The organism is Agrobacterium tumefaciens (assembly GCF_009649785.1).
GTDB classification, from domain to species: domain Bacteria; phylum Pseudomonadota; class Alphaproteobacteria; order Rhizobiales; family Rhizobiaceae; genus Agrobacterium; species Agrobacterium tumefaciens.
Map to the genome: position 1 here is coordinate 115,344 of NZ_WJOK01000001.1, position 57,525 is coordinate 172,868.

A 57,525-nucleotide genomic window follows, 5' to 3' on the forward strand; every position below is an offset into this window, starting at 1 on the left:
CATTTCCATGGAGGAGCTGCTGCGCCGCACGCAGGTTCTTATCCAGGAAAAGTTCCTCGTTCTGGAGCTCTTCATGGTCGCGGCCCTTTATTACCTCGCCATGACGACCGCTTGGGAACTCATCCAGCGCCGTATCGAGAAACGATTCGGCAAGGCCTACGGCCCAATGTCGGCTGACGTACACTAGGGAGAAGTCCGATGTCTCAAGCAACCAGCATGATCGAACTTCAATCCGTCAACAAATGGTACGGTCCGACCTTTCAGGTTCTGACCAATTGCAGCCTGAATGTCGCCAAGGGCGAAGTCGTCGTGATCTGCGGGCCGTCCGGTTCGGGCAAGTCGACGCTGATCAAATGCGTCAATGCGCTGGAGACGATCGGCAACGGCATCATCACCGTCAACGGGGTTGAGGTGACCAACCCCAAGACCGATATGCCTAAGCTGCGCTCCAAAGTGGGCATGGTGTTCCAGCATTTCGAACTCTTCCCGCATATGACGATCCTCGAAAATCTGTGCATCGGGCAGGAGAAGGTTCTCGGCCGCTCCCCTGCGGAGGCGCTGGTCAAAGCCAACGCCCTTCTGGAGCGGGTGGGGCTTACCGCGCATGCGAAGAAATATCCCGGTCAACTTTCCGGCGGTCAGCAGCAGCGCGTCGCAATCGCCCGCGCGCTGGCGATGGATCCGGTCGCCATGCTTTTTGACGAGCCTACATCGGCGCTTGATCCGGAAATGATCAACGAGGTGCTCGACGTCATGGTCTCGCTTGCGCAGGAAGGCATGACGATGATGGTGGTGACGCATGAAATGGGGTTTGCCCGCAAGGTGGCTGACCGCATTGTCTTCATGGATGGCGGCGAGATCGTCGAGATCGGCGAGGGTGACAGCTTCTTCACCAATCCGAAGACGGATCGCGCACGCTCGTTCCTGTCGAAAATCCTGGCGCATTGAGGCCACGGTGACCGGAGCGGGATGACGAAGTCCCGCTTCAGATCGTGTGCCTTAGGCCGTTCCGAACAACGCAGAATGATAGTGGCGGAGAACCGCAATGATAAACCGTGTCCTGATGCCTCGCGAAATGCTCATCGGCGGTGGCAGCCGTTTCCGATTGCCGTCACTGTTGAAATCTCTGGGGGTGAAACGCCCTCTGCTCGTCTGCGATCCAGTCATGCAGAAACTCGGCCATGCGGATGCGCTTTTGCAGGCGCTTGGCGGCGAGGGTATCGATGCCGCCATTTTTGCGGATGTCGTGGAAGATCCAACGGATATATCCATCGCCACACTGGTGAAACGCGTTTCCGGGGGCGGTCATGATGGTCTCGTCGCACTCGGCGGTGGTAGCGCCATGGATACGGCGAAAGCAGGTGCCATCGTTGCAACCAGTGGCGAAGAGCTGCGGGCGCTGAAAGTTCCAAGGATCGTGGATTTTGCCGTCATGCCGGTAATTGCCATACCCACAACCGCAGGAACCGGATCGGAAGTAACACGCGCCGCTGTCGTGACGGATACGGCTGCCAGCGAAAAAATGCTCATCCTCGGCACTGCCGCTTTGCCCGTTGCGGCGATCATCGATTACGAGCTGACGCTGACCTGCCCTTACCGCGTCACGGTCGATACCGGCATAGATGCGCTAACCCATGCGCTGGAAGCGCTGGTCAACCGCAACGGTAATGCCCATTCCGAGGCGTTGGCGCTGTCCGCGCTGAAACTGATCGGGGCAAATCTCGAAAAAGTCGCGAACGACCCGCAAAACCGGGAAGCACGCGAAGCGATGATGCTCGGGGCGACGCATGCGGGTCTTGCCGTTTCCAACACATCCACAGCGTTGATCCACGGCCTCAGCCGGCCGGTCGGTGCCTTTTTCCATGTTCCGCACGGCATGTCGAATGCGATGGTGCTGCCGTTGGTCACACAATTTTCGTTGAATTCCGCTCTACCGCAATATGCCGCCGCCGCCCGCGCACTTGGTTGCGCGAGTTCGACGGACAGTGACCAGATAGCAGGCGCAAAGATGGTGGAGGCTTTCATCGGCCTGAACAGGCGGTTGAAGGTGCCGACCCCGCAGGAATTCGGTATCGACAAAACCCGCTATCTCGATCTTTTGCCGGAGATGGTGCGGCAAGGCCTCGCCTCCGGCACACCGGCAAATAACCCACGGGTTCCGACGGCAGCGGAAATGACGCGCCTTTACGAACTGGCCTTTGACGGCCGCATGGAAGGCCCTTGAGCCATAACATCCTGTAAGAATTGTCATTTTTCGCAACTTCAAGCCACAGATTTCCGCCACTTGACACTTACATATTATGGCATACCATAAGACATCATATTTATCGGAGAGAACGCCAATGCCCATCCAGATCCGTAAGACCCTGTTGCAGGTCGAAACAACGTTGATTGAAGGAGGCAAGGCCGCAGCGACACCTTTGAAGCTGTTCACCGCCATCGCGGTCGTGAAAAATCCCTGGGCTGGAAAAGGCTTCGTGGATGACCTCAAACCGGAAATCCACGCCGGGGCGCCGGTGCTGGGCGAACTGCTGACGAAGATGATCCTCGATGCCGTGGGTTCCGGCGAAGCGGTGGAGGCCTATGGCAAGGCGGCCGTTGTCGGGCTGGATGGTGAGATCGAACATGCCTCCGCGCTCATTCACACGCTGCGTTTCGGCAATCACTATCGTCAGGCTGTGGGTGCCAAGTCCTATCTGGCCTTCTGCAATACGCGTGGTCCCGGCAATGCGCCGATCATGATCCCGTTAATGGACAAGAACGATGAAGGCCGCCGTTCGCACTACCTGACTATCCAGACCTCCGTTCCCGATGCTCCGGCTGCCGACGAGATCGTCGTGGCGCTCGGTGCTTCAGTCGGCGGCAGGCCTCATCACCGCATCGGCGACCGCTATCAGGATCTGAAGGATCTCGGTCAGGATGTCGCCAACCCGGCGGGCGTTTGAGGGTGATGCAAATGCAGGAGGCCGCCACCACGTCACGGGTCAATGCTGCAAAGGCAGGTGCTGCTGTGCTCCCTCGCAAGGTGACCGAGGGCGGGGCGGCCTATTTCGAGGCAGGCGCCGGTGAAGACCTGATCCTCATCCACGGCGTGGGAATGCGGCTGGAAGCCTGGAAGCCGCAGATCGAAATCTTTTCAAAGACGCACCGTGTCATCGCGGTAGATATGCCGGGGCATGGCGGCAGTGAACGCCTGCCAGCGGGCAGCTCGCTCAAGGATTTTGTCGGCTGGTTCGGCCGGTTTCTTGACGATATGCGGATCGCGCGTGCCAATGTGGCTGGGCACTCCATGGGTGCGCTGATTTCCGGCGGTGCCGCTGCAACCTTTGGAGATCGAATTGCGCGCGTTGGTTATCTGAACGGCGTCTACCGCCGTGATCCGGCCGCGAAGGCTGCGGTTCTTGCACGCGCGGCTGCCATCCGGACCACTGGCGTGGACAAGGAAGGCCCTTTGTTACGCTGGTTCGGCGACGATCCAAAGAGCCAGCAGGCGCGGGAGTTGACGCGGGGCTGGCTGGAAATGGTCGATCCCGAAGGTTACGCGGTTGCCTATACCGCATTTGCGGACGGCGACGAGACCTATGCGGATCGGTGGCCCTCGGTCATCTGCCCGGCTCTTTTCCTGACGGGTTCGGACGATCCCAATTCGACGCCTTTGATGGCCGAGCAGATGGCGGCGATCACACCGCGCGGTTACGCCCGCGTCGTTGAGGCGCACCGGCATATGGTCAACCTGACCGCACCTGAAACTGTCAATGCAATGATGGCCGAATGGCTGGCTTTAGAGGAGGAGCCGCAATGACTGTTGCAACCCTTGATCCGCGCGCTTTGCGCGATGCATTCGGCGCTTTCGTAACGGGAGTAACGATCGTGACCACCCGGGACGATGCAGGAAAGCCCATCGGTTTTACCGCCAACTCCTTCACCTCGGTTTCGCTCGATCCGCCGTTGCTGCTGATCTGCCTTGCCCGCAGCTCGCGCAATTTCATGACGATGACCGGCACCAAAAACTTCGCGGTCAATATTCTGTCGGAAAGCCAGAAGGACCTCTCCAACACCTTCGCCCGGCCGGTCGAAGACCGTTTCGCCACCGCCAGCTGGTTGGATGCGCCGAAGGGCTCCCCGGTCTTTGCAGACGTCGCGGCCTGGTTCGAATGTTCGATGCAGGAGGTTATCGAGGCCGGCGATCATGTCATTCTGCTCGGCCGTATCGAGGCTTTCGACAATAGCGGCCTGAACGGCCTCGGTTATGCGCGCGGCGGCTATTTCACGCCGATGCTGGCTGCAAAGGCGGTATCGGCAGCGGCAGAGGGCGATATCGTCGTGGGCGCCGTTCTGGAACGGCGCGGCGAGATTTACCTCGTTGGCGACGACGTGCTGTCGCTTCCCGGCTGTGTCGTGGCAAGTGGCGATCCGGTCGCGGCGCTGACATCACGTCTCGAAGACCTGACGGGTCTCTCCGTCAAAACGGGATTTCTCTACTCGGTTTATGAGAACAAGACGGATGGGCGCCAACACGTCGTCTATCACGCGCTTGCCGATGGCGATCAAGCGCCGCGCGAGGGCCGATTTCTGTTGCCCGGCGCGCTGGCTTCGGCAAAATTCGACTCCGGCGCTACGGCGGATATCGTCAATCGTTTCGTGCTGGAAAGCTCGATCGGCAACTTCGGCGTCTATGTCGGTAACGAGACTGCCGGCAAGGTTCATCCCATCTCCATGAAGGGGCCAAAACCATGAAATTCTCCCTCTTCGTTCACATGGAGCGGCTGGACGCCTCCCAGGACCACAAGACACTCTACGAGGAGTTCGTGACACTATGCGAGATCGCCGATCGTGGTGGCATGCATGCCATCTGGACCGGCGAACATCACGGCATGGATTTCACCATAGCGCCCAACCCCTTTGTAACGATCGCCGATCTGGCGCGGCGTACGAAGACGGCACGCCTGGGTACGGGAACGGTGATCGCGCCTTTCTGGCACCCGATCAAGCTTGCCGGAGAAGCGGCGATGGCGGATCTGATCTGTGACGGCCGTCTTGATATCGGCATCGCGCGTGGCGCCTATTCGTTCGAATATGAGCGGCTGCTTCCAGGCCTCGATGCCTGGGGCGCCGGCCAGCGGATGCGCGAGCTTATTCCGGCTGTCAAAGGGGTTTGGGCGGGTGACTACACCCACGACGGCGAATTCTTCAAGTTCCCGGCCACCACATCGGCTCCCAAACCGCTGCAGCAGCCTTTTCCGCCCATCTGGGTGGCGGCGCGTGATCCGAATTCGCATGAATTCGCTGTCGCCAATGATTGCAATGTTCAGGTGACGCCGCTCTGGCAAGGCGATGACGAGGTGGAAACCCTGATGGGCCGCTTCAACGATGCCTGTGCGAAAAATCCGGATAAACAGCGGCCGAAAATCATGCTGCTGCGCCACACCTATGTCGGTTCCGGTGAAGCCGATATTGCCCAGGCGGCCCATGAGATGAGCGTCTATTACAACTACTTCTTTGCATGGTTCAAAAACGAAAAGCCCGTTCATCAGGGGCTGATCGAGCGTATTGCGCCGGAGGAGATTGCCGCAAACGCCATGCTTTCCGGTGATGTCATGCGCAAGAACAACGTTGTCGGCGATGCCGATGAAGTCATTACCCGGCTTAAGGCCTACGAGGCCATGGGCTACGACGAATATTCCTTCTGGATCGATACCGGCATGAGCTTCGAGCGCAAGAAGGCCTCGCTGGAACGCTTCCTTTCCGATGTCATGCCGGCTTTCAAGGAGTAAGATGATGCGCCGTTTCCAGTGTTACATCGACGGGCGCTTCGAGGATGGTGAGGCGAGCTTTTCGAGCCTCGACCCGGCAACCGGTGAACCTTGGGCAGAAATGCCGGAAAGCCGCGAAGCGGATATTAGCCGCGCCGTCGAGGCCGCGCATCGGGCGCTTTATGACGATGCCGCCTGGTCGAAACTGACGGCGACGCAACGCGGCAAGCTGCTCTATCGGCTTGCCGATCTGGTTGCCGAAAATGCAAAGACGCTTGCCGAGCTCGAAACCCGTGACACCGGCAAGATTATCCGCGAGACCTCGGCGCAGATTGCCTATGTCGCGGACTATTATCGCTATTATGCGGGCTTGGCTGACAAGATCGAGGGCGCTTACCTGCCGATCGACAAGCCGGACATGGATGTCTGGCTGCGGCGCGAGCCCGTGGGTGTGGTGGCCGCGATCGTCCCGTGGAACAGCCAGCTTTTTCTGGCAGCCGTTAAAATCGGCCCGGCGCTCGCTGCCGGCTGCACAATCGTCATCAAGGCCTCGGAAGATGGACCGGCGCCGCTTCTGGAGTTCGCCCGGCTGGTGCAGGAGGCTGGTTTTCCTGCCGGCGTCGTCAATATAGTCACTGGTTTCGGTGCGTCCTGCGGCACGGCACTCACCACGCACCCGAAGGTGGCCCATATCGCCTTTACCGGCGGGCCGGAAACGGCGCGTCACATCGTTCGCAACTCGGCCGAAAATCTTGCCTCCACGTCGCTCGAACTCGGCGGCAAATCGCCAATCCTCGTCTTTGCCGACGCCGATCTCGAAAGCGCCGCCAATGCGCAGGTCGCGGGAATTTTCGCGGCGACCGGTCAGAGTTGTGTTGCCGGATCACGGCTGATTGTCGATAGAAGCGTGAAGGATCGCTTTCTCGGGATTTTGAAGGCGAAGGCCGAAGCGATCCGCATCGGCTCGCCGCTGGACATGGCAACGGAAGTGGGGCCGCTCGCGACCGAGCGGCAGCGCAAGCATATTGTCTCTCTGGTCTCTGCTTCCGAAAAAGCCGGTGCGAAGGTGGTGACGGGCGGTGTGGCGGTGGATGGCGCTGGTTATTTCTACCCGCCGACCATTCTCGATTGTGACGGCATTCGTTCGCCGTCCATGGAAAGGGAATTCTTCGGCCCGGTTCTTTCGGTTGTTTCCTTCGAAACCGAGGCGGAAGCGATCGCTTTGGCCAATGACACGGTCTATGGCCTCGCCTCGGGCGTCTTCACGCAGAACCTGACGCGCGCCCATCGGCTGATGAAGGCGATCCGCGCCGGTGTGGTTTGGGTGAACACCTATCGCGCCGTCTCACCGATTGCGCCTTTCGGCGGTTTCGGTCTTTCCGGTGATGGTCGCGAAGGCGGGCTTGCGGCAGCGCTCGATTACACGCGCACGAAGACCATATGGCTTAGAACCTCCGATGACCCGATCCCCGATCCATTCGTGATGCGGTGACGCGATGTTTTACGAGATCCGCAGCTACCGGCTGAAGAACGGCGCCATTCCGGCCTACCTTGGGGTTGTCGAAGAGGAAGGCATCGAAATCCAGAAAAGCCATCTGGGCGAGCTGGTGGGTTACTTCTTTTCCGAGATCGGGCCGATCAATGAAATTGTCCACATCTGGGCCTTTTCCAGCCTGGATGACCGCGAGGAGCGGCGCGCAAAGCTGATGGCCGATCCGCGCTGGTTATCCTTCCTGCCGAAAATCCGCGACCTCATTGAAGTCGCCGAAAACAAGATCATGAAGCCGGCGCCTTTTTCACCGCTGAAGTGAATCTGCCGGCCGCGAAGTGCATGCCAACAACAAGCTCTAAAACGGAGTAAGGGAACATGAGATCGAAACTGGTATTGATGACATGCGCAGCAATTTTCGCCCTGGGCGCATCCGCACAGGCGAATGATCTGGTTTTTTCCAGCTGGGGAGGAACCACGCAGGACGCGCAGAAGGCGGCCTGGGCCGAAAAATTCATGGTGGCGACAGGCATCAACGTGCTTCAGGATGGCCCGACGGACTATGGCAAGCTTAAAGCCATGGTCGAGGCGAACGGCGTGACATGGGATGTGGTCGACGTGGAGGGCGACTACGCCGCGCAGGCCGGGCCTAAGGGCCTGCTGGAGAAGCTTGATTTCGCCGTCATCGACAAAACGAAGCTCGACCCTCGTTTCGTCACTGATTACTCCGTCGGAAGCTTCTATTATTCCTTCGTCATCGGCTGCAATGTCGATGCTGTAGCCGCCTGCCCCAAGAGCTGGGCCGACCTTTTCGATACGGCAAAGTTCCCCGGCAAGCGCACCTTTTACAAGTGGTCCGCACCGGGTGTGATCGAAGCAGCCCTGCTGGCCGATGGGGTTGCCGCCGACAAGCTATACCCGCTTGATCTCGATCGCGCCTTCAAGAAGCTGGACACGATCAAATCCGATATCATCTGGTGGTCTGGCGGTGCGCAATCGCAGCAGTTGATCGCTTCTGCGGAGGCGCCCTTCGGCAGTGTCTGGAACGGCCGCATGACAGCGCTTGAGAAAAGCGGTGTGAAGGTGGAGACCTCCTGGGAGCAGAACATCACGGCAGCGGATTCCCTCGTGGTTCCCAAGGGAACGAAGAACAAGGACGCCGCGATGAAGTTCATCGCTCTTGCGACCTCCGCGCAGGCGCAGGCGGATATGGCGTCTGCCACGGGTTATGCCCCGGTCAATGTCGAATCCGCAAAGCTGATGGATCCGGAAACGGCAAAGTCCCTGCCCGACCAGCAGACAGCGAGCCAGGTCAATGCCGACATGAACTACTGGGCGCAACATCGTGACGAGATCGGTGAGCGCTGGTACGCCTGGCAGGCCAAGTAAGGCAACGGCGCGGGCAGCCAAAAGCGCCCGCGCAAATTTTCACCTCCGGGGAGGTTTGGGCATGGTCTCGCTTACCGATGAAACAGAAAGCCCGAAGACGAAGGTGCGGATGCCCTTCCGGCCCGGCAATTTTGCCGCCACCCTGCCGGCATTCGTTCTGCTTGCCCTGTTCTTCGTCGTGCCGGTTATCATCCTGCTGTCGCGCAGCGTTACCGAGCCTGTTCTGGGCTTTGGCAATTACGCCGCATTGCTGGGCAGCTCCACCTACCTGAAGATTTTCTTCAATACATTCGCGGTCTCGGCGCTGGTCACGCTCGTAACGCTGGTCATCGGTTTTCCTGTCGCGTGGGCGCTTGCCATCATGCCGTCGCGGCTTGCCTCCGTCGTTTTCGCAATTTTGCTTCTGTCCATGTGGACCAACCTTCTGGCACGCACCTATGCCTGGATGGTGCTGTTGCAGCGGACGGGTGTCGTCAACAAGACGCTGATGGGCCTTGGCATCATCGACAAGCCGCTTGCACTGGTCAACAACCTGACCGGCGTCACGATCGGCATGACCTATATCATGCTGCCATTCATCATCATTCCGCTCTATGGCGTCATCCGCAAGATCGATCCGGCCATTCTCCAGGCGGCGGCGCTGTGCGGGGCAACCCGCTTTCAGGCGCTGACCCGCGTTCTCATTCCACTTGCCGCTCCGGGTATGATCTCCGGTGCGCTGATGGTGTTCGTCATGTCGCTTGGCTATTTCGTCACCCCGGCGCTGCTGGGCGGCACGGCGAACATGATGCTGGCCGAGCTTATCGCGCAATTCGTGCAGTCTCTCGTCAACTGGGGCATGGGCGGCGCAGCGGCGCTGGTGCTTCTGGTGGTGACGCTGACGCTTTACGCAATCCAGCTGAAATTCTTCGGCGCGGCCGGGGCAGGGGGTCGCTGACATGCTTTTGAACTACAACAGCCTTGGCGCATGGAAGTGGCTGCTCCTTTTCATCACGGTGCTGACAGCGGCATTCCTTATCCTGCCGATTGTCTTCATCGCCGCTTTGTCCTTCGGCTCGTCGCAATGGCTGATCTTTCCGCCGCCCGGCTGGACGCTGAAATGGTATGCGGATTTCTTTGCCGATCCGAGGTGGCTGGATGCTGCCTGGACAAGCCTGCGTATCGCCGTGATGGTCACAGTCCTGTCGGTGTTGATCGGCCTCGTGGCCTCCTTCGGCCTGGTGCGGGGGCGTTTCATCGGGCGCGAGGGTCTGCGGGCTTTGTTCATGACGCCGATGATCCTGCCTGTCGTGGTGCTGGCGGTGGCGCTTTATGCTTTTTTCCTGAAGCTCGGCCTTGCGGGCACCACCACGGGCTTTGTCATTGCCCATCTTGTCGTGGCGCTGCCTTTCTCCATTCTGGCGTTGACCAGCGCGCTCGAGGGTTTCGATAAATCGATCGAAGACGCTGCAGTGCTATGCGGCGCGAGCCCGCTGCAGGCCAAAATCCGCATCACCTTGCCGGCCATCAGCCATGGCCTGTTCTCAGCCGCGATCTTTTCTTTCCTCACTTCCTGGGATGAGGTGGTGCTGGCGATCTTCATGGCAAGTCCAACGTTGCAGACGCTGCCGGTGAAAATCTGGGCGACGCTGCGGCAGGATCTGACGCCGGTGATCGCCGCTGCATCGACGCTTCTCATCGCGGTGACCATCATTCTCATGCTGCTTGTCGCGGCTGTGCGAAAAGGATTGAAAACATGACCAAACCGCTCCTGCAAATTCGCGGCATCGCCAAGCAATACGGACCGGTCGTCGCCGTTCAGGACGTCAATCTCGAGGTGCAGCCGGGCGAGTTCATGACGTTTCTCGGACCATCCGGTTCGGGCAAGAGCACGACGCTCTACATTCTGGCCGGTTTCGAACAGCCGACGGCGGGCGACATCCTGCTGAACGGCGAAAGCCTGCTCTCCACGCCGTCGCACAAGCGCAATATCGGCATGGTCTTCCAGCGTTACACGCTGTTTCCGCATCTGTCTGTTGGCGAGAATATCGCCTTTCCGCTGAAAGTGCGCCGAAAGAGCAAGGCGGAAATCGATGCGAAGGTGAAGGATATGCTCAGGCTCGTTCGTCTCGAAGGTTTCGAGGACAGAAAGCCTGCGCAGATGTCGGGCGGCCAGCAGCAGCGCGTGGCCTTGGCAAGGGCGCTCGCTTATGATCCGCCGGTTCTTCTGATGGACGAGCCGCTCTCGGCGCTCGACAAGAAGCTCAGGGAAGAGATCCAGTTCGAAATCCGTCGCATCCACCAGCAGACGGAAGTAACGATCCTTTACGTCACCCACGATCAGGAGGAGGCCTTGCGTCTCTCCGACCGGATCGCGGTGTTTTCAAAAGGCGTGATTGACCAGATCGGTACGGGGCCGGAGCTTTACGCTCACCCCACCACCCGCTTCGTGGCCGAATTCATCGGTGACAGCGACTTCATCGCCTGCGATCTCCTCGCCGCCTCGGGCGGCAAGGCGACGGTTTCGCTCGGGCAGAATATCGTCTTTGACCAAATTCCGGTTCATGGCGAAGCTGCGCCGGGAAAAAAGGCGGCGCTGATGCTGCGTCCGGAGCGTTTACAGCTCAGCCGCAACAGGCCGGGCTCTTACGCCGGTTTTCAGGCCACCGTCAGCGATATCACCTTCCTTGGCAACAACGTCCATGTCGTCGCCCATACAGGTTCGGGAGAGACCTTTGCCGTGCGCCTGCCATTTGGCCATGAGGCGATTTCGGGCCTCAACCGTGGTGATCTCGTGCATCTGGCCTTCGATCCCGCGTCGGCGCAGGTTTTCTGTTGAGGGTCGGAAATATGCATCTTAATGATCCCATGCTCGTCGGCGAGCACGGGAGGACATCTCTACCGGCAATGCGCGCCGACCATCAAGAAACTGGGACTGGAACTTTGCGGCAATGCGCCCTTCATCGTCGACGACGCCGATCTCGATGCGGCCGTGGAGGGAGCGCCGATTTTCCCAGAAGTTGGAGCCGCAGAAAAAACCGTTGCATTTCAATGAGCCATCATGCCCCAGGCAAGTGAACCTAGGGCAAAAAGCCCGAATAAGACAAGGATCACTCCGGACAGGCGGGAAACCCAGCGGGCAAAGGTGGTGGGAAGGCGCTGCCGGGCAAATGCAACGCCGCCGCTCAACATGAACCACCACAATAAAGACCCTAGAAAAACGCCCGCGACCACAAAAAAAGCGCTCGTCGCTCCCGATGCGTCAGCAAGGCCGAGACCCGCGAAAATTGCTGCAAAGGACAGAATCGTCATGGGGTTGGTAATCGTCAGGAAAAAGGTCGCGGTGATGGTGCCGAGCAGATCGCGCGCTCCAACCTTGGCCGCTTCTGCCAGAGGTTTGGGCCTCAGGCTTTTCCAGCCGAGCCACAGCATGAAAAGGCCGCCGACGATTTTGAGCGGCGTATCGATTGTCGCGAGGGTCGCCGCGAAAGCGGAAAAGCCGAGTGCTGCGAGGCTGGCATACACGGCATCCGCCAGAGCAGTCCCAAGGCCACCTGCCACTCCCGCCCAGAACCCGCGCTCAAGGGTCCGGTTGATGCAGAGGGCGCCAATGGGGCCGAGCGGGGCTGCGACCGCAAGGCCCAGCACAATGCTTTTCAAAACGAGCATCAGTTCCATCAGTCCACGCTTTCCTTCGGCATAAATGGTCCCGGCACGACAGAAGACAGGGCGATGATCGTTTCGGTACGGGCAAGGAACCCGTTCTGTTTCATTGTCGCCAGAAAGGTTTCGATCTCCGCCAGCGACCCGACGTGAACTTTGACGAGGTAGGACCACTGCCCGGTCACATGGTGACATTCCGCAATAGCGGACTGCGACGCCGCATAGACACGAAACGCGGCCTCGTCCGCATCCGGCGCCAACGCGATCCACACGAAGGCGATCACGGGCAAATCGAATGCGGATGGATCGGCATCAACGGTGATGCGACGGATCGCCCCGCTGGCCGTCAGGCGTCGGATGCGCTCGTTCACGGCCGAAGCGGAAAGCTCCACGACATTTCCGATATCGGCCAGAGAGCGGCGGGCGTCTTCTGCAAGAAGACTGATGATTTTGCGGTCTGTTGAATCCATTTCCGCAGATAATCATGTTTATTGTGATAATGAAAGATATTATGCGGAATTTTTGTGAATCGAGCGCAAGCCTTTAAACCGAGCCAAGAATCCCCTGCAGCTTCGCCGTGCCTGTAATCTTGGCGGAAGCTCATGCTATTTCAGCGATTACGGTCGCACTATCCATGCTTCCGGCAGCGTTTCCTGCAAGGCTTGGCGGATGATCGTGGCGAGATGGGCGCTGATTGGATTTTCGTCTTTTCCGGAGCGAAGAAGGCTGAGCCCCAGCGACGGGAGTTGTGGCAAACCATTGGTGAGTGGATCGAGAACCCGTACGGAAGGCGGCCGGCCGAACGGTGTGCGAAGTGCGATGCCAAGGCCTGCGGCTGTCGCAGCCCACAACCCGCCGAGGCTAGGGCTGACGAATGCAATGCGCCAGGCGATACGCTGTTGATCAAGGTGGTTGCAGGCAATGCTACGTAAAAGGCACGGCGCTTCCAAGACTGCAAGTGGCAGCGGCTCTTTCCCGCCGGTCTGCCAGACAGTTTCTGTTTCCGCCGCGCCCAGCCAGCACAGTGGCATGGATGCAACCGTTTCAGCCGGCGAAGCCGTGTCGTCATTCCAAGCCAAGGCGAGGTCAAGATGGCCGGACTCGACCTTCTCCCGCAATTCGCTATTGCGAGCGATGCGCCCTTCGATCCGAACCCGCGGATGGGCCCGTGCGAAACGGCCCAGCACCTGCGGCAACACGGTTTCTCCGAAATCTTCCTGAATCCCGAGGCGGATCCAGCCTGCGAGTTCCGGCCCGCGAACGGCGCTGATCGCCTCGTCATTCAGGCTCAATATGCGGCGGGCATAGGACAGCAGCACTTCGCCGCTCTCGGTCAGCGCCAGCCCCCGGCCGGATTTGCGCACCAGAGCGGTTTCGGTCTGGTCCTCCAGCTTCTTGAGTTGTGCGCTGACCGCAGAGGTCGAACGCCCCAGTCTGTCTGCGGCCTGCGCGAACGACCCGCTCTCGATGCCAATCACGAAACTGCGGAGCGCGTCCAGATCCAAATGGGTAAGGCGCAAATTAAATGTCCCTAAAATCAGGACGTAATGTCCTGAATAATTTGATTTTCAGGATGATGATGTCGTTTCATAGTGTGGCTGTCAATCCTCTTGAACGGAGCGCATCCATGCCTTTCACCCGAATATCTTTGCTTGCGGGCAAATCCACCGACTATCTCAAGGCGGTTTCCGACAGTCTCGACCGCGCGCTTGTCGACTGCTTTGACGTTCCGGAAAACGACCGCTTCGCTGCAATCCACCAGCACCAACCGGGCGAACTGATCTTCGACCGAACATATCGCGGCGGCCCTCGGTCGGATGATTTCATTTTCTTTCATATCACCACCGGCAAGACGCGATCGCCGGAAACCAAGGCGCGCTTCTATGCGAGGCTCGTCGAAAACCTGGCGGTGTCGCCCGGTGTGAGGCCGGAGGATGTGATGGTCGCCATCGTCAACTCGACGTTTGATGACTGGTCCTTTGCATCAGGCGTTTCAACAGGCACACCAGCGGATGGGAGTGGCCGATGACCGATTTTTTCGAGATGCAACCGGCCTGTCCATCCACCATGAGCGTGCGTCGAGCCGGTGACGGAATAGTTGCGGCACCTGAGGGTATCTCCAGCGGATCCTTCCTCGTCCAGATGCTGTTATCGAGCCGGATCGATGGCGAGATGACGGCAATGCGCGCTTTTGTGCCGCCGGGGGTCGTGACCCATTGGCACAGTCATCCGCGCGGCCAGCTTCTCTTCGTGCTGGATGGCATCGGTCTCGTCCAACGCAAGGGTGACGATCCGTGTGAAGTCCGTGCCGGAGATGCGGTGTGGTTTGCGCCCGGCGAAGCCCATTGGCATGGCGCCGCGCCGTCCTGTCCCTTCAGCTATCTCAGCGTCCAGCCGGTCAGGAGTGGAACTGCCGTCCACTGGATGGAACCTGTCAAAAAAGAGGAGAGCACGTCATGATCGCCATGCAATACAGCTTCACGCTGCCTGCCGGCTACGACATGACGATCATAGACCGGCGCATAAGGGAGAAGGGGCCGCTGCTCGATGGCTTTCCACGCCTGCGTTTCAAGGCCTATCTTTCAGCGAGAAAGCAGGATGCCGGCTTCACCAGTGCTGAAAATCTCTACGCGCCGTTCTATCTCTGGGATGAGCCAGAAGGGATAGACAGCTTCTTGTCCGGTCCAGGTTTTGCGGTTCTGACACGGGACTTCGGCTGGCCGTCGGTGCAGACGTGGCTGGTCTGGCACGCCGACCACGTACCTGATCTTACAGCTTCGCGATATGCCACACGGGAGGCTCGGTCCATAGCGCCCCATTGTGATCTGGCCAAGCTGCGCGATACTGCGACCGCGGACGCGCGTTCAGCAATCAGGGCCGGCGCGCTCGCGGCCATAGCCGCATTCGATCCAACAAAATGGCTGCTGCTACAGTTCAACCTCTGGCCGACAGTGCCGGCCGTTACTGAAACAATGCAAACCTACACTGTTGGCCACGTCTCATTGGGGTCGGTTCTGCATTTAGCGGAATGATATCTCACGCACCGGCGCAAGGGGTATTGCGTCGCTCCAGCTCTCATCTATTGCGGTTGCTTTTCTGCCTCACGTAGCGAAATCAGCCGTTTGGTGGATTCGTCCCACAGAATGAGCTTTACGCAGCCCAAGCTGTCGCGAAGGCTGATGCGACCAAGTTTCGCAAGCTCCGGGTAGTCGTGCAGAATCTCTGGCAACCTGTAAAAAGGTACCTTGCTCGACAAATGGTGGACATGGTGCATGCCGATATTGCCGGTGATCCAACGCAGCGGACCCGGCAGATCGTAATACGAGGCGCCATGCATCGCCGCATGGGGAAAAGTCCATTCCGGAGGCTTGGACCAGTGGGTTTCTTCAAACTGGTGCTGGACATAAAACAGCCAGACACCTGCTGACCCGGCAAGCAGCACTATCGGCAGATGAACCAACAGAAAAGGCACGAGCCCTATCGCCCAGATAAGAAGAATGGCCAATACGGCCACACCGGCATTTGTTGCCATTGTCGAAATCCAGGGCAACGCTCCAGACCGCATCATGCCAAACGGTAGCCTTTGTTTGAATAGAAACAGGAAAGCAGGACCGATGCCGAACATCACCAGCGGATGCCTGTACAAGCGATAACCGAGTTTTCCGCGCGGGGAGAGCGCACGATATTCGGTCACGGTCAGAGTTGTAATGTCGCCAACCCCTCGCTCATCGAGATTGCCGGCTGACGCATGGTGTTCCGCATGCGCGCGGCGCCAATAGTCGTAGGGCGTCAGCGTCAGGATACCGATTGCGCGACCCGTCCAGTCATCCCATCGACGGCGCCCGAAAAAAGAGCCGTGTCCGCAATCGTGTTGCAGTATGAAGAGCCTCAACAGGAATCCGGCTGCGGGGATCACCAGAAGCAGGCCAAGCCAGTAACCAAAATGAATCGATACCGACGCTGCTGCCCAAAGGAATACAAAGGGAACAAGCGTCACGGCAAGTTCGTACAAGCTGCGGCCGGTCCGGGGTTTGCGATAATTCGAAAGTATTTTAAGCAGGGCCTTTTCACTCGCGCCGCCAGGTAATTGGGCTGTTAACGTCGCGGTCATGGTTGATAGCAATCCTTCTGGTCGCCTGCATTTCGAAAAAAGTGTTCACCGCGCTGGCGGTCGTTTTCTGGAATAGCCCGATCTCGAGCCAACACGCGTTGCCGCGGCGGTTCCGCGCTCTGCTCGGCGCGGGCATTCACTGTTTTGTTCATAAATGTTCGAGCTGTAAGCTCGCTCCTGAAATCTGAAACGGTTAATTAAGTCGATCTGCTCGGCGAGGATCTCGCACAACTCTGCGCGGCTGGAACCTGTTCTGTCTAATTGTACCGGCGCTGTTTGCACAGAGGGGCAGGGTGACCTCAAATTGATTGAAGGGTACTAGAATTTAATCGGCACTGGCATTCTCGCGCAGGAGCATAGCTCGACTCGGCAACTAAAATCGCTGAAAAGTTGGAGTGGTGAGCGGTTCTCGGCAGCAGGATGGCAATTACTCGTTCAAATACGAGCAATATGCTCGAGGCAACAAACCCTTACCGCAGCATTGTGGCTGTATCGCGCCCGACATGTAAGGTTTCTTGCGATGTATCAGATCGCAGCATCAGGGGTCATCGAAAGCTAATTTTCTTTGTCAAAGCCGGGTCTGGCAGGAGAGTGCCGCTTATGCCAGCAGCCCGCGCATGATCAGTTCGAGATGAATCTTCAGAACGACCTGCTTGTCCAGACTGCGCCGATCGTCGAAAATCAACCGGAAAACCAATGTTCCGACTATGGGTGACATGACGACCTTGGCCAGTTCGGTGGGGTTGGCTCTAAACCTTTTTTTCGCCACGCCATCTTCGAGGATCGTATTGATCCGCTCGAATACCGGCGCCATCACCACGTCATGGTGCTGGTCGATGAGATCGGGGAATTTTGCTCCTTCCGCAACGATGAAGCGAAACAGTTCCCGCATCTTTCTATTGTCGACAAGGGCGTCGAACAGGAATTCAAGAAGCATCCGAAGCTCCTCGACGGGATCATCCGACGTGCGTGCGTAGGCCTTGAATGCCTCCTGAAAAGGTGCCGAGGCATGCCTGATCATCGCCTCGAAAAGAGCCTCCTTGGTTTCGAAATAGACGTAGACCGTGCCTTTCGTCACTCCCACCCGCTCGGCAATGTCCTCCACCCGCGTGGCCGTAAATCCTCTCTTGGTGAATTCCTCGAATGCGGCGTCGAGAATTTCCAACGGACGTTGTATCTTCTGTTCTGCGCGTGTCAGTTTTGCTTTTGCCATAACCCCGGATCCCTACGTATTCTTTCGGCACTTGCCTTTTTACCCGTCGCAATCGGCGGAAATGACAGGTGGTTTGCCTACAGCACCGGCGTAAAAACCGGAATCGATTTTTACAAGACGTGGTGCGTGGTTCAATATGTCGGCACATCCCCCGATGCGTCCGCGAGGACGCGCCGGGCAAGTCGGAATGATCATTCGGGGAGCCCGGTTTGACGTCCACACGGTTCCCGATCGGCGACACAAGAATTTCATTGACTATTCAGTCAGTCAAATATTATAGGGTGAGGCGAAGATCAAGAGGTCACCATGAAAAGCATTCTTTTAGCAGTGGCGGTCGGCGGCATTTTCGCCCTGTCGTCCTGCAGCAACGAAGAGCCGCCTGCTGAAAAGCCGTTGCGTGTCGTCGATGTGGTTGCGGCAGCGAAAAAGCCCGTCGGCCGTGGCAGCGTCATCACCGGCGAAGTAAGGGCACGGGTTCAGACGGACCTTTCCTTTCGGGTGAGCGGCAAGATCACCGAGCGGCTGGTGGATGTGGGTACCCCGGTAAAGGCCGGGCAATTGCTTGCTCGCATCGACCCGGAAGAGCAAAAGGCGGATATCGACGTTGCGGTGGCCAACCTGCAATCTGCCGAAGCGCAGATGACGCAGGCGCAGCTGGCATTCGATCGCCAGCAAAGTCTTTTCAAGACGCAGGTGACTTCGCGCTCCGCGGTCGACAAGGCGCAGGAAACCCTGCTCACCACACAAGGCGCCGTCAGATCGGCGCAGGCCCAGCTGGATACGGCGCGCGATGCGCTTTCCTACACCGAACTCAGGGCCGATGCGGATGGTGTGATCACCGCGCGCAATGTTGAAGTCGGCCAGGTGGCGCAGGCCGCTCAGCTCGTTTTCACGCTGGCGCATGACGGGCCGCGCGATGCGGTATTTGATGTCTACGAATCCCTGTTCCTCGAGCGCGATATCGACAATCTCGTCAATGTCAGCCTCCTGTCGGATCCCGCCCGCGCTGTCGAGGGACCGGTGCGGGAGATTTCCCCGACGATCGATCCCGACAATGGGACGATCCGGGTCAAGGTTGGCCTGAACGGCGATATGACCATGCCGCTTGGAGCACCGGTATCGGGTCATTTTCGCTTCAAGCAGGTGGAGGCGATTGAGCTTCCCTGGTCGGCAATGGCATCGCAGAACGGCCTTCCCGCCGTCTGGGTGGTCGATGCGCAGTCCTCGGAAATCGCCATGCGCCGGGTTGAGGTCTCCGACTATGAGACGGGTCAATTCGTCGTGGCGGAAGGACTTCTTCCCGGCGATCTCGTCGTGACCAGCGGGACCAAATTTCTCCGCACCGGTGAAAAGGTCGCCTATGGAAAGGGGCAGGCACAATAATGTTCAGGATAAACAGAAGCTTGTTTTTGCTGCTTCCGGCGATTGCGGTCTCGTCCTGCCAGGAAAAGCAGGAAGCGCCCGCTGAGGCGCCGCGCCCGGTGCTCTCCGTTGTCGTAGGGGAGACGCGCGCCGATGCGCTGCGGCTGACCGGCACGGTGGAATCGAGAATTCAGACCGATCTCGGCTTTCGTGTTCTCGGCCGGATCATTGCCCGCAATGTCGATGTGGCCGATCTGGTCAAGAAAGGCGATGTGGTGGCCTCGATCGATCCGCTCGCGCTGGAACTTTCGGTAAAGAGCGCCCAATCCGATCTATCCAACGCCGAAGCGCAACTGGCCAATGCGGTGACGACCGAGCAGCGTCAGCGCGTGCTGGCCGAGGCCCGCAGCGGCACGGAAGCAGCACTTGAAGAGGCCGAGCAGGCCACGCGAACGGCCAATGCCGCCGTCGCCAAAGCCCGTGCAAATCTTGATAAGGCCGAGGAGCAACTGGGCTATACGCAGCTGCACGCGGAATTTGACGGCGTGGTGACTGCGACATCCGGTGAAATTGGCCAGGTCGTCTCTGCCGGACAGACGGTCGTGACCATTGCCCGCCCGGAAGTGCGGGATGTTGTGGTCGATGTTCCGCAATTTGCGGCGCAGCGACTTGATATCGGATCGACCTTCGATATCGCCTTGCAACTGGACCCAAAGATACGCACCACCGGCGTGGTGCGTGAGATTGCCCCAGAAGCCGAAACCGCGACACGCACGCGCCGCACGAAAATCAGCCTTCAGGATGCGCCGCCGACATTCCGGCTCGGCTCGGTCGTCACGGCCTCGGCAGTTGCCGCCTCCGAATCGCAGATCATGCTCCCCTCGTCGGCCCTGCTGAAAACCGAAGACGGTTGGAGTGTCTGGATCGTCAATACCGATACGGCCACGGTCACCTCGCGCCCGGTCAAAATAGAGGGCGAGCCCGCCGAAGGCGGCAGTGTGCGCATCACCGGCGGCGTCAAGCCCGGCGAACGTGTCGCCAGTGCCGGCGTTCACAAGCTTAAGGATGGTCAAGCCATCAGGATCGATCAGGAGGTCCATCAGTGAAGAAATTCAATCTTTCCGACTGGGCGCTCGAGCACCGTTCGCTCGTCTGGTACTTCATGCTGGTCTTCGTTCTTGCCGGTGTTTTCTCCTATCTCAACCTCGGACGCGAGGAAGATCCGAATTTCACCATCAAGACAATGGTGATCAGCGCGCAATGGCCCGGCGCGTCGGCGGAGGAAGTGGCCAGGCAGGTGACCGACAGGATCGAGAAGAAGCTCGAGGAACTCGACAATCTCGACTATCTGCGCAGCCAGACAGTTGCTGGCAAGACGACGATTTTCGTGGAACTCGTGCCGGAAACCAAAGCCAAGAATGTCGAACCCACCTGGGTGCGCGTGCGCAACATGATCGGCGACATCAAGGGCGACTTCCCCTCGGGCGTTGTCGGCCCGTTCTTCAACGACCGTTTCGGCGATGTTTATGGCAATATCTACGCCTTCACCAGCGACGGTCTCAGCCAGCGGCAATTGCGCGATCTGGTGGAGGACGCGCGTGCCAAGGTTCTGACTGTCGATAATATCGGCAAGGTTGATGTCATTGGCGCGCAAGACGAGGCGATCTATCTGGAGTTTTCCACGCGGCAGATCGCAGCGCTGGGCATCGATCAGCAATCGATTATCAAGACGCTGCAAGCCCAAAATGCTGTCACCCAGTCCGGCTTCGTCAATGCCGGGCCGGAACGTGTTGCGCTGCGTGTCAGCGGCCAGTTCACCTCGGAAGACAGCCTTCGCGCCATCAATCTGCGCGTCAACAACCGGTTCTTCCCGCTGACGGAAGTGGCCACGATCCGGCGCGGTTATGTCGATCCGCCGTCTTCGCTGTTCCGCTTTAACGGGCAACCGGCCATCGGTCTTGCCATAGGCATGAAAACCGGTGCGAACCTCGTGCATTTCGGTGAGGAGCTGGATGCACAGATGAAGCGTATCGTGGCGGATTTGCCTGTTGGCGTCGATGTGCACCGCGTGTCCGATCAGCCGGCCGTGGTCGATGAGGCGGTCTCCGGCTTCACTTCGGCGCTGTTCGAGGCGATCGCAATCGTTCTCGTCATCAGCTTCATCAGCCTCGGATTGCGGGCGGGCATGGTGGTTGCGGTCTCCATACCGCTCGTGCTGGCGATCACCTTCGTCTACATGGAATATACCGGCATTTCGCTGCAACGCATCTCTCTCGGCGCGCTTATCATCGCGCTCGGGCTTCTCGTCGACGATGCTATGATTGCTGTCGAGATGATGGTCGCACGCCTCGAGGTCGGCGACGATCTCAGAAAAGCGGCGACCTATGTTTATACTTCGACCGCATTCCCGATGCTGACCGGTACGCTGGTGACGGTTGCCGGCTTCATTCCCGTCGGCCTCAACAACAGCGCGGCGGGTGAGTTCACATTCACCCTGTTCGTGGTGATCGCCGTTTCGCTGATCGTATCGTGGATTGTCGCGGTTGTGTTCACGCCACTGCTTGGCGTGGCGATGTTGCCCAAGACGATGAAATCGCACCATGAGAAGAAGGGCCGTTTTGCCTCTGGCTTTTCCTGGCTTCTAGCCCGGGCGCTGCGCTTTCGCTGGGTTACGATTATCCTCACGGTTGCGTTGTTTGCCCTTTCCGTTGGCGGCATGAGCCTCGTGCAGCAGCAGTTCTTCCCGGCCTCCGACCGTGTGGAACTGATCGTGGACTGGAACCTGCCACAGAACAGCTCGATTGCCGAAACCAACCGGCAGATGGCACAGTTCGAGCAGGAAGCGCTGGCGAAAAACCCCGACATCGACCATTGGACGACCTATGTCGGTGAAGGCGCACCACGTTTCATCCTCTCCTTTGACGTGCAAACGCCTGATGTCACCTTCGGCCAGACGATCATCGTCACCAAGGGGCTTGATGTGCGCGACAAGGTGCGCGCTGAGTTGCAGGACTATCTGAACCGGACGTTTACCGGCACCGACGCCTTCGTGAAATTGCTCGACATCGGCCCTCCGGTCGGAAAGCCGGTGCAATATCGCTTGAGCGGCCCGGATATCCAGCATGTCCGCGAACTCGGCCAGCAGCTGGCGGGCATCGTCGGCGAGCATCGGCTGCTGTCCAACATGGTCATGGACTGGAATGAGCCGACGCGGGTGGTCAAGGTCGACGTTTTGCAGGACAAGGCCCGCCAGCTCGGTGTCTCTTCGGAAGACATCGCCAATGCCATGAACAGCATTGTCGAGGGTTCCACCGTGACGCAGGTCAGGGATGATATCTACCTCGTCAATGTGGTGGCGCGTGCGCAGCTGGCGGAGCGCGGCTCCATCGAAACATTGCAGAACCTGCAATTGCCAGCCACGAACGGCAAGGCCGTGCCGCTGTCGGCAATCGCCAATTTCCGCTACGAGCTGGAACAGCCGACCATCTGGCGTCGCGACAGAATTCCGACAGTCACGGTCAAGGCTGCCATCATCGGCCCGACGCAGCCGGCGACGATCGTGGAGCAGTTGAAGCCGAAACTCGAGGCTTTCGAAAAGTCGCTCCCCGTGGGGTACAAGGTGGAAATAGGTGGCTCGGTGGAATCCAGCGCGGATTCGCAGGCGCCAATCGTAGCCGTGGTGCCTCTGATGCTGTTTGCGATGGCAACGATCCTTATGGTTCAGTTGCAGAGCTTCAGCCGGCTGTTTCTTGTCTTTGCCGTTGCCCCGACGGCGCTGATCGGCGTGGTGGCAGCGCTGCTGCTCTCCAACGCGCCGATGGGTTTCGTCGCCATTCTCGGCATATTGGCACTGATCGGTATTCTGATTCGAAACTCGGTCATTCTCGTCGTTCAGATCGAACATCTCAGAAGCGAGGGGGTCTCTGCCTGGCACGCCGTCATCGAGGCGACCGAGCATCGCATGCGACCGATCATGCTGACGGCTGCGGCGGCAACACTTGCCCTCATCCCCATATCTCGGGAGATATTCTGGGGTCCGATGGCCTATGCCATGATGGGCGGGATCGTGGTTGGCACGGCGCTCACGCTGCTATTCCTTCCGGCACTATATGTCGCGTGGTTCCGCATTCCGCGCGAAGATGACAAACAGGAAGTTCAGGAAATCAAGACGTAATTTCCTGCGAGACAGCCACACCCTCGTGATCGCGAGGGTGTGGCGCCGGCAAAGCCACTGTCCCGCTTAAATTCTGCAAATGTGCCCGCCATCGTTGTTCCTTCGGCGCAGATAGTGTTAGGAAGATCGGCTTAGCTGCGGGAGCGGCGCTGTCCTTCAATAGATAAGCGTTTGCTTCTGCGTCGTTGACAGACCAAGGGTGCCGGAGGGTTCAAGGATGGGCGGGTTGTCGGATTGGCTTGCGGACGCAAAGCCGATCAATCGCAAGAATGCCGCAGAAGTGGTGTTCGAAGATATCCGTTCGGCCATCACCTCTGGTCAGCTCGTGGTCGGAACCCGGCTGCCCTCCGAAGCCCATCTGGCGGAAAGATATGGTGTCAGCCGGCCGATCGTGCGCGAGGCGTTGCGATCTCTCCAGACTCTGGGGTTGACGCAGACGCGCACGGGTAGCGGCACCTATGTGATGACCGCCATACCGCCTGCTGAATTGAGTTACGGAGCATATTCCGCCCGTGATCTGATCGAGGCACGCCCCTTCATTGAGGTGCCGGCGGCCGGTTGGGCGGCGCTGCGGCGCACGGATGCCCAACTAGAGACTCTGCTCGAACTCTGCGACAGGATGGAGGCTGAGGAAAGGCCGCATCCGTGGGTGCTGCTGGACGGGCAGTTTCATTGCGCCATTGCGGAAGCCTCGTCCAATGCACTGTTTGCCAAGGTTGTGGCCGATGCGCGCGAGGCTCTTTCCCAACAGTCCGAGATGGTCAACCTGATGGCTGGCCGGCGCGTTGCATCGAATTTGGAGCACCGCCGGATCGTCGAGGCGATCCGGCGGGGTTCAGCCCCCGATGCGCGAGAAGCGATGGAGCTTCACCTGGGTCAGGTGAAGCAGGTGGTAACGACCATTATTGGAGAAGATCGGGTTCCACACCCGTAAGCGCGGGTAGGTTGGCGAGGTGGCGGGGGCTCAGTGCCTGCTGAAGTTGCGCCTCCGTCAGATAGCCGCGCTCCAGCACCACCTGCGGCACGGTGCGGCCGCTGGCCAGCGCCTCCTTTGCGACGTCAGTTGCTGCATAGTATCCGATCAGCGGGTTAAGCGCGGTTGCGAGACCGATCGATTCCTCCACACGCTGTGCCATGATGGCGGGATTGGCGACGATGCCATCGACACAACGTGCCGCCAAAGTCCGGCAAGCGGCGCTTAGCTGGCTGATGCTCTGGGAAAGGGCACGCACCATGATCGGCTCGAAGGCGTTCAGCTGAAGCTGCCCGGCTTCGGCGGCCATTGTGATGGTGATGTCGTTGCCGATTACCGCATAAGCCACCTGATTGACCATTTCGGGAATGACCGGATTGATCTTGCCCGGCATGATGCTGGACCCTGCCTGAACGGAGGGCAGGGTGATTTCGCCGATGCCGGCGCGTGGGCCGGAAGAGAGCAGGCGAAGGTCGTTGCAGGTTTTCGACAGTTTGACGGCGACACGTTTCAACACGCCGGACAGATGCACAAATGCGCCGGGGTCCTGCGTCGCTTCGATCAAGTCGGCGGCCGTCACCAGCGGGCGTCCGGTCAACCGCGCCAGATGCTGGCAGGCAAGCGCCGCATAACCGCGCGGTGCATTGAGCCCGGTGCCGATGGCGGTGGCGCCGAGATTGATCTCGTGCAGCAGGGCTGCGGATTCGATGAGGCGGGCCTGATCCTCACCCAGCATCACCACGAAAGTGCGGAACTCCTGACCGAGCGTCATCGGCACGGCATCCTGCAATTGCGTCCGTCCCAGCTTGATGAAGCCGGAAAACTCCTGTGCCTTGCGATCGAACGCGTCTTTCAACACACCCATCGAAGCCGCGAGATCGTCGATCGCTTCGATCATTCCTACATTGACCGCCGTCGGATAAGCATCGTTGGTTGACTGGCTGAGATTGACGTGGTCGTTTGGGTGAAGGTGGGCATAATCGCCTTTCGCGTGGCCGAGCAGTTCAAGTGCCCGGTTGGCGATGACCTCGTTGGCGTTCATGTTGGTGGAAGTGCCAGCACCGCCCTGAATTTCATCCACGACGAACTGCTCGTGAAGCGCACCCTCACGAATTTCGCGGCAGGCTCTGACGATTGCTTCCATTCGCTCCCGGTCAAGCAAGCCAAGCTCGTGATTGGCGAGGGCGGCGGCCTCCTTCACATAGGCCAGTCCCCTGACGAGATAGGGGTTGTGGCCGATCGTTACGCCGGTGATCTGAAAGTTCTCCACCGCGCGCGCCGTGTGCACGCCCCAATAAACATCTGCCGGAATTTCCTTCGTTCCGAGCAAATCATGCTCCATGCGCGTCACGCCCACTTTTTCCTCCAATAGCTCAAAGCGTTACCTAAATCTGTAAAGCTGTCTTACAGATTTTTCGACCTTAATCCTTCGCCGTACGAAGGTCAATAATGCTTCGATCCCCTTGACGAACGGCATTCTCTGCAATTATGAGGGCAAAAATCTGTCATGCAGCTTTACAGCGATGCATGAGCTTGCTGGTGCTGTATCCAGCACCGAGCATGCCAGTTCCAATTTTGATTTCCGGCGTATCGCCGACTGCAAAGCAAATTCATTGGGAGGAGAAATATCAATGAAATCTGTAAAAACGGCACCTGCCGAACGCGAGGTCTTCACGGAAGAAGACCTCGGATACCACAAGGCACTCAAACCGCGTCAGATCCAGATGATCGCGATTGGTGGCGCAATTGGCACCGGGCTGTTCCTGGGCGCCGGTGGACGGCTGGCGCAGGCCGGTCCGGCGCTGGTGTTCGTTTATGCGCTTTGCGGCTTCTTTGCGTTTCTGGTGCTGCGTGCACTTGGCGAACTAATCATGCATCGCCCGAGTTCCGGCTCGTTCGTGTCCTATGCCCGCGAGTTCTATGGCGAGAAGATGGCTTTCTTTGCCGGCTGGATGTATTGGTTGAACTGGGCAATGACCTCGGTGGCCGATGTGACCGCCGTTGCGCTCTATATGAACTTCTTCAAGCACTACGTCCCCTGGCTGGCGGGCATCGACCAATGGGTGTTTGCACTTACGGCACTTCTGGTCGTGCTGGCGATGAACATGCTGTCGGTGAAGGTTTTTGGCGAGCTTGAGTTCTGGTTCAGCCTGATCAAGGTGCTGGCGCTTGCGATCTTCCTCGTCGTTGGCGTCTATTTCGTCATCTTTGGCACGCCCATTGAAGGGCATGTGACAGGCTTCAGCATTATCACCGACAATGGCGGCTTCTTCCCGAACGGCATTCTTCCCGCCTTCGTCATCATTCAGGGGGTAGTGTTCGCGTACGCCTCGATCGAACTGATCGGCACGGCGGCAGGGGAAACCGAAGACCCGCGCAAGGTCATGCCCCGTGCCATCCGTGCCGTGGTGCTGCGCCTCGTGGTGTTTTATGTCGGCTCGGTATTGCTGTTCACGCTGCTTCTGCCTTATACCGCCTATAAGGCTGGCGAGAGCCCCTTCGTTACCTTCTTCGGTTCCATCGGTGTTCAGGGTGCGGATGTGATCATGAACCTTGTGGTGCTAACCGCCGTGTTGTCTTCGCTCAATGCCGGGCTTTATTCTACCGGCCGTATTCTTCATTCGATGGCGGTCTCCGGATCGGCGCCGGCAGCGCTGGCAAAGATGAACAAGGCCGGCGTGCCCTATGGCGGTATTGCGGTGACCGCCGCCGTCACCGTTCTCGGTGTGGCGCTGAACGCCGTCGTGCCAGCTGCGGCCTTCGAAATTGCACTCAACCTGTCGGCGCTCGGCATCATCTGCGCATGGGCCGTCATCGTGCTCTGCCAGCTCAAACTCTGGCAGCTTTCCAGGCGCGGCGAACTGGCTCGCCCGGATTTCCGCATGTTCGGTGCGCCTTACACTGGCATTCTCACACTCGTCTTCCTGTTCGGCGTGCTGGTGCTGATGGCTTTTGATTACCCTGTCGGCTCGTGGACCATCGCTTCGCTGCTGGTCATCATCCCGGCGCTGGTCATCGGCTGGTATATGCTGCGCGACCGTATCCACCGTCTGGCCGGCGAACGTGCAGGCGTGGGAGCATCGCATTGAGCGGGCATGGTGAAGCTCCACTGGTGGCGGTCATCGCCACCGGTGGTACCATCGCCAGCAGGCGCGGCGCCGATGGCGCCAGCACACCAAGCCTTTCGGGTGAAGACTTGCTTGCACTGGTTCCGCAAATCAACGCGAGGCTGAAGCCGGTCGATCTGATGGCGAAGGATTCCTCCAGCCTGACATTGGCCGACATGCAGCGCATCAGCGATGCGGTAGGCGTGGAGCTCAATGATCCCGCTGTCACCGGTGTCGTCGTTCTGCATGGAACCGATGCGATGGAAGAATCCTCGCTGCTCGTGCATTTGCAGCATGCTATCACCAAGCCGGTTGTCTTCACCGGCGCACAGTTTACGGCCGACCATCCGAATGCGGACGGGCCGTCCAATCTGGCCGCGGCCATAGAAACGGCGCTTGATCAGACGAATGCCGAACGCGGCGTGCTTTTATCCTTCGGCGGCAGATGTCTGCCGGCATGGGGGCTGTACAAGCTGAGCGCGGATGCGGCGGATGCGTTCCGCTCTGCGCGGCCGGCGGCCCATACCGCAGCGCTGGAGCTTGCTGTGCCCCTCGCCGATCTGCGGGTTGATATCGTTGCCATCTATCCCGGTTGTGATGCCGCCCATATCGAGGCGAGCCTGCAGGCCGGTGCGGATGGGATCGTGCTTGCCGCACTTGGCTCCGGCAACGCCAATCCGGGCATCGCTGTGGCGGTGAAGCGCTGTGCCGAGCGAGGCGTTCCCGTTGTCGTCTCCAGCAGGGTCCCGGAAGGACTGCTGGTGGCGAGTTACGGCGGTGGCGGCGGCGGTCACGATCTGGTCGCAGCCGGCGCCATCCATTCGTCAACGCTGCGCCCCGGACAGGCGCGTATACTGCTTGCGGCGTTGATTGCCGCCAACAGCCCGGCGGAAAAGATCGTTTCCGCGTTCAAAGACGGCTCGCTCTCTTAAGCAGCGGCTGCAATGCCCGCATGGCGAGCATCGAAATTCCTATGGGATTCCTATTTTATTCCATCTGCGGCCGTCTCGAACCTTTATGCGGTTCGGGTGCATTCTTCTGTGCGGGAAGGGATGGTGTTTCTTCCCAGCCAGAAAGAATGAAAAGCGACGTCCCACATGACGGCGCTTTTCTTCCTGTCCGGCTCCTCGGTTAAAAAAGGAGTCCCATCGATGATGGACGTTATTCTGATCGGCGCAGCCACGGTGTTTTTCGCGCTCTGCTTTGCCTATACGCGCGCCTGCGACCGGCTTTAGGCGGAGGTCGAGATGTTATTCGACTATGTTTTGAGCGGTGCCGTCACCGTCTTTATCGCCGCCTACCTCACCTATGCTCTCATTCGCCCCGAACGCTTCTGATCGGGAAGCGGCGGCTATTGAAAGTTCAATACCATGACCCTCAATGGATGGTTTCAGATCCTGCTTTTCTGCGGGATCGTTGTCGCGCTGGTGAAGCCTCTCGGCTTCTATATGGCGCGAGTCTTCAATGGCGAACGCACCCTGCTTTCGCCGGTTCTCGCACCCGTCGAGCGCGGCCTTTATGCCCTTGCCGGGACAAGCGAGCGCGAAGAACAGCACTGGACGACCTATGCGTTTTCCATGCTCCTCTTCAACCTCTTCGGTTTTGCCCTGCTTTACGCCCTGATGCGCTTTCAGGGTATGTTGCCATATAATCCGGAAGGAATGGCAGCAGTCGGGCCGGAACTGTCTTTCAACACGGCAGTCAGCTTCGTCACCAACACCAACTGGCAGAATTATGGTGGCGAAAGCACTATGTCCTATCTGACCCAGATGGCTGGTTTCACCGTGCAGAACTTTGTTTCTGCCGCGACGGGCATGGCGATTGCAATCGGGCTAATCCGCGCCTTCGCGCGCGCTTCCGGCAAGGCCATCGGCAATTTCTGGGTGGATATGGTGCGCTCGACGCTCTACATCCTGCTGCCTGCCTGTATCGTGCTTACCCTGGTTTACGTATGGCTCGGCGTGCCGCAGACGCTTGGCGCTTATGTCGGCGCCCAGACGCTTGAAGGCGCGCGGCAGACGATCGCAGTCGGCCCGGTAGCGTCGCAGCTGGCGATCAAGATGCTCGGCACCAATGGCGGCGGTTTCTTCAATGCCAATTCCGCGCATCCGTTCGAAAACCCTGATGCCATCTCCAACATGATCCAGATGGTGTCGATCTTCGCGATCGGTGCTGCCTTCACCAACGTCTTCGGCCGTATGGTCGGCAACACCCGTCAAGGCTGGGCAATCCTTGCTGCCATGGGTGTTCTGTTCATCGCCGGTGTTGCAGTGACCTATTGGGCGGAAGCAGCCGGAAATCCGCTGATGCACAGCTTCGGCCTTGCCGGAAGCAACATGGAAGGCAAGGAAGCTCGCTTCGGCGTGGCACTCTCGTCGCTCTTTGCGGTCATCACCACCGCTGCTTCCTGCGGTGCGGTCAACGCCATGCATGGCAGCTTCACGGCGCTCGGTGGTCTCATTCCGCTCATCAACATGCAACTGGGTGAGGTAATCGTCGGCGGCGTAGGCGCGGGTTTCTATGGCATTCTTCTCTTCATCATCATCGCCATTTTCGTGGCGGGGCTGATGGTCGGGCGCACGCCGGAGTATCTCGGCAAGAAGATAGAGGCCAAGGAGATGAAGATGGCGGTTCTGGCCATTCTCTGCCTGCCACTCGCCATGCTGGTTTTCACAGCCACAGCCACCATCCTGCCCTCGGCGGTCGCGTCGGTCGGCACAGCCGGACCGCACGGGTTCTCCGAGATTCTTTATGCCTATACCTCGGCTGCTGCCAACAACGGCTCTGCCTTCGGCGGCCTTACGGGCAACACGACCTGGTACAACATCACGCTTGGTTTTGGCATGTTGATGGGACGTTTTCTGGTGATCATCCCGGCGTTGGCGATTGCCGGCTCGCTGGTTACCAAAAAGACCGTTCCGGCATCAGCCGGCACCTTCCCCACGGACGGCCCGCTCTTCGTCGGTCTGCTCGTCGGCACGATCGTGGTCGTCGGGGGCCTCACCTTCCTGCCGGCCCTGGCGCTTGGTCCGGTCGTGGAACATCTGGTCATGGCCGCCGGCCAGGTATTTTGAGGTGGTGCCATGACGAAGGATACTCCCCGATTTAACCGCACCCTTCCTGTCCGCACTGGCGCTCCTGTTCGCGGGAGCGCCGGCCCGGGCGGCTGGTGCGCATCCAATCTCATTCTTGCAATGATGGCGGCTCTGTTCGCCGCCGTCTGCGCTCTCGAAGTTCTCACGGGCTGATCGACCCTCATCGGTCGCCCTGTTTTCAAACGCTGGAGTCTCTTCATGAGCCAGTCCAAACAAGCGAGCATCCTTGATTCTCGCATTCTCGTTCCGGCAATTGCCGACGCATTCAAAAAGCTCAATCCGCGCACGCTTGCGCGCAATCCGGTCATGTTCGTCGTGGCAACGGTATCGGTGCTGACTACCGTGCTGTTCGTTCGCGATCTCATCATCGGCAATGCAAATCTCGGCTTTTCCTTCCAGATCAATCTCTGGCTTTGGTTCACCGTTCTCTTTGCCAATTTCGCCGAGGCCGTAGCCGAAGGGCGCGGCAAGGCGCAGGCGGATTCGCTGCGGAAAACCCGCACGGAAACCCAGGCGAAACTTCTGACCGGTGATGATCGTAGCCAATACACGATGGTAGCTGGCGCTGGCCTCAAGGTGAACGATGTCGTTCTCGTCGAGGCTGGCGACATCATTCCGTCCGACGGTGAAGTCATCGAAGGTGTTGCCTCAGTCAATGAAGCGGCAATAACGGGCGAATCCGCCCCTGTTATCCGCGAATCCGGCGGCGACCGCTCGGCCGTCACCGGTGGTACGCAGGTGCTGTCGGACTGGATAAGGGTTCGCATCACTGCTGCTGCCGGCTCCACCTTCCTCGACCGGATGATTTCGCTCGTCGAAGGCGCCGAGCGCCAGAAGACGCCGAACGAAATCGCGCTCAACATTCTGCTTGCGGGCATGACGCTGATCTTCGTTCTGGCCACCGCGACCATTCCGAGCTTTGCTGCCTATGCCGGTGGCTCCATCCCGATCATCGTGCTGGTGGCGCTGTTCGTGACGCTCATCCCGACGACCATCGGCGCTCTCTTGTCGGCGATCGGCATTGCCGGCATGGACAGGCTGGTGCGTTTCAACGTGCTTGCCATGTCCGGCCGTGCGGTGGAAGCCGCCGGCGACGTCGACACGCTGCTGCTCGACAAGACCGGCACGATAACGCTCGGCAACCGCCAGGCAACCGAATTCCGCCCCGTCACCGGTGTTTCCGAACAGGAACTGGCCGATGCGGCGCAGCTTGCATCGCTTGCCGACGAAACGCCGGAAGGCCGTTCCATCGTCGTTCTCGCCAAGGAAAAATACGGCATCCGTGCCCGCGACATGCAGAAACTGCACGCCACTTTCGTGCCCTTCACCGCCCAGACCCGCATGAGCGGTGTGGATTTCGAAGGCTCTTCCATTCGCAAGGGGGCTGTCGATGCCGTTCTTTCCTATGTCGATGGCGGTGTTACGCAGCAAGGCAACACGGCGCTTGCCGTTAAAACCGAAACGGATGTAACGCGCGACATCCGCACGATCGCGGAAGAGATAGCCAAGACAGGCGGCACACCGCTTGCCGTCGTGCGCGACGGAAAGCTGCTCGGCGTCGTGCAGCTGAAGGATATCGTCAAGGGCGGCATTCGCGAGCGTTTCGCCGAACTTCGCCGCATGGGCATCCGCACGGTGATGATCACCGGCGACAATCCCATGACGGCCGCTGCCATCGCGGCGGAAGCAGGGGTGGACGATTTCCTCGCCCAGGCGACTCCGGAAAACAAGCTGGAGCTTATCCGGGAGGAACAGGCCAAGGGCAAGCTCGTCGCCATGTGCGGTGACGGCACGAACGATGCGCCCGCACTGGCGCAGGCCGATGTGGGTGTCGCCATGAACACCGGCACGGTCGCAGCGCGCGAGGCTGGCAACATGGTCGATCTCGACAGCGATCCGACCAAGCTCATCGAAATCGTCGAAATCGGCAAGCAATTGCTGATGACGCGCGGCGCGCTCACCACATTCTCCATCGCCAACGACATCGCCAAATATTTCGCCATCATCCCGGCAATGTTCCTGGCCTTCTATCCGCAGCTTGGCGTGCTGAATGTAATGGGTCTTTCGACACCGCAAAGTGCGATCTTGTCTGCCATCATCTTCAACGCGCTCATCATCATCGCGCTCATCCCGCTCTCGCTGAAGGGCGTCAAATACCGCCCGATCGGTGCCGGGGCGCTGCTGTCGCGCAATCTCGTCATCTATGGTCTGGGCGGCATCATCGTGCCCTTCATCGGCATCAAGGCCATTGACCTCGCCATTACGGCGCTTGGTCTCGCCTGAGGAGTATGGAAATGTTGAAACAGCTACGTCCCGCACTGGTGCTGATCCTTGCCACCACCGCAATCACCGGCCTTGCCTATCCTCTTGGAATGACGGGCCTCGCACAGGCTATCTTTCCCTTCCAGGCAAATGGCAGTCTGATCGAGAAGAATGGGACTGTTGTCGGGTCGCAATTGATAGGGCAGGCCTTCACCGGCGAGAAATATTTCCACGGCAGGCCGTCGGCTGCCGGCGACGGCTACAATGCCGCGTCGTCTTCCGGCTCCAACCTGGGACCGACGAGCGCAAAGCTTATCGACCGGGTGAAGCAGGACTACGAGGCTGCTAAAGCCGAAAATTCGGCAGCCGAGGTTCCCATTGATCTGGTGACGGCATCGGGCAGCGGTCTCGACCCGCATGTGTCGCCTGAGGCCGCCTATTTTCAGGTCTCGCGTGTCGCCAAGGCAAGGGGCATGAACGAAGCGTCACTGCGCGCCGTCGTCGACGCCCATGTGGAGGCGCCTGAATTGGGCTTCATGGGCGAGCCCGTTGTAAATGTGCTGGCTCTCAACATGGCTCTTGACGCAGCCGGCTCATGAACTGAAATGGCTATGGCTTCTTTGGAAGCCATAGCTTATCCACTGGTGGGTTAAATGCCTGACGATAATCGTGATATGCCGAGCAGACCATCGCCGGATGCGCTGCTTGAAAACGCCCGGCGCGAGGCGCGAGGGCGGCTGAAGATTTTTCTGGGCGCAGCTCCCGGTGTCGGCAAGACCTATGAAATGCTGATGTCCGGCCGGGCAAAACTCGCAGATGGTGTCGATACCATTATCGGTGTCGTGGAAACGCACGGCCGCAAGGAAACCGAAACACTTGTGCAGGGTTTCGAGATCATTGCGCGCCGGAACATTGATTATCGCGGCCAGTCGCTGAACGAGATGGATCTCGACGCCATTCTCGCCCGTCGACCGGCGCTGGTTCTGGTCGATGAGCTGGCCCACACCAATGCGGCTGGCAGCCGGCATCCCAAGCGCTATATGGATGTTCAGGAAATTCTCGCGCAGGGCATCGATGTCTATACGACATTGAACATTCAGCATGTGGAAAGCCTGAACGATGTGGTGGCGCAGATCACCCGTATCCGCGTGCGCGAAACGGTGCCGGACAGCATCATTGACCGGGCTGACGATGTTGAGATCATCGATATCACCCCCGACGATCTGATCAAGCGCCTGCAGGACGGCAAGGTCTATATGCCCCGCACCGCGCGGCGCGCCATCGAGAACTATTTTTCGCGCGGCAATCTGACGGCCCTGCGCGAGCTTGCGCTACGGCGCACAGCGCAGCGGGTGGACGAGCAATTGCTCAACCACATGCAGTCGCACGCCATCTCCGGGCCGTGGGCTGCGGGAGACCGTGTTCTAGTCTGTCTGGACCACGGCGGCAACGGCCCCGGTCTGGTGCGTTATGCCCGAAGGCAGGCCGATCGCCTGCGCGCGCCGTGGACGGCACTGCATCTGGACACGCCTCGCTCTCAGCAATTGTCGGAGGCAGAGAAGGATCGGCTGGCCGGCACCATGCGGCTCGCGCAGCAGTTGGGCGGCGAGACAGTAACCCTGCCGGCGCTCGACCTGACGCATGAAATCATATCCTATGCCAACGCCAATAACTTCACCCACATCATCATCGGCCGTCCCAGAAGGTCGTGGTGGCAGAGAATTCTGCAGCGTTCGCTGACGCATGATTTGATAGACCATGCCGGCGATATCAGCGTGCATGTCATTTCCGGCGACAAAAACGCGGAGAAGCCGGTCCAGACCGTGAAGCCGGCAACGGCTCAATCGCGGTTTTCGATACTGCCCTATCTCAACAGCACCCTGTTTGTCGGACTGGCAATCGTGGCCGGCATCGTGCTTGACCAAGCCCTTGATGTTCAAAATCTGGCGCTGGTGTTCCTGATGGCGGTTTTTGCGGCAGCCGTGCGCGGAGGGCTGGGGCCTGGCCTTTATGCTTCCCTGCTTGGTGCCTTTGCGTTCAATTTTTTCTTTCTTGAACCGCGTTATACCCTGACTGTCCGCGATCCCGAAAGCGTCGTGGCGCTGCTGTTCTATCTCGGTGTGGCGCTTGTCGCCTCAAATCTGACTGCGGCGGTGCAGCGGCAGGCCGCAGCTGCACGGATGCGTGCGCGAACCACGGAAGATTTGTACCTTTTTTCCAAAAAACTCGCGGTTACCGGCACGCTGGATGACGTATTGTGGGCAACCGCGTTCCAGATGGCGTCGATGCTGAAAGTCAGGGTCGTCCTGCTTCTGCCCGAAAACAATTCGATCACCGTCAAGGCGGGCTATCCGCCTGATGACACGCTCGTGGATGCGGACATTGCGGCCGCACACTGGGCCTGGGAACACAACAAGGCTGCAGGCCGGGGCGCCGATACGCTCCCGGGTGCCAAACGCCTTTATCTGCCGCTGCGCACCGGCAGCGGCGCCGTCGGGGTGGTGGGGCTGGACGACGACCGGCTTGGCCCGCTTTTCACACCTGAGCAGCAGCGGCTTTTCGATGCGCTGGCGGATCAGGCGGCACTTGCCATCGAGCGCATCCAGCTGGTTTCGGATGTCGATCGGGCAAGGCTTGCGGCGGAAACCGACCGGCTGCGCACCGCGCTTTTGACCTCCATCTCCCACGACCTGAAAACGCCGCTCGCCGCCATTCTGGGTTCCGCCGGAACGCTGAAGGATTTCGCCGACGACATTCCGCTCGAGGCGCGCACCGAACTGCTTCTAACCATCGTCGAGGAATCCGAACGGCTGAACCGCTTCATTTCCAACCTACTCGATATGACGAGGATCGGTTCGGGCGCGATGGAGCCGAATTACGGATTGTATTTTGTTGGCGATATGGTCGGAACAGCGCTTTCACGCGCGGCGAAAATCGTTGTCAGGCACGAGATCGTTCTGGACATTCCCTCCGATCTGCCGATGCTGAAGGTCGATCCGGTGCTTTTTGAGCAGGTTCTGTTCAATCTGATCGACAATGCCGCCAAATACGCGCCCGAACAAACCGTAATCCAGATTCGCGGGTGGCGGCAGGGCAGGCATGTCTTCCTGTGCGTTGCCGACGAGGGGCCGGGTATTCCCCCTGATGATACCGAGCGGGTGTTCGACAGTTTCTACCGTGTGCGCAAGGCGGACCATGTGCAGGCCGGGACCGGCCTCGGGTTATCCATCTGCAAGGGGTTTATCGAGGCCATGGGTGGATCTATCCACGCTGAAAACAGATCAGGTCGCACGGGCGCGCAATTTACCATAAGCCTGCCCGTTCCCGCCGAAGTGCCGGTGCTGAACCATGACTAGGGCTGAAGGAGATCGGCAATGACCAATTCCGCCGTTCGCATTCTGATCGTCGACGATGAACCGCCGATCCGCAAACTTTTGCGGGTCGGTCTCTCGACGCAGGACTATGCGGTCAGCGAGGCGATGAATGCCCGCGTCGCGATGGAGTTGATGAACGAGGACAAGCCCGATCTCGTGGTCCTTGATCTCGGTCTTCCGGATATGTCGGGACACGAGCTTCTGGAGAAATGGCGGGGCGAGGGGCTTTCCCTACCCGTCATCATTCTTTCCAGCCGCACTGACGAGGCGGGTATCGTCAAGGCACTGGAGCTGGGTGCCGACGATTACATCACCAAGCCTTTCGGCATGAACGAGCTTGTTGCCCGCATTCGTGTCGCCCTGCGCCATCGCCTTCAGAGCCAGGGTGAGAGACCGGTGTTTCATACCGGCGATCTTTCGGTCGATCTCGTCAGACGCATCGTCAAGGTGGAGGACCGGGAGGTGAAACTCTCGCCCAAGGAATATGATATTCTGCGGGTTCTGGTCCAGCATGCGGGCAAGGTGCTGACGCACCGTTTCCTGCTGGAGCATGTGTGGGACGAGTTGACCGACGTGCAATATTTGCGCGTTTATGTACGCCAGCTTCGCCAGAAGATCGAAAAAATTCCGGATCAGCCGCGCTATATCCTCACGGAAACCGGTGTCGGCTACCGGCTGCAGGAGGTTTGAGGGCGCCGTTACGACACGGCGCCCCCGAATGTTTTGTCAGACAGCGGCGCAGATCGACAGGAATTCGTCGACATCAGTCTCGGTCGTTGCGAAGCTGGTGACCATGCGGATCAGCACCTCGTCCTTTCCAACCTTTTCCGGCATATCGCGGGGCACCAGCCAGTCGTAGAACTTCGCGCCTTTCTCCGTTGCCGCTTCAGCGGCGGCCTTCGGCAGAATGGCGAAAACCTCGTTTGCAGTGGTCGGCCATGCCAGACGGGCACTGTTAAGCGAGGCGAAGCCGGCGCGCAGCCGATTAGCCATGGCATTGGCGTGGCTTGCGAGACCCAACCAGAGATCGTCCTGCAGATAGGCTTCGAATTGTGCGGCGATGAAGCGCGACTTCGAAAAAAGCTGGGCGGTGCGCTTGCGCAGGAAGGCGAAGTCTTTGGCGAGCGCGGGGTCGAAAAACACGATCGCTTCCGCGCACCAGCAGCCGTTTTTCGTGCCACCGAAAGAGAGCACATCAACGCCGCGTTTCCAGGTCATTTCGGCGGGCGTGGTGCCGAGTGCGGCAAGCGCATTGGCAAAGCGCGCGCCGTCCATATGCAGCGGCAGGCCGTTCTCCTTGGCGATTTTGGCAATCGCGTCGATTTCATCGAGCGTATAGACAGTACCGGCCTCGGTTGCCTGTGTCATCGTAACCGCTGCGGCGCGTCCGTGATGAACGGCGTCCTGCGGATAGCGCGAAATGCGCTCGATCAGATTTTCCGGCAGCATTTTGCCGTTCGGTCCCTCGACGGCAACCATGCGCATGCCGGAGAAGAAATCCGGCGCTCCACATTCATCCTCGATCACATGGGCTTCGGAATGACAGAAGGTCAGGCCGCCGGGGCGGGCAATGCTTGCCAGCGAAAGAGAATTGGCCGCCGTACCTGTGGCGACGAAAAACACCGCCACTTCGCGTTCGAATATTTCATTGAAGCGCTTTTCTATGGAAAGGTCGAGGGCGCTGGTGCCATAGGCAGCCGCAAATCGGGTGGATTCCCGCGAAAGGCGCTCGTTGATGGCAGGGTGGGCGCCGGCCCAATTGTCTGAGGCAAAAAACATCTCTGAAAGCTTTCCGATGGCTGTTGTGCTGAAGTTGGGAATGCGTTGACGATGACCCGCAAAGTTCTAGGACCTAACCTCGCGGTTGGCAAATCCGGCAATGAAAGCAACGGCCCGAAGCGTTTTGTGACAAGAAAGTTTCGCGCAATGGGTCAGTATCGAAACTTCGCTGCCAATCGGCACTGCGACTAATTGGATTCGCACCCTTGCTAAACCCGCGGTTTTCTGCCAAAATTCTCTCGAATTGAGACAGCTTTGCTGTCCTAAATTTGGTCGAGCCGGATTGAATGCGGATTTTTCGGAAAGCGAAATTCGTGTCGATCCGGATCTTCGCATGAAACCATGCAAGTAATTTTGCAGGAGGGACGAAAATGACAAGCAAGCTGCAGGCAGACAACGTCGCCGCAACCCTGACCACAGACTGTCCCACCGCGGCTGCGGCCGCACCCGTTTCTGCGAAGGGGCGTTTCGCGGGCGGCCTGCCGGAAAAGCAGGGTCTTTACGATCCGCGCAATGAGCACGATGCCTGCGGCGTCGGCTTTGTTGCCCATATGAAGGGTCAGAAGTCGCACCAGATCGTCAAGGACGGCCTGTTCATTCTCGAAAACCTGACGCATCGCGGTGCTGTCGGCGCTGATCCGCTGATGGGCGATGGTGCGGGCATTCTCGTGCAGATCCCCGACCGCTTTTTCCGCGAGGAAATGGCGAGCCAGGGTGTGACGCTGCCGAAAGCTGGCGAATATGCCGTTGGCCACATCTTCATGCCGCGCGATCCGTCCCGTATCGATCACTACAAGAAGGTCATTGTCGACGTGATCGGCGAGGAGGGACAGCAGTTCCTCGGCTTCCGCGACGTGCCAGTCGACAATTCTTCCCTTTCCAAGGCACCCGATATCGCCGGCACCGAACCGCACCATGTTCAGGTTTTCATCGGCGCCGGCCGCGATGCCGCGACCAATCATGACTTCGAGCGCAAGCTGTTCCTGATCCGCAAGGTTCTCTCCAACCGCATCTACGACGAGGGCGGCGGTAAGGAAACGCAGGATTTCTATCCGGTCTCGCTGTCCTCCTCCACCATCGTCTACAAGGGCATGTTCCTCGCCTATCAGGTTGGAGCCTATTACAAGGATTTGGCGGACCCGCGTTTCGAATCCGCGGTTGCGCTGGTGCACCAGCGTTTCTCCACCAACACCTTCCCGTCCTGGAAGCTCGCGCATCCCTATCGCATGGTCGCCCATAACGGCGAGATCAACACGCTGCGCGGCAACGTCAACTGGATGGCGGCGCGTCAGGCGTCTGTTTCGTCGGCGCTGTTCGGTGACGATATCTCCAAGCTCTGGCCGATTTCCTATGAAGGCCAGTCGGACACCGCCTGCTTCGACAACGCGCTCGAATTCCTCGTGCGCGGCGGTTACTCCATGGCCCATGCCGTGATGATGCTGATCCCGGAAGCCTGGTCGGGCAACCTGTCCATGTCGGCTGAACGCAAGGCTTTCTACGAATATCATGCCGCGCTTATGGAGCCGTGGGACGGCCCGGCCGCCGTTGCCTTCACCGACGGCAAGCAGATCGGCGCAACCCTCGACCGTAACGGTCTGCGCCCGGCGCGCTATCTCGTCACCGACGACGACCGCGTCATCATGGCGTCGGAAGCCGGCACGCTGCCGGTTCCGGAAGAACGCATCATCAAGAAGTGGCGCTTGCAGCCGGGCAAGATGCTGCTGATCGACATGGAAAAGGGCTCGATCATTTCCGACGAGGATGTGAAGCACGAGCTTGCTGCCAAGCACCCCTATCGCACCTGGCTCGACCGCACCCAGCTCATTCTTGAGGATCTGAAGCCGGTGGAGCCCCGGGCGCTGCGGCGTGACGTGTCGTTGCTCGATCGCCAGCAGGCCTTCGGTTACACCAGCGAAGATACCAAGCTCCTGATGTCGCCGATGGCAACAACGGGCCAGGAAGCCATCGGCTCGATGGGTACCGATACGCCGATTTCGGCGATGTCGGACAAGTCCAAGCTGCTTTACACCTATTTCAAGCAGAACTTCGCGCAGGTCACCAACCCGCCGATCGATCCGATCCGCGAAGAATTGGTGATGAGCCTCGTTTCGTTCATTGGCCCACGCCCGAACCTTCTCGATCACGAGGGCGCGGCCCGTGCCAAGCGTCTGGAAGTGCGCCAGCCGATCCTCACCAATGGCGATCTGGAAAAGATCCGCTCCATCGGCCACACCGAAGACCGTTTCGATACCAAGACGCTCGACTTTACCTATGATGTGGAGCGCGGCGCCGAAGGCATGCCTGACATGCTCGACCGCCTGTGCGAGCGAGCTGAATCCGCTGTTCGCGGTGGTTACAACATCATCGTTCTGTCCGACCGCCAGCTTGGCCCGGACCGGATTGCGATCCCTGCGCTGCTGGCGACGGCTGCCGTGCATCACCACCTGATCCGCAAGGGTCTGCGCACCTCGGTCGGCCTCGTCGTTGAAACCGGCGAACCGCGCGAAATCCATCATTTCTGTCTGCTCGCTGGCTATGGCGCGGAGGCGATCAACCCATACCTCGCCTTCGACACGCTGCTCGACATGCACAAGCACGGCGCCTTCCCGAAGGAAGTGTCGGACGACGAAGTCGTCTATCGCTACATCAAGGCGGTGGGTAAGGGCATCCTCAAGGTCATGTCCAAGATGGGCATTTCCACCTACCAGTCCTATTGCGGCGCGCAGATTTTCGACGCCATCGGCCTGTCGTCGGAATTCGTCGAGAAGTATTTCTTCGGTACCGCCACCTCCATCGAGGGCGTGGGTCTGACCGAGATCGCCGAAGAAACCGTAACGCGCCACACGGCGGCTTTCGGCAAGGATCCGATCCTTGCCAACACGCTCGATATCGGCGGCGAATATGCCTATCGCATGCGCGGCGAAAGCCACGCCTGGACGCCGGATGCCGTCGCCTCGCTGCAACACGCCGTGCGCGGCAACAGCCAGGAGCGCTACCGTGAATTTGCCGCCATGGTGAATGAGACGGCGCTGCGCATGAACACCATTCGCGGCCTGTTCAAGGTCAAATCGGCGGAAGCGCTCGGCCGCAAGCCGGTTTCCATCGACGACGTCGAACCGGCGGTCGATATCGTCAAGCGGTTCTCGACGGGCGCCATGTCCTTCGGCTCGATCAGCCGCGAGGCACATACGACGCTTGCGATTGCGATGAACCGCATCGGCGGCAAGTCCAACACCGGCGAAGGCGGCGAAGAATCCGACCGTTACATGCCGCTTCTGAACGGCAAGCCGAACCCCGAGCGTTCCGCCATCAAGCAGATCGCATCCGGCCGCTTTGGTGTGACGACGGAATATCTCGTCAATGCCGACATGTTGCAGATCAAGGTCGCGCAGGGTGCCAAGCCCGGCGAAGGCGGCCAGCTGCCCGGCCACAAGGTGGATGCGACGGTTGCAAAGACCCGTCACTCCACGCCGGGCGTCGGCCTCATTTCGCCGCCGCCACACCACGATATCTACTCCATCGAAGATCTGGCGCAGCTGATCTACGACCTGAAGAACGTCAACCCGGAAGCAGATGTTTCTGTGAAGCTCGTGTCGGAAGTGGGCGTTGGCACGGTTGCGGCGGGTGTCGCCAAGGCGCGCGCCGACCATATCACCATCGCCGGTTTCGATGGCGGCACCGGTGCTTCACCGCTGACGTCGCTGAAGCATGCCGGTTCGCCCTGGGAAATCGGCCTTGCCGAAACGCAGCAGACGCTGGTGCTGAACGGCCTTCGTTCGCGCATCGCGCTGCAGGTGGATGGTGGTCTGAAGACCGGCCGCGACGTCATCATCGGCGCGCTGCTTGGTGCGGATGAATTCGGCTTTGCCACCGCGCCGCTGATTGCTGCGGGCTGCATCATGATGCGCAAGTGCCATCTGAACACCTGCCCCGTCGGGGTCGCAACGCAGGACCCGGTTCTGCGCAAGCGCTTCAAGGGCACGCCGGAACACGTCATCAACTACTTCTTCTTCGTGGCTGAAGAAGTGCGCGAAATCCTCGCCTCGCTTGGCGTTACCAAGCTGGACGAGATCATCGGCGCTTCCGAACTCCTCGAAAAGGATGAGATGCTGGCGCACTGGAAGGCCAAGGGTCTGGATTTCAGCCGCATCTTCCACAAGGTAGAGGCTCCCAAGGAGGCAACCTTCTGGACCGAGCGTCAGAAGCACCCGATCGATGATATTCTCGACCGCAAGCTGATCGAGAAGTCGCTACCGTCGCTGGAAAACCGCGAGCCTGTCGTTTTCGAAGTCCCGATCAAGAACGTCGACCGTTCCGCCGGTGCCATGCTGTCAGGCGCGCTTGCCAAGCGCTGGGGCCATAAGGGTCTGAAGGACGATACGATCCACGTGACGCTGCGCGGCACGGCCGGTCAGTCCTTCGGCGCGTTTCTCGCTCGCGGCATCACCTTCGATCTGGTGGGTGACGGCAACGACTATGTCGGCAAGGGTCTTTCGGGTGGCCGCATCATCGTGCGCCCGCCGGAAAACACCCGTATCGTCGCGGAAAACTCGATCATTGTCGGCAACACCGTTCTTTACGGCGCCATCACCGGCGAGTGCTATTTCCGTGGTGTTGCGGGTGAGCGCTTTGCAGTGCGCAACTCCGGCGCGGTCGCGGTTGTCGAAGGTGTCGGCGACCACGGTTGCGAATATATGACGGGCGGTATTGTCGTGGTGCTCGGCGAGACGGGCCGCAACTTCGCGGCCGGCATGTCCGGTGGCGTGGCTTACGTTCTCGACGAGAAGGGCGATTTCGCCACCCGCTGCAACATGGCCATGGTCGAGCTGGAGCCGGTTCCGGAAGAGGACGACATGCTCGAGAAGCTGCACCATCACGGTGGCGACCTCATGCACAAGGGACGCGTTGACGTCTCCGAGGATATGACGCGTCACGACGAGGAGCGGCTCTACCAGCTGATTTCCAATCACTTCCACTACACCAATTCTGCACGCGCCAAGGATATACTCGACCGCTGGAGCGAGTTCCGTCCGAAATTCCGCAAGGTCATGCCGGTCGAATACCGTCGTGCGCTTGAGGAAATGGAGCGCATGCGCATGGGCGTCGCGGCGGAATAATCCGCCGCGTGAGGATACTACACCAACTGGTCTCGCTGATGATCGCGGTCGCCGTTCCCTTGGTGATCTATTGGACAAGCGGCGAGACCGGATTTGAATTCATCGTATTGGGGGCGGCTTTCGGTTTCGCTTACTGGTACTGGGGCCCAACAGGCGCTCCGCTTTGATGTGAGGACATAAACGTGGGCAAGGTTACAGGTTTTCTTGAGATCGACCGGCAGGTGGGCAAGTATCAGCCCGCATCGGACCGTATCCGCCATTTCCGCGAATTCACCATTCCGATGTCGGATGCCGAGGTACAGAAGCAGGCGGCGCGCTGCATGGACTGCGGCATTCCCTACTGTCACGGCCCGACGGGCTGTCCCGTGCACAACCAGATCCCCGACTGGAACGATCTGGTTTATAACAACAATTGGGAAGAGGCGATCCGCAACCTCCATTCCACCAACAACTTCCCGGAATTCACCGGCCGCGTCTGTCCGGCACCCTGCGAGGAAGCCTGCACGCTGAACCTCGAGGATGCGCCGGTCGCCATCAAGACCGTCGAGCAGGCGATTGCCGACAAGGCCTACGAGCTGGGCTTTATCGTGCCGAAGCCGGCGACGATCCACACCGGCAAGAAGGTCGCCATCATCGGTTCCGGTCCTTCCGGCATGGCGGCAGCGCAGCAGCTTGGCCGCGCCGGTCATGAGGTCCACGTTTACGAGCGTGAATCAAAGCCCGGCGGTTTGCTGCGTTACGGTATTCCGGATTTCAAGATGGAGAAGAACTTCATCGACCGCCGTGTCGAGCAGATCAAGGGTGAAGGTGTTACCTTCCATTGCGGCGTCAACGTCGGCGTGGATGTAACGGTCGAAGCGCTTCTGGCTGATCACGATGCGGTTCTTTATTGCGGCGGTTCGGAAACCCCGCGCCCGGCCGGCATCGGTGGCGCCGATTTCAATGGCGTTTACGACGCCATGCCCTATCTCGTGCAGCAGAACCGCCGCGTTGGCCGCGAAAACATCGACAGCATCGGCTGGCCGGCCGATCCGATCCTCGCCGGCGGCAAGCATGTCGTCGTCGTCGGCGGTGGCGATACGGCGTCTGACTGCGTCGGCACGGCGTTCCGTCAGGGTGCGGTTAAAGTCACACAGCTCGATATCCGCCCGATGCCGCCGGAAAAGGAAGACAAGCTCGCCGTATGGCCCTTCTGGGCAACGAAAATGCGCACCTCTTCTTCGCAGGCAGAAGGTGCCGTTCGCGAGTTCCAGGTTGCCACGCTTGAATTCGTCGGTGAAGACGGCGTTTTGACGGGTGTGAAGTGCTGTCAGGTGGACGACCGGCGCAAGCCCATTGCCGGTACGGAATTCATCATCAAGGCTGATCTTGCCTTCATCGCCATCGGTTTTTCCGGTCCTTTCACCGATAGCGTGCTGAAGGAAATGGATGGCAAGCTGTCGCTCAACACCGATCGTCGCGGCTCCACCAATGTGATCGCCAACGAAACGGACTACAAGACCTCGGTCGACAAGCTGTGGGCGGCAGGCGACGTTCGCCGTGGCCAGTCGCTGGTGGTCTGGGCAATCCGCGAAGGCCGGCAGGCGGCACGTGCTATCGACGAAGAGCTGATGGGCGCAACCGTCCTTCCGCGCTGAGCGGGTTGACGCGGCGCAAGCCGTCGTAACGAAAACAAAAAGGCCTGTTGTATTTCACAACAGGCCTTTCGTTTGACTGGAGAACCGAAACGCGATGGAGGTGTCGCATTCAGGGGGACGGCAACATATCGCGCCTGAGAATTGCAATGACATTACGTGCTTCCGAAGACGGGGTTCGTGTCAGCAATAGGGAAGGCTGATACGGAAGGAGGCGCCGCCGGATGGGGAATCACTGATGGTGATCTCCCCTCCATGGTAGCGGACGATTTCCTGCACGAGATTGAGACCGAGCCCGGTACCGCGATCCTTCGGTATCAACCGGTGAAATGCGTCAAACACGGCTTCCCGGTCCTCTTCGGGAATTCCGTTGCCTTCGTCGGATATGTCGATCACGCGGTTGGCCCCCACTTTTATGGTGATCGTTCCGCGATTACCGCCATGTTCGATGGCGTTTTGCACGACGTTCATCAGGGCGCGTTGCAGCGAGGCGTCATCGGCAAGGGCGAGGATCGGCTCTTCGTCCGGCTCGAACGAAAGTTCGTAGCCTTGAGAGATTGCAAGCGGCGCCATATCAGCGACGACAGACCGGCAGAGGCCAACAAGATCTAGTGGAATAAGCGGCGCCTTTTGCCCGCCAAGTCGTTGCAGATCGAGCAACTGTTCGGCAAGCACGGCGATGCGGCTGGCATCGGCTAATATCCGGCTCCGGTCCGGTCCGTCCAGCAACGTTTCGACACGGGTCTGGAGAATGGCGACAGGGGTCCGCAATTCATGGGCGGCGTCGAGAATGAAGCGCTTGTGCCGCTCGTAACCATCGTCCAGCCGTTTCAACGCGCCGTTGACGGCATGCACGAGCGGCTGCACCTCCCATGGAATATCGCCATCCGGCAATCGATATCCGCGCTTGTCGATGTCGATGCTTTCCGCCGTTCGCGCAATAGCGGAAAGTGCGAAAAATTCCCGACGGATGATCCATGGAATGGTCACGATTGTCACAATGGACATGATAAGGAGGATCGGCATGATCAGTATGTTGGAGAACAGTAGGACGGGGAATGCCATACTGAAGGCTCCGCCCTTGCCGACCATAACGAATTCGCCCGCCGGTCCCGATGCACGACGCACGACGGCGATTCGCAAGACAGCAAGATAGGAGTAGGACAACGCCGCATCGCGTACGTCCGACACTTTGACGTCGCTAAGCTGTTGATCCATGTTGCTAAAGGCCTCAGGCACCGGCCCACCCTGCACGATCTCACCTTTCTCGCTGACCGCAACGAACCAGAAACCGGGCATGCTGTCGCGCAGCTCGACAAATTCATTTGTTTCGTCAAGCATCAGCCGGCCATCCTTGTCACGCATGATGGCATTGGCTGTAATCTGGGCCGCTGCCGGGCTGAGAAGGGCGCTGCCCGAGGCGCCGCTGGACAGGTAAGCGACGAAGGCGGCAGTGACGATGAAAAGGCTGCCGATCTGGAAAAGCAGCAATTGAATGGTCAGGCGTCGCTTGAGCGATTTCCTTCCGGCCGATTTCATGAGGCCGCCCTCAGCAGATAACCGACGCCGCGAATACCGTGAACCTCCAGACCCGCATCCGCTGCCTGCAATTTGCGGCGCAGACGGGAGATATGGGAATCAAGCGCATTCGACTGGATTTCATCGTCGAAATTATAAACCGCCTCTTCCAGTACCGATCGCAGCACCGTTCTGCCCTGCCGACGCAACAGGGCCTCAAGGATCAGCAATTCGCGTCTGGTCAGGGCAATAAACTCTCCCTTGATGCGGACTTCACGGGTTTCGAAGCAAAATTCCAGCTTGCCCAGTTTCGCCGTCATCGTCACGCTGCCGGCCGGCCGGCGCATCAGGGCGCGGATGCGAGCAAGGAGTTCCTCGACAGCGAAGGGCTTGGCCAGATAATCGTCCGCACCAAGGTTCAGGCCGTTCACCCGATCCGCAAGCGTGCCTTGCGCGGTCAGCACGATGACGGGCGGTGTGACGGGCAGCAGACGCAGATCTTCTACAAGCTGGATGCCATCGCCATCGGGCAATTGCCGGTCGAGCACGACAAGATCGTGAACACCGTCCATGATCGCATGCCGGGCAAGATCGAGCGTGCCGACATTGTCCACGATGATATCGAACCGGTGCAGGGCGGCGGAAAGGGCTGCTGCCATTTCGCGTTCGTCTTCAACAAGCAGCAGGCGCATGAATTGTTCTCGGCAGTGTCTGGCGTACGCCTTCCCGGAGAGGAAGGGGCGCGGGGGCATCGGATAAATATCACCGTGCAGTAAGACGCGGGCAGGGGAGGGCAATTGGCCGACCCCGCTTTTTCTGCAAAGCTGAATTTATCCTGCCATTGCCGGGTTGCCTCAACATTACGCCGGTTCGAGCCGTAGCGACGGCGGAGAAGTGGCTACTGTCTGGCCTGAGCAGTATCCGGGACAATCCGGTAGTCATCGATACGACCCGCCGGTGCATCGGCCATCTCGCCCCGCTTGGTCAGCCGTTCGCGTGGCGATTCCACCACCGAGACACGTGTCGATACGGCCGTCGAAGGGACATCGCCAAGCAGCTTGTCACCGCCATCGAGGTTCGGATCGGTCAGGCTGATCGGCTGGGTGCGCACCTGTCCCGCGTCGATGCCAAGCGCGGGCAGGGAGGTGAGTGCAGGCAAATTGCTGCCGTCCAGTTTCACGAGGTCCGGTCCGGCGCTGTCGAGGTGCCTGCGCACGAATTTCTCGACGTAAAAAGCAAGCTTGCGTTTGCCGGCCTGCGTCATGCCGACGCCATCTGCCTCACGCAGACGGGCCTGCTGCCCGTTCATGTCGTAGCCGGTGATGACAAATTTACCGGCCTCGTCGACAAAGCCGTCCCAGACATCGACGAATTCGCCGCCGTATTTTTCGATATGGCTGCGATAAAGCCGGTTGAAGCCGACGAGATCGGCCGAGAGTGAGGTTGACTGGAAGGCCGGCAGGCCAACCCACAGTAGCGGCACCTTCGGCCGGCCGGCAAGGGTCAGAAGTTCATCGATCCGCCGCTCATATTCCTTGAACCAGACATCGGTGCCAAATTTTTCCCTGGTATCGCCGATCTGCATCTGCTGGCGATCGTTCGATCCCATCATGATGACGATCGTGGCGGGATTTGTTTCGGTTATGAACTGCGGCAGATTGGCGAACCAGTCGTAATAGTCCGTGCGTACGAGGCCCGAAGAACCATTCGCGCGCACATCGACCGAAATTCCCGGAGAGCTGGCGAAGGCATTGACCAATTCTTCCCCCATGCCACCGGCCAGAAAATCACCGACGACCAGAACACGCCTGGCATTTTCAAGCTTGGCGGTCGGCTCCGGTTTTATGGTTCGCATCTGAACCACCGAAGGCGCTTTTCTTGCGGGTTGCGGGCGGGTGACTGATTTTTCACGCGGGGCAGCCGGGAAATCCCGGCGACTGCGGGGCTGGTATTCGCGGCCTGGCGTGTCCTCCCGGCCCACGGGCCGGCCAAACAGCATTTCGAACAGGGTGCGTCGCTGTTCCTGGGCGAAGGTTTGCGAAGGGACAAGCGGCGTGCACAAGACAGCACAAAGAATGGTGGCGCAGATGCGCCAGCCCGTACTTGTGCTTTTCGCCGCAGGTTTCCTACTCATGACATCGATCCTTCCGGATACTTCGGCGGCGTTGAAGACCGCCGCCGAATTCACCGGCATATTATCAATTCCGCAGTGCTCTCAGCAATCGCTGCGACGGCTGACCGTCGGTTTCCAGACCCATGCGCGACTGGATGGCGCTGATCGCCGCCTTCGAGCCGGAGCCGAAATTGCCATCGACTTCGCCATCGTAATAGCCAAGTTCTTTCATGCGGGTCTGGAGTTCGAATTTTTCACGAATATCCAGCGTGCCGTCCGGACGCGGCCATTTCTGCTGCATGCCGCCATAACCGGCGATCTCGTCAGCAAGCAGGCCAACGGCCAGCGCATAGCTGTCGGATGCGTTGTATTTCTTGATGGTGAAGAAGTTTTTCATCATCAGGAAACCTGGACCATTTGCCCCACCCTGCAGTTTCAGCATGGCGCGATCGGAGCCGCGGGTGAAATTCTTGCCGTTCGGGCGGGCAAAGCCAAGCTTGGTCCATTCCGCAATAGACTTCGTCTGCCCCTCATAACGGGCGCCGCCACGCGGCACGGCTGTTTCGTAACCCCAGGTCCGGCCGGGTTCCCAGCCGTTCTTGGCGAGTAGATTGGCGGCCGTCGCCAGCGCGTCCGGAACCGAGTGCCAGATGTCGCGCTTACCGTTGCCGTCCGCATCGACAGCATAGAGCAGGTAGCTGGTCGGAATGAATTGGGTATGGCCCATCGCCCCCGCCCAGGAACCCGTCAGCTGCTTGGGCGTGACATCGCCTGCCTGCAGGATTTTGAGTGCGGCGATCAATTGCGTGCGCGCGAACTTGGCGCGTTTGGGGTCGGAATAGGCGAGCGTGGCCAGTGCCTGCGGAATATTGTGCAGGCGCTCCGGCTTTTCGAGAACCGCGCCGTAATTCGATTCCATCGACCAGATGGCGAGAATGATATGTTTGTCGACGTTGAAGTTACGCTCGATCCAGTTGAGCGTCGTCGCGTGCTTCATCTTCATCTCGCGGCCGATGCGCACCGTATAGGGGTTGACGCGGGAATCGAGATAATCCCAGATCTGGGTGGTGAATTCCGGCTGGAAGGTCGCCTTGCGCAGCGCATCCGGATCCGGCTCGCTGACACCAGCAAAGGCTTTCTGGTAGGTCGCCTTGCTAATGCCTTCTTTCGCGGCTGTTGCGTAGAACTGGTTGATCCACTGCTTGAACCCAGCATCGGCCCGGGCCGAGACGGGGGCCAGCGAGATCGCCAGACCTGCAACCATCATGCAGCCGAATTTGCGGACATTTGAAAGGATCATCTTTGTCATCGTCAGTCTTTCGTTCTCTCGAATATCATTTCGATTGCGAAAACGCATCGGGCGTCGTCATGCATAACAAAAGAATGTCAACAAATTCTTTACCATTAATAGATGGTAGCGTCACCCTTTACAAAACGTTGTTATTTTTGAAATAACAACACTGTGCGGGGATTGTGATCAAGTTTTATCTCTCAGGAGGGATATGTGGTAGAACATAAGAAAATTCGGAAGGCCGTATTTCCGGTCGCAGGTCTGGGTACGCGTTTCCTGCCCGCAACCAAGGCGGTTCCGAAAGAAATGCTCACTGTCGTTGACAAGCCGGTCATTCAATACGTCGTCGACGAGGCGGCGGAAGCGGGAATCGAGCATTTTGTATTTGTCACCGGCCGTGGCAAGGCGGTGATTGAAGATTATTTTGATATTCAATTTGAACTCGAACAAATGCTGCGCGAGCGCAACAAGAATGCCGAGCTTACATTGCTGGCCGGCCTTCTGCCCAAGGCGGGCACGGCAAGCTTCACGCGTCAGCAGGTGCCGCTTGGTCTTGGCCATGCGGTCTGGTGTGCGCGTGATATCGTCGGCGACGAGCCTTTCGCCGTGCTGCTGCCTGATATGATCATGCATTCACAGAAAAGCTGCCTCAAGGGCATGGTCGAACTTTATGACCAGACCGCCGGCAACGTCATCGCGGTGCAGGAATGCGCTCCCGATCAGACGCATAAATACGGCATCGTCGGCGTGGGTAACGCCGTGGGCGAGGGTTTCAAGATCACTGAAATGGTCGAGAAGCCTGCCAAGGGTACGGCACCTTCGAATTTCTACATCAACGGTCGCTACATCCTTCAGCCTGAGATTTTCGACATTCTGGAAAATCAGGAACGGGGCGCCGGCAACGAAATCCAGCTGACGGACGGCATGTTGACGCTTGCCAAGTCCCAGGAATTCGCTGGCTATCATTTCCGCGGGCAGACGTTCGATTGCGGCGCCAAGGATGGTTTCATTCTTGCCAACGTTGCTTTCGCGCTCGAACGCGCTGACATCCGCCCCGCAATCGAGGAGCCGATCAAGGCTCTTATCGACGGACTGAAGTAATTTACCAACTGGACAACGGGATCCCGGCCTTCGCGCCGGGATTTCTGTTTGGGGCGACGCTATCGTTTCAGGACAAGCCCCGCGCCGACGCGCAGTTCGTTGCTGTCATAAATTGGCGTCCACTGATAACTAACGTCCGCCGTCAGATCGAGATAGCGGTTCAGCCCCCAGGTCAAGCCAGCGCCTGCGGTGTATTCCACGGCATCCTCGATATCGGAGGAGGGAAATGTCCGGTGCACGATCTGCCCGGTCAGCCGCGCGACCAGATTGCTGCGCAATTCATGGGTCAGCCCGGCATCCAGCCGATAGGAAATCCAGCCGCCCTGTGGTCCGCCGGCGAAATCCTCTATCGTCGTGCGCAGGCCAAGATTGACGTTGGTGCCGCGCTGCGGCGACCAGTTCAGTTCGCCGTCCAGTGTCAGCGCGCCGATGGAAGCGATGCGGTCGTCGTCATATTGTTTGCGTAGATAGCCGATGGCGGCCTCGCCGCGGGTCTTCTCGCCAAGATCGACCTCGGCTCCAATTTTGGCGCCGTAGGAATTCGAGGATCGTGCGTAACCGGTATTGTCCAGGCGCCTGTCATATTTGGTCGTTCCCGCGTTCAATTCGAGGAACGGGATCAGGGCCGGTGACAATTCGTAGCCGATGCGGCCGCGCAGGTTCGCGCCGTTTTGGTCGCGATCGCTAAGACTGATCGGCTGGCCGTTTATGCCCTTTGCATCCGTGTAGACCGTACGCGACAGATCGAGCGCCGCCAGCCCGCGCAGCTTGCCGAAATCCCGTTGGATCGATGCGCCGGTCGTGAAACGGTGTTCTCCGCCCTGAACGGCAGCGCCGGTCAAAGCGTTGGGGTCCGTGGTGCCTTCACGACTGAATTCGTAACCCGCCTTGAGATTAGCCGTCGTTTCTTCGCCGAGATCGAGGCGCAGATCGGCTTCTATCCGCGCCCTCGGCTCTTCACCATTCTTGCTGCCGAAATTTTTCTCCCAGGCGCCATCGCCTGTTACAGTCAGCGCATGGCGGGACCAGTCGCTGGTTAGCGTGCCGCGAATACCTGTCGTCAGGTAGTTACGTCTGGAAGGGCCGCCGGTGTTCGTCTGCTTTTCCGTATTGATCGTTTGGCTGATCGAAGGCCGCAGCAGGAATGTACCGAGCCGGATGCCGGGGGTTTGTCCGGGTTCGGTGGCTCTTTGCGGGTTTTCACCGCCGTCTACCGTTGGCTCATATGGGTTTTCCGCGTCGGCATAAGGCTGGCCCGCTTCTTCCTGCTGTTCGGAAATGGGGTCGCCCGGATTATTCGAGGGGCGCCATAGTTGCTGTGGCGGTGCTGCTCGCACCGTGCTTGCCTCGTTTTCAGTTGTCGTTGTGGGGTTCTCTGTCGGCGTTGAATCGCCGGATGGAACTGCGACCGGCAGCCGCGTGGCCGCTGTTTGCGCGAAAACAGTCCCCGGGGTGTAGAGAAGCGTACAGGCAAGCAGCAGCAGGGTTGCTGCTTTCCGCGACGTCGGCAGACGTGTGGCGGTGCCCTTCACAATCATTCCTCTTCACCCGGCGCATTTGGCCGATGTCGGATCGAAAGTTCGTCTCAGCATTTCCTGAAGCCGAATGAGCGGCAGACAGATGAAGTGGACGACCAAGAGACCAGACACGCGACGCAAGTTTTAATATCGCTTTAACAATAGGATTTTTATGGTTAACAGTTGATAAAGACCTCCCGGATTTCACCACATCTGTGGCTGCGGCAAAGCTGGGGGGCTTCCTCGTTCGATCTGGCCGCTTCGGCACCGCGACTGAAGAAAATTTGCCGAGATGCCCAATATTTCGAATATGATCAGATTTAAACGTTTCATTTTGATACGGAATCGCCCTATGATTGGGTGGAACTCGTCCGTTTTATTTTAGCAATCCAATTGATTTTTATTTTGTGTCACAGCGTCGTTTCATGAATCCCGTTTTGAACGTCAAGCAGGTCGGTTTTTATTGCTGGGATATTACCAATGACCGATTCTATCTAGACGAAGTCTGCGCTGAACTCTTGGGCATTCCTTTGCGGCAGGCGATGCAGGGCATCAGCATTTTCCAGATGCTCGAAAAAGTGGATATCGGCCATCGCAATCATGTGATCGAAACGGCGCTCACGACGCTCAAGGCCGCCAGCTTTTACCATCAGGAATATGCCGTGCGCCGTGATGACGGCTCTATCTCGTGGATAAGGACAGTCGGGCGATATCTGGTCGATGAAGAGAACATCCCTTTCAAGCGGATGGGAACGATGGAGGAGATTTCTCCGCCGAACCTGCGCCACTAAAGAGCGGCGATTTTCGGCTGTAGAGTGGACTTATTCCGGTTGAAATAGTAACAGTCGGCCATGATTACGAGAGCCGTCAAACTGGTTGAAGACAATGCGATTGAATCCGCCGTGCGGACGATTTCGATGGAGAGGGCTGGCCTTGCCGCTCTTGAAGAGGCCCTCAGGAACGGGCTTTCCGAACCTTTCTGCAAGGCGATCGAGACGATCGGCCAGTCTAATGGCCGCCTCATCATCACCGGTGTTGGTAAAAGCGGCCACATAGGCGCCAAGCTCGCGGCCACCTTCGCCTCCACGGGAACGCCTGCGTTTTTCGTGCATGCGGCAGAGGCCAACCACGGCGATCTGGGCATGATCGGCGGCGATGATGTGGTGCTGGCGATCTCCAAAGGCGGTGAAAGTTCAGAGCTGCGTAGCATCATCAACTATTCGCGCCGTTTCTCCATCCCGCTGATTGCACTTACCTGTTCGGAGAGTGCATCGCTGGCGAAGGCAGCCGATATCGTGCTTCTGGTTCCCAATGAACAGGAAGCCTGCCCGCTCGGACTTGCGCCTACCACCTCAACATTGATGCAGCTGGCACTTGGCGATGCCCTTGCCGTTGCGCTTCTGGAAGCACGCAATTTCACTGCCGGTGATTTCAAGGTGTTTCACCCCGGCGGCAAACTGGGCGCGGGCCTTACGCTGGTCAGCGATATCATGCATACCGGCGACCGGGTGCCGCTAGTCGGCAAGGGAACTTCCATGCCGGAAGCAGTCAGTGTTCTTTCCCGCAAGCATTTCGGCTGCGTCGGTATTCTCGACGAGGATGGCCGTCTGTGTGGCATCGTCACCGAGGGCGATATGGCGCGCAACCTGTCGCGCAACCTCGCGGAATTGACGGTGGACGACATCATGACCCGTACTCCGAAAACGGTCAAAAAATCGGTGCTGGCGACCAGCGCTCTCGCGACGCTGGAAAAATTCCATATCGGTGCGCTGATCGTCGTTGATGACGATAACCGACCAATAGGGCTGGTGCATTTCCACGATCTGTTGAGAATCGGTGTAGCCTGATCGCTATGGGCGGTCGAGCGGCTCTATCGTCAGGGTCCGGCCACGCGCAGCTGCGATCCTGACACGTGTTCCGGCTGGCATGTCCTCACCGTTAACGGACCACCAGGTATCGTCCAGCCTTATGCGGCCGCGTCCTTCGACAACCGGCTCCTGCAGGGTCGCTGTGCGGCCAACAAGGCTGGCTTCCCGTTGATTGAGGAAGGGTTCGTCGCTTGCCTCACGGTTTTTGCCGAAATATTTCCGGCCAAGCAGGGCGAAGGCGATGGAGAGGGCGGCAAACAGCACCAGTTGCAATTGCCACGCCCAGAATGCAGCATCCCAGAACAGCAGGGAGAGCGCGCCGATCACCAGCGCGGCAATGCCAATCCAGATCAGAAACACGCCCGGAGCGACCAGCTCGGCAGCCAGCAGAATGAAGCCGGCAATCCACCAGCTCCATGGTCCCAGTTCCGTGGCAAGCCGTTGCAGCATCGTCACTTCTCCGATGAAGAGCCGAAGGGATTACCGGGAATTGTCACGTTGATGGCCTGGGCCGAAGGCCGCGACGGCGGCACCGAGCGGGAAGATGCGGGGACGGCAGGCGCCGTTGGTGCATCGCCCTTGTCGCCGAAAACGTCACGGGCGATTGCCCCTATGCCGCCGAGCGAGCCGATCAATGCAGAAGCCTCCATCGGCATCAACACGATTTTCGAGTTTTTGGCGGTGCCGATACTGGAGAGCGCTTCGGTATATTTCTGGGCAACGAAGTAATTGATCGCGTGGACATTGCCGGCAGCGATGGCTTCCGACACCATGCGGGTGGCGTTGGCTTCGGCCTCGGCCAGACGCTCGCGGGCCTCGGCATCGCGGAACGCCGCTTCGCGCTGGCCTTCCGCCTCGAGAATGGCAGATTGTTTTGCGCCCTCTGCGCGCAGAATCTGAGCATTGCGGGCGCCCTCGGCCTCCAGCACCTGCGCGCGTTTTTCACGCTCCGCCTTCATCTGCCTTGCCATGGAATCGACGAGATCTTTCGGCGGCGCGATATCTTTGATCTCGATGCGCGTAACCTTGATACCCCATGGTCCCACCGCCTCGTCAACCACGCGCAGCAGGCGATCGTTGATGGCATCACGGTTCGACAATAACTCATCGAGATCCATCGAGCCCATTACCGAGCGGATGTTGGTCATGGTGAGGTTTTCAATAGCCATTTCCAGATTGGTGATCTGGTAAGCGGCCTGCGCGGCATTGAGGACCTGATAGAAAGTGACGGCATCAGCCGAGACACTGGCATTATCGCGGGTGATAACTTCCTGTGTCGGTATATGCAGAACCTGCTCCATCACATTCATCTTCGAACCGATGCTTTCGAAGAACGGCACGATGAGGTTGAGGCCCGGCTCGAGTGTGCGGGTGTAGCGCCCGAACCGTTCAACCGTGTAGCGATGTCCCTGCGGTACGGTCTTGATGCCGGCAAAGAGCACCAGAATAACCAAAACAACCGCCGCTATGACGACGATATCGAAACCGCCCAATGCAATCATCACTTTTTCCTCCAGCACCACAACCTTTTGGGATCTTACACCCGCATCGTTATGGCAAGATTACACCCAACCTTGCAACTCTTGTCGTACAACCTTTTCGAGAACTGTCATACCCTCGACGCTGTCGTTGAGACACGGGATGTGGGTGAATTTCTCGCCGCCATTATGCAGGAAGATTTCTCCGGCCTCACCGGCAATTTCCTCCAGCGTTTCAAGACAATCCGATACGAAACCGGGATTCATGACGGCGATGCGTTTGATGCCCTCGGATGCCAGCTTTTCCATGGTCTTGTCGGTATAGGGCTGCAGCCATTCTTCCGGCCCGAAACGCGACTGGAAGGTGATCATGAAGTTCTTCTCGGTCCGTCCCAGCGCTTCCTTCAGCAGACGGGCGGTCTTCTGGCAGTGGCAATAATAGGGATCGCCCTTCCTGAAGTAGGATTGCGGAATGCCGTGGAAGGAGGTGATCAGCATCTCCGGTTCCCAGTCCAGCGTTGCCAGATGGTTTTTGACGGAGGCGGCAAGCCCCTCGATATAGGCAGGATCGTCATGATAGGGCGGAACGGTGCGGATGGCGGGCTGCCAGCGCAGCTTCATCAGATGTTCGAAAGCCTTGTCGTTCACCGTCGCCGTGGTCGATGCGGCATATTGCGGATAGAGCGGGAATAGCAGGATTTTCTCGCATCCCTGCTCCTTCAGCGCGTCGATTTTCGAGGCGATGGAAGGCTGGCCGTAGCGCATGGCCCAGTCAACGACGACATTGGGCAAATCCTTCAGCGCCTGTGCCATTAGTTCGCCCTGGCTGCGGGTATAGGTGCGCAGATAGCTTTCGTTGCGATCGCGGTTCCAGATTGCCTCATAGGCCTTGCCGACCTTCTGCGGGCGCTTGTTGAGGACGATGCCGTACAGGATCGGATACCAGTAGAGGCGCGACCATTCGATGACGCGTTTGTCGCTCAGAAATTCCGCCAGATAACGGCGCATCGGCCAATAGTCCGTACCATCCGGCGTGCCAAGATTGACAAGCAGAACGCCGACCTTGCCAAATCTTACGCGGGGATGGTCTACGGGAAGTGCGGATAATTCTGTCGTCATGAATGACACCCTGAACTCGTACTGGTTGCGTGAGAACGTTTCCGTTTGGGATAAAGGGCGGAAACGCTCCATTTTTTGTTTTTATACATGGCCGGACGCAAACCGTGACGCGGTTTTGCCGGAAATGCTCAAGCTATATGCTCGTGCCGTCAATTTGTTCACGTGTTCTAGACGAAATTTGTAAGGATTGAACCACCTGCGGAGGTGATTTCCGAGGTGCGGTAACGAACGCATTGTCTTTTGATAAAACGCAGCCTGTAATGATCTGTTTTTAAAGGGAAAATAAGAAGCCGGCCTCATGGTGCGAGGCCGGCTTCCCGTCTGCGGCAAATTGCCCTGTCTGTGTGTTCGCGGCTTATTGAGCCGGAACCTCCAGTTCCTCGCCGATCTCGATATGGTTCGGATGCTTCAGCGTGTTTGCCTTGGCAATCCTGGTCCAAAGGGCACCGTCGCCATACTTCTCCGCCGCGATCTTCCAGAGCGAATCGCCCTTTGCGACGACATATTTGCTGGCGGCAGCCGCGGCCGCTGCCGGCGTGGTGGTGGCAGGCGCAGTCGCAGCAGGTGCTGCGGGAGCCGGGGCTGGTGTGGCGGCCGGAGCGGTTGCAGTTGCCGCCGGTGCTGTTGCGGCAGGCGCTGATGCAGCGGGCTTTGCCGGAGCCACATAACCGGCAGGCGTCACTTCGGTGATGCGGCCGTCCGTGAAGGGCTTATAGGGGCTGTTGGCCGTAATATAGGCAGCTACAGCCTCTTCGAGGTTGGGGCCGAAGTCATAGGCGTTGATCGCCTTGGTCGCGAATACCTTGAAGCCATCGCCGCCGGTGCGAACGTAATTATTCGCCGCAACAGTGTAGGTCTTTGCCGGGTCGAGAGGCACGAAAGCGTCGCCCTCCTTGACCTCGACCGCAGTAACGCGGCTGCCGGCTGGCTTGGAGCGGTCGAAGGAATATTTCATGCCTGAAACCTGCATGAAACGACCCGCGCCATCGTCGATCTGGCTGACGCCGTTTTCGAGGGCAGCGCGAATATCCTCGCCCTTCAGCTGG

Annotated in this window: 52 protein-coding genes and 1 pseudogene (2 of these 53 running past the window's edge); 37 read left to right on the top strand and 16 right to left on the bottom strand. The window is 59.0% G+C overall.

All coding sequences use genetic code 11. The features are described 5' to 3' along the window. The 14 genes and pseudogenes from GH784_RS00490 to GH784_RS27345 all read left to right on the top strand — a co-directional run. Positions 1-187, top strand: the end of a protein-coding gene (locus GH784_RS00490; RefSeq protein WP_003511502.1) for an amino acid ABC transporter permease. It extends 503 nt beyond the left edge of the window; 187 of the gene's 690 nt are visible here — the last part of the coding sequence; the start codon falls outside the window, past its left edge; its stop codon occupies positions 185-187. Positions 188-216: 29 nt separating this feature from the next. Continuing rightward, a complete protein-coding gene (locus GH784_RS00495; RefSeq protein ID WP_025595347.1) occupies positions 217-948 on the top strand; it encodes an amino acid ABC transporter ATP-binding protein in 732 nt (243 codons plus the stop codon). Positions 949-1,045: 97 nt separating this feature from the next. Beyond that, a complete protein-coding gene (locus GH784_RS00500; protein WP_003511500.1) occupies positions 1,046-2,224 on the top strand; it encodes an iron-containing alcohol dehydrogenase in 1,179 nt (392 codons plus the stop codon). 118 nt (positions 2,225-2,342) lie between these two features. After that, positions 2,343-2,945 carry an amino acid synthesis family protein gene (locus tag GH784_RS00505; RefSeq protein ID WP_003511499.1) on the top strand — a complete coding sequence of 201 codons (603 nt, stop codon included), beginning with the start codon at positions 2,343-2,345 and terminating at the stop codon, positions 2,943-2,945. Positions 2,946-2,956: 11 nt separating this feature from the next. Beyond that, the gene (locus GH784_RS00510; RefSeq protein WP_013761895.1) at positions 2,957-3,802 is read left to right on the top strand and encodes an alpha/beta fold hydrolase; all 846 of its coding nucleotides are present in this window, start codon (positions 2,957-2,959) and stop codon (positions 3,800-3,802) included. Continuing rightward, positions 3,799-4,737, top strand: a complete 939-nt coding sequence (locus tag GH784_RS00515; RefSeq protein ID WP_013761894.1) for a flavin reductase family protein — start codon at positions 3,799-3,801, stop codon at positions 4,735-4,737. Before GH784_RS00510 ends, GH784_RS00515 begins: the two co-directional genes overlap by 4 nt. Next, complete coding sequence (locus GH784_RS00520; protein ID WP_013761893.1) at positions 4,734-5,774, top strand: LLM class flavin-dependent oxidoreductase; 1,041 nt, start codon at positions 4,734-4,736, stop codon at positions 5,772-5,774. Before GH784_RS00515 ends, GH784_RS00520 begins: the two co-directional genes overlap by 4 nt. Positions 5,775-5,778: 4 nt before the next feature. Then, complete coding sequence (locus GH784_RS00525; protein WP_041694706.1) at positions 5,779-7,245, top strand: aldehyde dehydrogenase; 1,467 nt, start codon at positions 5,779-5,781, stop codon at positions 7,243-7,245. A gap of 4 nt (positions 7,246-7,249) precedes the next feature. Further along, on the top strand, positions 7,250-7,564 hold the full coding sequence (locus tag GH784_RS00530) for an NIPSNAP family protein (RefSeq protein ID WP_013761891.1): 315 nt from the start codon (positions 7,250-7,252) through the stop codon (positions 7,562-7,564). 56 nt (positions 7,565-7,620) lie between these two features. Further along, positions 7,621-8,631 (top strand): ABC transporter substrate-binding protein, encoded by a 1,011-nt coding sequence (locus GH784_RS00535; protein ID WP_013761890.1) that lies wholly within the window; start codon positions 7,621-7,623, stop codon positions 8,629-8,631. Positions 8,632-8,740: 109 nt separating this feature from the next. Continuing rightward, the gene (locus tag GH784_RS00540) at positions 8,741-9,568 is read left to right on the top strand and encodes an ABC transporter permease (protein WP_370647636.1); all 828 of its coding nucleotides are present in this window, start codon (positions 8,741-8,743) and stop codon (positions 9,566-9,568) included. 1 nt (position 9,569) lies between these two features. Beyond that, positions 9,570-10,370 carry an ABC transporter permease gene (locus GH784_RS00545; RefSeq protein ID WP_013761889.1) on the top strand — a complete coding sequence of 267 codons (801 nt, stop codon included), beginning with the start codon at positions 9,570-9,572 and terminating at the stop codon, positions 10,368-10,370. After that, complete coding sequence (locus GH784_RS00550; protein WP_153793132.1) at positions 10,367-11,449, top strand: ABC transporter ATP-binding protein; 1,083 nt, start codon at positions 10,367-10,369, stop codon at positions 11,447-11,449. The genes GH784_RS00545 and GH784_RS00550 overlap by 4 nt, the downstream gene beginning before the upstream one ends. Positions 11,450-11,485: 36 nt before the next feature. After that, positions 11,486-11,620: pseudogene (locus tag GH784_RS27345) on the top strand (aldehyde dehydrogenase family protein); the annotation flags it as partial. A gap of 38 nt (positions 11,621-11,658) precedes the next feature. Here GH784_RS27345 and GH784_RS00560 read toward each other — a convergent pair. From GH784_RS00560 to GH784_RS00570, 3 genes are all read right to left on the bottom strand, one after another. Beyond that, a complete protein-coding gene (locus GH784_RS00560) occupies positions 11,659-12,288 on the bottom strand; it encodes a LysE family translocator (protein WP_003511488.1) in 630 nt (209 codons plus the stop codon). Next, positions 12,288-12,743 (bottom strand): Lrp/AsnC family transcriptional regulator, encoded by a 456-nt coding sequence (locus tag GH784_RS00565; protein WP_013761886.1) that lies wholly within the window; start codon positions 12,741-12,743, stop codon positions 12,288-12,290. The genes GH784_RS00560 and GH784_RS00565 overlap by 1 nt, the downstream gene beginning before the upstream one ends. A 147-nt stretch (positions 12,744-12,890) precedes the next feature. Further along, positions 12,891-13,793: a LysR substrate-binding domain-containing protein gene (locus GH784_RS00570; RefSeq protein ID WP_013761885.1), complete on the bottom strand. Its 903-nt coding sequence runs from the start codon at positions 13,791-13,793 to the stop codon at positions 12,891-12,893. Between the two features lie 107 nt (positions 13,794-13,900). Between GH784_RS00570 and GH784_RS00575 the strand changes: the two genes are divergently transcribed. From GH784_RS00575 to GH784_RS00585, 3 genes are read left to right on the top strand one after another with little or no spacing between them, the layout of a single operon-like run. Next, positions 13,901-14,302, top strand: a complete 402-nt coding sequence (locus GH784_RS00575) for a tautomerase family protein (RefSeq protein ID WP_013761884.1) — start codon at positions 13,901-13,903, stop codon at positions 14,300-14,302. Continuing rightward, the gene (locus tag GH784_RS00580) at positions 14,299-14,733 is read left to right on the top strand and encodes a cupin domain-containing protein (protein WP_013761883.1); all 435 of its coding nucleotides are present in this window, start codon (positions 14,299-14,301) and stop codon (positions 14,731-14,733) included. Before GH784_RS00575 ends, GH784_RS00580 begins: the two co-directional genes overlap by 4 nt. Continuing rightward, the gene (locus GH784_RS00585) at positions 14,730-15,305 is read left to right on the top strand and encodes a DUF4865 family protein (protein ID WP_013761882.1); all 576 of its coding nucleotides are present in this window, start codon (positions 14,730-14,732) and stop codon (positions 15,303-15,305) included. Before GH784_RS00580 ends, GH784_RS00585 begins: the two co-directional genes overlap by 4 nt. Before the next feature lie 47 nt (positions 15,306-15,352). Here GH784_RS00585 and GH784_RS00590 read toward each other — a convergent pair whose 3' ends face one another. Both GH784_RS00590 and GH784_RS00595 read right to left on the bottom strand, forming a co-directional pair. Then, positions 15,353-16,384, bottom strand: coding sequence for a fatty acid desaturase (locus GH784_RS00590; protein WP_013761881.1), 1,032 nt, complete (start codon positions 16,382-16,384; stop codon positions 15,353-15,355). A 598-nt stretch (positions 16,385-16,982) separates the two neighbouring features. After that, complete coding sequence (locus tag GH784_RS00595; RefSeq protein WP_003511481.1) at positions 16,983-17,597, bottom strand: TetR/AcrR family transcriptional regulator; 615 nt, start codon at positions 17,595-17,597, stop codon at positions 16,983-16,985. A gap of 306 nt (positions 17,598-17,903) precedes the next feature. On the opposite strand from GH784_RS00595, the gene GH784_RS00600 reads away from it, so the two are divergent. The 4 genes from GH784_RS00600 to GH784_RS00615 all read left to right on the top strand — a co-directional run bounded on the left by GH784_RS00600 (position 17,904) and on the right by GH784_RS00615 (position 24,067). Next, on the top strand, positions 17,904-18,980 hold the full coding sequence (locus GH784_RS00600) for an efflux RND transporter periplasmic adaptor subunit (protein WP_013761879.1): 1,077 nt from the start codon (positions 17,904-17,906) through the stop codon (positions 18,978-18,980). Then, positions 18,980-20,065, top strand: a complete 1,086-nt coding sequence (locus tag GH784_RS00605; RefSeq protein WP_076845428.1) for an efflux RND transporter periplasmic adaptor subunit — start codon at positions 18,980-18,982, stop codon at positions 20,063-20,065. Before GH784_RS00600 ends, GH784_RS00605 begins: the two co-directional genes overlap by 1 nt. Next, positions 20,062-23,133: an efflux RND transporter permease subunit gene (locus GH784_RS00610; protein WP_013761877.1), complete on the top strand. Its 3,072-nt coding sequence runs from the start codon at positions 20,062-20,064 to the stop codon at positions 23,131-23,133. Before GH784_RS00605 ends, GH784_RS00610 begins: the two co-directional genes overlap by 4 nt. A gap of 217 nt (positions 23,134-23,350) precedes the next feature. Continuing rightward, positions 23,351-24,067 carry a FadR/GntR family transcriptional regulator gene (locus tag GH784_RS00615; RefSeq protein ID WP_013761876.1) on the top strand — a complete coding sequence of 239 codons (717 nt, stop codon included), beginning with the start codon at positions 23,351-23,353 and terminating at the stop codon, positions 24,065-24,067. On the opposite strand, the gene GH784_RS00620 is transcribed toward GH784_RS00615, so the two are convergent. Continuing rightward, a complete protein-coding gene (locus GH784_RS00620) occupies positions 24,036-25,448 on the bottom strand; it encodes an aspartate ammonia-lyase (protein ID WP_013761875.1) in 1,413 nt (470 codons plus the stop codon). The genes GH784_RS00615 and GH784_RS00620 overlap by 32 nt on opposite strands. A gap of 289 nt (positions 25,449-25,737) precedes the next feature. Between GH784_RS00620 and GH784_RS00625 the strand changes: the two genes are divergently transcribed. The 10 genes from GH784_RS00625 to GH784_RS00665 all read left to right on the top strand — a co-directional run bounded on the left by GH784_RS00625 (position 25,738) and on the right by GH784_RS00665 (position 36,634). Beyond that, positions 25,738-27,195 (top strand): amino acid permease, encoded by a 1,458-nt coding sequence (locus tag GH784_RS00625; protein ID WP_013761874.1) that lies wholly within the window; start codon positions 25,738-25,740, stop codon positions 27,193-27,195. Then, positions 27,192-28,145, top strand: coding sequence for an asparaginase (locus tag GH784_RS00630; protein WP_013761873.1), 954 nt, complete (start codon positions 27,192-27,194; stop codon positions 28,143-28,145). Before GH784_RS00625 ends, GH784_RS00630 begins: the two co-directional genes overlap by 4 nt. Positions 28,146-28,310: 165 nt before the next feature. Further along, complete coding sequence (locus GH784_RS00635; RefSeq protein WP_003497749.1) at positions 28,311-28,448, top strand: hypothetical protein; 138 nt, start codon at positions 28,311-28,313, stop codon at positions 28,446-28,448. A gap of 12 nt (positions 28,449-28,460) precedes the next feature. Beyond that, positions 28,461-28,550, top strand: coding sequence for a K(+)-transporting ATPase subunit F (kdpF, locus tag GH784_RS00640; protein ID WP_003511473.1), 90 nt, complete (start codon positions 28,461-28,463; stop codon positions 28,548-28,550). A gap of 33 nt (positions 28,551-28,583) precedes the next feature. Continuing rightward, the gene (gene kdpA, locus GH784_RS00645) at positions 28,584-30,287 is read left to right on the top strand and encodes a potassium-transporting ATPase subunit KdpA (protein WP_003511472.1); all 1,704 of its coding nucleotides are present in this window, start codon (positions 28,584-28,586) and stop codon (positions 30,285-30,287) included. Positions 30,288-30,296: 9 nt separating this feature from the next. Continuing rightward, positions 30,297-30,461 carry a hypothetical protein gene (locus tag GH784_RS27060; RefSeq protein ID WP_166701591.1) on the top strand — a complete coding sequence of 55 codons (165 nt, stop codon included), beginning with the start codon at positions 30,297-30,299 and terminating at the stop codon, positions 30,459-30,461. A 45-nt stretch (positions 30,462-30,506) separates the two neighbouring features. Continuing rightward, positions 30,507-32,591, top strand: a complete 2,085-nt coding sequence (gene kdpB, locus GH784_RS00650) for a potassium-transporting ATPase subunit KdpB (protein WP_035199695.1) — start codon at positions 30,507-30,509, stop codon at positions 32,589-32,591. An 11-nt stretch (positions 32,592-32,602) separates the two neighbouring features. Further along, entirely contained in the window at positions 32,603-33,169 is a 567-nt protein-coding gene (gene kdpC / locus GH784_RS00655) for a potassium-transporting ATPase subunit KdpC (RefSeq protein ID WP_025595364.1), read from the top strand. Positions 33,170-33,223: 54 nt separating this feature from the next. Then, positions 33,224-35,926: a sensor histidine kinase gene (locus GH784_RS00660; RefSeq protein WP_013761867.1), complete on the top strand. Its 2,703-nt coding sequence runs from the start codon at positions 33,224-33,226 to the stop codon at positions 35,924-35,926. Between the two features lie 18 nt (positions 35,927-35,944). Further along, entirely contained in the window at positions 35,945-36,634 is a 690-nt protein-coding gene (locus GH784_RS00665; RefSeq protein ID WP_003511468.1) for a response regulator transcription factor, read from the top strand. A gap of 36 nt (positions 36,635-36,670) precedes the next feature. Here the strand turns inward: GH784_RS00665 and GH784_RS00670 are convergent, their stop codons facing one another. Then, a complete protein-coding gene (locus GH784_RS00670; protein WP_003511467.1) occupies positions 36,671-37,723 on the bottom strand; it encodes a threonine aldolase family protein in 1,053 nt (350 codons plus the stop codon). 371 nt (positions 37,724-38,094) lie between these two features. Between GH784_RS00670 and gltB the strand changes: the two genes are divergently transcribed. The 3 genes from gltB to GH784_RS00685 are packed head-to-tail and all read left to right on the top strand — an operon-like array spanning position 38,095 to position 44,477. After that, positions 38,095-42,840, top strand: a complete 4,746-nt coding sequence (gene gltB / locus GH784_RS00675) for a glutamate synthase large subunit (protein ID WP_076845431.1) — start codon at positions 38,095-38,097, stop codon at positions 42,838-42,840. An 8-nt stretch (positions 42,841-42,848) separates the two neighbouring features. Then, positions 42,849-43,007: a hypothetical protein gene (locus tag GH784_RS00680; RefSeq protein ID WP_153793133.1), complete on the top strand. Its 159-nt coding sequence runs from the start codon at positions 42,849-42,851 to the stop codon at positions 43,005-43,007. Positions 43,008-43,022: 15 nt separating this feature from the next. Beyond that, positions 43,023-44,477 carry a glutamate synthase subunit beta gene (locus tag GH784_RS00685; RefSeq protein WP_003511464.1) on the top strand — a complete coding sequence of 485 codons (1,455 nt, stop codon included), beginning with the start codon at positions 43,023-43,025 and terminating at the stop codon, positions 44,475-44,477. A 180-nt stretch (positions 44,478-44,657) separates the two neighbouring features. Here the strand turns inward: GH784_RS00685 and GH784_RS00690 are convergent, their stop codons facing one another. The 4 genes from GH784_RS00690 to GH784_RS00705 form a co-directional block, all read right to left on the bottom strand. Continuing rightward, positions 44,658-46,013 (bottom strand): sensor histidine kinase, encoded by a 1,356-nt coding sequence (locus GH784_RS00690; RefSeq protein WP_076845432.1) that lies wholly within the window; start codon positions 46,011-46,013, stop codon positions 44,658-44,660. Further along, entirely contained in the window at positions 46,010-46,684 is a 675-nt protein-coding gene (locus GH784_RS00695) for a response regulator transcription factor (RefSeq protein ID WP_041694647.1), read from the bottom strand. The genes GH784_RS00690 and GH784_RS00695 overlap by 4 nt, the downstream gene beginning before the upstream one ends. Positions 46,685-46,890: 206 nt before the next feature. Then, positions 46,891-48,126 carry an SGNH/GDSL hydrolase family protein gene (locus GH784_RS00700; protein ID WP_013761862.1) on the bottom strand — a complete coding sequence of 412 codons (1,236 nt, stop codon included), beginning with the start codon at positions 48,124-48,126 and terminating at the stop codon, positions 46,891-46,893. Between the two features lie 64 nt (positions 48,127-48,190). Continuing rightward, complete coding sequence (locus tag GH784_RS00705; RefSeq protein ID WP_003511460.1) at positions 48,191-49,414, bottom strand: lytic murein transglycosylase; 1,224 nt, start codon at positions 49,412-49,414, stop codon at positions 48,191-48,193. Positions 49,415-49,609: 195 nt separating this feature from the next. On the opposite strand from GH784_RS00705, the gene galU reads away from it, so the two are divergent. After that, the gene (galU, locus tag GH784_RS00710) at positions 49,610-50,497 is read left to right on the top strand and encodes a UTP--glucose-1-phosphate uridylyltransferase GalU (protein ID WP_003511458.1); all 888 of its coding nucleotides are present in this window, start codon (positions 49,610-49,612) and stop codon (positions 50,495-50,497) included. 59 nt (positions 50,498-50,556) lie between these two features. Here galU and uppP read toward each other — a convergent pair whose 3' ends face one another. Beyond that, on the bottom strand, positions 50,557-52,035 hold the full coding sequence (gene uppP, locus GH784_RS00715; RefSeq protein ID WP_111795502.1) for a polysaccharide biosynthesis protein UppP: 1,479 nt from the start codon (positions 52,033-52,035) through the stop codon (positions 50,557-50,559). A gap of 404 nt (positions 52,036-52,439) precedes the next feature. Here uppP and GH784_RS00720 point away from each other — a divergent pair, with 404 nt between their 5' ends. Next, a complete protein-coding gene (locus tag GH784_RS00720; RefSeq protein WP_013761857.1) occupies positions 52,440-52,805 on the top strand; it encodes a PAS domain-containing protein in 366 nt (121 codons plus the stop codon). A gap of 60 nt (positions 52,806-52,865) precedes the next feature. Beyond that, positions 52,866-53,861 carry a KpsF/GutQ family sugar-phosphate isomerase gene (locus GH784_RS00725; RefSeq protein WP_013761856.1) on the top strand — a complete coding sequence of 332 codons (996 nt, stop codon included), beginning with the start codon at positions 52,866-52,868 and terminating at the stop codon, positions 53,859-53,861. Positions 53,862-53,864: 3 nt separating this feature from the next. On the opposite strand, the gene GH784_RS00730 is transcribed toward GH784_RS00725, so the two are convergent. The 4 genes from GH784_RS00730 to GH784_RS00745 all read right to left on the bottom strand — a co-directional run. Further along, positions 53,865-54,332 (bottom strand): NfeD family protein, encoded by a 468-nt coding sequence (locus tag GH784_RS00730; RefSeq protein WP_013761855.1) that lies wholly within the window; start codon positions 54,330-54,332, stop codon positions 53,865-53,867. Between the two features lie 2 nt (positions 54,333-54,334). After that, positions 54,335-55,384, bottom strand: coding sequence for an SPFH domain-containing protein (locus GH784_RS00735; protein WP_013761854.1), 1,050 nt, complete (start codon positions 55,382-55,384; stop codon positions 54,335-54,337). 60 nt (positions 55,385-55,444) lie between these two features. Continuing rightward, positions 55,445-56,479: a ferrochelatase gene (hemH, locus tag GH784_RS00740; RefSeq protein WP_013761853.1), complete on the bottom strand. Its 1,035-nt coding sequence runs from the start codon at positions 56,477-56,479 to the stop codon at positions 55,445-55,447. A gap of 355 nt (positions 56,480-56,834) precedes the next feature. Then, on the bottom strand, positions 56,835-57,525 hold the 3' end of the coding sequence (locus GH784_RS00745; RefSeq protein WP_013761852.1) for a 5'-nucleotidase C-terminal domain-containing protein. Its footprint extends 1,241 nt past the window's final position; 691 of the gene's 1,932 nt are visible here — the last part of the coding sequence; its start codon lies beyond the right edge, outside the window — the gene reads right to left on this strand; its stop codon occupies positions 56,835-56,837.

Excerpts from the sequence above, each read along its gene's own strand:
- GH784_RS00705 (WP_003511460.1), bottom strand. The coding sequence starts at position 49,414 with ATGACAAAGATGATCCTTTCAAATGTCCGCAAATTCGGCTGCATGATG.
- GH784_RS00590 (WP_013761881.1), bottom strand. The coding sequence starts at position 16,384 with ATGACCGCGACGTTAACAGCCCAATTACCTGGCGGCGCGAGTGAAAAG.
- GH784_RS00660 (WP_013761867.1), top strand. The coding sequence starts at position 33,224 with ATGCCTGACGATAATCGTGATATGCCGAGCAGACCATCGCCGGATGCG.
- GH784_RS00495 (WP_025595347.1), top strand. The coding sequence starts at position 217 with ATGATCGAACTTCAATCCGTCAACAAATGGTACGGTCCGACCTTTCAG.
- GH784_RS00525 (WP_041694706.1), top strand. The coding sequence starts at position 5,779 with ATGCGCCGTTTCCAGTGTTACATCGACGGGCGCTTCGAGGATGGTGAG.
- GH784_RS00670 (WP_003511467.1), bottom strand. The coding sequence starts at position 37,723 with ATGTTTTTTGCCTCAGACAATTGGGCCGGCGCCCACCCTGCCATCAAC.
- kdpB (WP_035199695.1), top strand. The coding sequence starts at position 30,507 with ATGAGCCAGTCCAAACAAGCGAGCATCCTTGATTCTCGCATTCTCGTT.
- GH784_RS27060 (WP_166701591.1), top strand. The coding sequence starts at position 30,297 with ATGACGAAGGATACTCCCCGATTTAACCGCACCCTTCCTGTCCGCACT.
- GH784_RS00500 (WP_003511500.1), top strand. The coding sequence starts at position 1,046 with ATGATAAACCGTGTCCTGATGCCTCGCGAAATGCTCATCGGCGGTGGC.
- GH784_RS00665 (WP_003511468.1), top strand. The coding sequence starts at position 35,945 with ATGACCAATTCCGCCGTTCGCATTCTGATCGTCGACGATGAACCGCCG.
- GH784_RS00700 (WP_013761862.1), bottom strand. The coding sequence starts at position 48,126 with ATGAGTAGGAAACCTGCGGCGAAAAGCACAAGTACGGGCTGGCGCATC.
- GH784_RS00620 (WP_013761875.1), bottom strand. The coding sequence starts at position 25,448 with ATGGAGCATGATTTGCTCGGAACGAAGGAAATTCCGGCAGATGTTTAT.
- kdpA (WP_003511472.1), top strand. The coding sequence starts at position 28,584 with ATGACCCTCAATGGATGGTTTCAGATCCTGCTTTTCTGCGGGATCGTT.
- GH784_RS00575 (WP_013761884.1), top strand. The coding sequence starts at position 13,901 with ATGCCTTTCACCCGAATATCTTTGCTTGCGGGCAAATCCACCGACTAT.
- GH784_RS00535 (WP_013761890.1), top strand. The coding sequence starts at position 7,621 with ATGAGATCGAAACTGGTATTGATGACATGCGCAGCAATTTTCGCCCTG.
- GH784_RS00540 (WP_370647636.1), top strand. The coding sequence starts at position 8,741 with ATGCCCTTCCGGCCCGGCAATTTTGCCGCCACCCTGCCGGCATTCGTT.
- gltB (WP_076845431.1), top strand. The coding sequence starts at position 38,095 with ATGACAAGCAAGCTGCAGGCAGACAACGTCGCCGCAACCCTGACCACA.
- hemH (WP_013761853.1), bottom strand. The coding sequence starts at position 56,479 with ATGACGACAGAATTATCCGCACTTCCCGTAGACCATCCCCGCGTAAGA.
- GH784_RS00545 (WP_013761889.1), top strand. The coding sequence starts at position 9,570 with ATGCTTTTGAACTACAACAGCCTTGGCGCATGGAAGTGGCTGCTCCTT.
- GH784_RS00635 (WP_003497749.1), top strand. The coding sequence starts at position 28,311 with ATGACGGCGCTTTTCTTCCTGTCCGGCTCCTCGGTTAAAAAAGGAGTC.
- GH784_RS00735 (WP_013761854.1), bottom strand. The coding sequence starts at position 55,384 with ATGATTGCATTGGGCGGTTTCGATATCGTCGTCATAGCGGCGGTTGTT.
- kdpF (WP_003511473.1), top strand. The coding sequence starts at position 28,461 with ATGTTATTCGACTATGTTTTGAGCGGTGCCGTCACCGTCTTTATCGCC.
- GH784_RS00690 (WP_076845432.1), bottom strand. The coding sequence starts at position 46,013 with ATGAAATCGGCCGGAAGGAAATCGCTCAAGCGACGCCTGACCATTCAA.
- GH784_RS00730 (WP_013761855.1), bottom strand. The coding sequence starts at position 54,332 with ATGCTGCAACGGCTTGCCACGGAACTGGGACCATGGAGCTGGTGGATT.
- GH784_RS00605 (WP_076845428.1), top strand. The coding sequence starts at position 18,980 with ATGTTCAGGATAAACAGAAGCTTGTTTTTGCTGCTTCCGGCGATTGCG.
- GH784_RS00565 (WP_013761886.1), bottom strand. The coding sequence starts at position 12,743 with ATGGATTCAACAGACCGCAAAATCATCAGTCTTCTTGCAGAAGACGCC.
- GH784_RS00510 (WP_013761895.1), top strand. The coding sequence starts at position 2,957 with ATGCAGGAGGCCGCCACCACGTCACGGGTCAATGCTGCAAAGGCAGGT.
- GH784_RS00520 (WP_013761893.1), top strand. The coding sequence starts at position 4,734 with ATGAAATTCTCCCTCTTCGTTCACATGGAGCGGCTGGACGCCTCCCAG.
- GH784_RS00615 (WP_013761876.1), top strand. The coding sequence starts at position 23,351 with ATGGGCGGGTTGTCGGATTGGCTTGCGGACGCAAAGCCGATCAATCGC.
- GH784_RS00625 (WP_013761874.1), top strand. The coding sequence starts at position 25,738 with ATGAAATCTGTAAAAACGGCACCTGCCGAACGCGAGGTCTTCACGGAA.
- GH784_RS00695 (WP_041694647.1), bottom strand. The coding sequence starts at position 46,684 with ATGCGCCTGCTGCTTGTTGAAGACGAACGCGAAATGGCAGCAGCCCTT.
- uppP (WP_111795502.1), bottom strand. The coding sequence starts at position 52,035 with ATGATTGTGAAGGGCACCGCCACACGTCTGCCGACGTCGCGGAAAGCA.
- GH784_RS00515 (WP_013761894.1), top strand. The coding sequence starts at position 3,799 with ATGACTGTTGCAACCCTTGATCCGCGCGCTTTGCGCGATGCATTCGGC.
- GH784_RS00595 (WP_003511481.1), bottom strand. The coding sequence starts at position 17,597 with ATGGCAAAAGCAAAACTGACACGCGCAGAACAGAAGATACAACGTCCG.
- GH784_RS00550 (WP_153793132.1), top strand. The coding sequence starts at position 10,367 with ATGACCAAACCGCTCCTGCAAATTCGCGGCATCGCCAAGCAATACGGA.
- GH784_RS00560 (WP_003511488.1), bottom strand. The coding sequence starts at position 12,288 with ATGGAACTGATGCTCGTTTTGAAAAGCATTGTGCTGGGCCTTGCGGTC.
- GH784_RS00600 (WP_013761879.1), top strand. The coding sequence starts at position 17,904 with ATGAAAAGCATTCTTTTAGCAGTGGCGGTCGGCGGCATTTTCGCCCTG.
- GH784_RS00530 (WP_013761891.1), top strand. The coding sequence starts at position 7,250 with ATGTTTTACGAGATCCGCAGCTACCGGCTGAAGAACGGCGCCATTCCG.
- GH784_RS00720 (WP_013761857.1), top strand. The coding sequence starts at position 52,440 with ATGAATCCCGTTTTGAACGTCAAGCAGGTCGGTTTTTATTGCTGGGAT.
- GH784_RS00580 (WP_013761883.1), top strand. The coding sequence starts at position 14,299 with ATGACCGATTTTTTCGAGATGCAACCGGCCTGTCCATCCACCATGAGC.
- GH784_RS00725 (WP_013761856.1), top strand. The coding sequence starts at position 52,866 with ATGATTACGAGAGCCGTCAAACTGGTTGAAGACAATGCGATTGAATCC.
- GH784_RS00505 (WP_003511499.1), top strand. The coding sequence starts at position 2,343 with ATGCCCATCCAGATCCGTAAGACCCTGTTGCAGGTCGAAACAACGTTG.
- GH784_RS00585 (WP_013761882.1), top strand. The coding sequence starts at position 14,730 with ATGATCGCCATGCAATACAGCTTCACGCTGCCTGCCGGCTACGACATG.
- kdpC (WP_025595364.1), top strand. The coding sequence starts at position 32,603 with ATGTTGAAACAGCTACGTCCCGCACTGGTGCTGATCCTTGCCACCACC.